The organism is Sulfurihydrogenibium azorense Az-Fu1 (assembly GCF_000021545.1).
GTDB classification, from domain to species: Bacteria; Aquificota; Aquificia; order Aquificales; family Hydrogenothermaceae; genus Sulfurihydrogenibium; species Sulfurihydrogenibium azorense.
The window spans coordinates 1,547,809-1,604,909 of record NC_012438.1 but is presented as its reverse complement, the minus strand read 5'-3'; the positions used below and the strand labels follow the sequence as shown (position 1 = coordinate 1,604,909).

Genomic DNA, 57,101 nt, shown 5'->3' with positions numbered 1-57,101 from the left:
TGTAGGGGAGACTGTAAAAGCAAAAGTTGTTGATATTTTGTCGTCAGGAGCTGTAGTTTTAAGTTTAAAGGATAGTTATCTTACGGTCAACTCCAAAGTAAACCTTGAAAAAGGTCATGAACTGCTTTTAAAAGTTCTTCCACCAAAAGATAATAAATTACAGCTTGAGTTAATCTCTTTAAACGGAAAGCCTTTAAAAACCCCTGAAGTTAAAATTGATGCTTTTTATTCTGATTTAATAGAAAACTTTGAAACACTTAAAAATCTACCTGAAGAGCTTAAAACCCAAATAGTGAAAAACTTGTTAGAAAGTTCTCAAATCTCTATTGAAAACTCAAAATTTGATAAAACGCCAGAGATAAACACAGCTTTCGTAAAAAATTCCATAGAAAACTCAGGGACATTTTACGAAAACAAGGTTTATAACTTTTTTAAGGTTATAACTGATTTACAAGAAAACATAAAAGAAGAATCCTTAAAATCAATTTTAAAAGACTTAAACACTCAAAACTACAAGGAAAAGATAAATGAGTTAAAAGAGAAAATAGAAGATAACGCTACTTTACACAAATTACAGCAGTTAGAAAATGTTATAGACTCTATAAAAGAAGACTTAAAGTTTACAACCCAAGACCCTAAAACGTTAGAAGCTGTAAAAAATCTTCAGATTGCATCATTTCTTGGTAATGCTGTTTACGGTATTTTTAACTTTAACTTACCAAATGTAAAATTTGGATACTTTGAGATAAAAAAGTCTAAAGTCAACGATGAAGATGTCTTTTACTTTAAAGGGAGTCTTGACTTTGATGATGGAAAAGTTGATTTTTTAGTGGCAAGGTTTAAAGATGGCTACTTTATCTCAATAAGACCAGAGAATGAGGAATTAAAAGAAAAATTAAAAATTTATAAAAACGATCTTTTTAAATCTTTAAATCAGCAAGGAGTAAAGGTAGTTAGTTTCGATGTCTACTGAGGATAAAAAAGCAGTAGCTTTAAAGTATGAGAGATATAAAGATACAGCTCCAAAAGTTGTTGCAAAAGGAAAAGGAGAAATTGCACAAAAGATAATAGAAGTTGCAAGGCAGTATGGGGTTTATATAAAAGAGGATAAAGATTTAGTAGAGGTCTTGTCTGGTTTAGATTTGTATCAGGAGATACCAGAAGACCTCTACAAAGTAGTAGCAGAATTGCTGGCTTTTATTTACAAAACTAAACAGAAACGTTAAACTCTCTTAGAGCTTCATTTAAGGAAGTCTTTTTATCTGTTGACTCTTTTCTCTTTCCAATTATTAATGCACACTGAACTCCGTACTCTCCAGCTGGAAATTTTTTAGTTATAGTACCCGGGACAACTACACTTCTTGCAGGGACTCTACCTCTATACTCTATAGGTTCATCTCCAGATACGTCTATTATCCTTGTAGATGCAGTTATAACAACGTTTGCACCTAAGACTGCCTCCTCTTCTACTATTACACCTTCAACGATGATACATCTTGAACCTATAAAACAGTTGTCTTCTATAATAACAGGTCTTGCAGAAGGAGGCTCTAAAACTCCACCAAGTCCTACACCACCTGACAAGTGAACATTTTTACCAACTTGAGCGCAAGACCCAACAGTAGCCCACGTATCAACCATAGTTCCGCTTCCAACGTACGCACCTATATTTACATAAGAAGGCATAAGTATGGCTCCCGGCTCTATATAACTTCCATACCTTGCAGTAGCCGGAGGAACAACTCTAACTCCCCTTTCTTTCCAGTTTTTCTTTAAAGGTATCTTATCATAATATTCAAAAGGTCCAACTTCCATAACCTGCATATCTTGGATAGGAAAGTAAAGGAGTATAGCCTGCTTTACCCACTCGTTTACAATCCACTCACCGTTTACCTTTTCAGCAACCCTTATCTTCCCTTTATCAAGAAGGTCTATAGTCTCCCTTACAGCTTCTTTATACTTGTTATCTTTTAATAAATCTCTATTATCCCAAGCTTCAACTATAAGTTTTTTTAGTTCTTCCAAGGTTTTCCTCCTGAAAATTTTTGATAAATTATATCAAAATTTAAGTTATAATTATAAACAAAACATTAAGAGGTGTGGAAGTTGGAAAGTTTATTAAAGATATATCTAAATCCAAAAGAAAATTTGAAACAAATTAAAGAAAAGCCACTGTCTTACAGTAGTTTAATCCTACTATTAATACCTTTCTCTCTTTTTCCTGTTATAGGTTATTTAATAGGTTTTACGGTTTTAAGGTCTAATTACATATCTTCCATAAATCAATTTATAGACCTGTTAAAAGCTGACCCAAAAGCAGACCCTTCCACTATTGAGTACATGAATAAAATTTTAAATATGCTACAATCTTCTGATTACTCAAAGATGTTTATATTTTTAGGGATAGTGTGGTTATTTGAGATTTTTAAGCCGGTCTTTTTATCCGCATTAGTTTTTTTCTTTGGTAAATCTTTTGGAGGAGAAGAGGATCCTTTGAAGGTTTTTAACCTTGTAGGTGTATCTATCATTCCAGTTTGGGTTGCCGGGTTAAGTTATATGGTAAACTCTCCTGTTAACGCTTTTTTAATGTTTTTATCAAGTTTTTATATGTTCTATCTTATATTTATTGGTTCAGAGAAGGTTTTAAATGTACCTTCTGAAAACTCAAAGAATTTCCAGTTTATAATCGTGATAGTTATCTTTTACGTGATTTTAAGTGGAATAATAGGTATGCTCCAAACTAACTTAATCAAGAGTCTGCTTTAGATGTTAAAGGACTATAAAATAATCATTATTTTTTCTGTTTCTTTCGGAATTTTATACGTTGTACGTGTTTTAATAATTGAATTTCTTAAGAAATTAGCTAAAAAGACTACAACAAAGTTAGATGATGTTATTTATAAAGCAATCAAACTACCATCTCTACTTTGGATAGTTATAATATCAGTACATGTAACGTTGACCTTTTTAGATATTCCAGAGAAACATTACCATCTCTTAACAAAAATGATAAATACTTTACTTATTTTATCAATAACAATATTTTTAGCACATTTATCTACAAAAGCATTAAAAGTTTATCTAGAAGAAAAGAGCTTACCTACAGCCGGAGCTTCCTTAATATTTATCTTGATAAATACCATTATATATACTGTAGGTGTTTTAATTATTCTGTCTAATTTAAACATATCTATAACTCCTATAATAACTACATTGGGAGTTGGTGGTTTGGCTGTAGGTTTGGCTTTGAAGGACACTCTCTCAAACATATTTTCAGGTTTGTACATTCTCCTTGAAAAAAGAATAAATATAGGGGATTTAATAGAACTTGAAAACGGGAGAAGAGGTTATGTAGTAAACATAAACTGGAGAACAACTACTTTAAAAACTTTAACAAACGATACAGTAATAATCCCAAATGAGAAGCTGGCTCAAAGTATAGTCCTAAACTACGCAAAACCTGTAAATATAACAAAGATATCTATTGAAATTCCAGTTTCTTACAACACAGACATAGATAAATTAGAAAAAGTTGTGTTAGATGAAGTTGAAAAGTATTCAAAAGAGGATGATAGATTACTTTTAGACCCTAAACCAGCCTTTAGGTTTATTCCCGGTTTTGGAGACAGCTCCCTAAACTTTACTTTGTATGTATCTGTTTCTGACTATGAAAGTGGTTTTGCAGTCCAAAGTGAGCTTAGAAAGAGGATATTTAAAAGGTTAAAAGCTGAAAATATAGAAATACCTTATCCACAACTTGATGTTCATCTAAAGAGGCAGTAAAAATGAAAGTAATAGGACTTACAGGTGGTATTGCTACAGGTAAATCTACAGCTGAGAAGATACTACAGGACCTTGGATGTTTTGTTATAGATGCTGATAAGGTCGTTCACTCTCTCTACGAAGATAAAAAGGTTTTAGAAGAGGTGAAAAATCACTTTCCTGAGGCTTTTGAAGAAGATAAGTTAGATAAAAAGAAGCTGGCTAACATAATATTTAGTAATCCTGAAAAAAGGAAAATCCTTGAAAGTATAATACATCCAAAGGTAGATCAAAGGATAAAAGAATGGTTAAAAGAAGTTAAAGAAAAAAATCCAGATGCTATAGCTATAGTGTCTGTTCCTTTGATGATTGAAACTGGTAGTTATAAAAATTATGAAAAAGTAATCCTTATATACGCTCCAAAGGAACTCCAACTTGAAAGATTACTGAAAAAAGGCTTTACTAAAGAAGAAGCTCTAAGTAGAATAAACGCTCAGATGGATATAGAAGAAAAGAAAGAGTACGCAACTTACATTGTAGAAAACACAGGGTCGATAGAAGAATTTAAAAAAAAGTTAGAAGACCTGTATAAAAAACTGCTTAAAGATTGTTAAGGAGGTGTAATGAAGGCGGTTTTCTTAGACAGAGACGGAGTTATTAATGTAGATAAAGGCTATGTCCATAAAATTGAAGATTTTGAGTTTTATCCTAACGTTTTTGAAGCTTTAAAAAAACTCCAAGATAATGGCTTTAAGCTTTTTATTGTAACAAATCAATCTGGAATAGCTGTTGGTTATTACACAGAAGAAGACTTTTTAAAACTCACAGACTACATGCTTAAAGAGTTTGAAAAACATGGAATAAAAATAGAAAAAGTTTACTACTGTCCGCACCATGAAAACGGTACTGTTGAAAAGTACTCTATTAAATGTGATTGTAGAAAGCCAGAAAGTGGTATGATAAGACAAGCTATAAAAGAGTTTAGTGTTGACCCTTCTAAATCATTTTTAATAGGAGATAAGGAAAACGATATTTTAGCAGCTCACAAAGAAGGAATAAAGGCTGCATTGGTAAAAACTGGACAAGGTTTAAAGTATATAGAAAACACTACAGCTGATTTTATAGGAGAAGATATTTTAGATGTGGTAGAGAACTTTATATTAAAACATTAGAAAGCGGAGAGGGCGGGATTCGAACCCGCGGTGCAGGTTTTACCCCGCACAACTTCTTAGCAGGAAGCCGCTTTCGACCACTCAGCCACCTCTCCATGAGAGAGAATATATTATATTACTACATTAGAGAATTTGCAAGATAAAAAATACCTTTCATTGGAAGTTTAGGCTCAAAAATAAATTTTCTTTTCAAGTTTATTGCTATGATATCAGCATTTCCTCCAGTTAGTACAATATTAAACTTTTCTTTATAACTTTCTTCAACCTTTTTAATTATTCCTTCTACCAAGGAAAGATAACCGTAGTATATTCCAGATTGTATACTTTTTACTGTGTTTTTACCTACTATATAATCTGGCTTTTCTAAGCTAACTTTGGGAAGTTTTGCTGTTTTTGAGAACAGACATTTTAAAGATGTCTCCATCCCAGGAAATATTAATCCGCCTTCATACTCACCTTTTTTACTTACTACATCAAAGGTGATGGCCGTACCAAAATCTATACAGAGTATGGGAGGTTTTGTAATGTGAAAAGATGCATAACTGTTTAACAGTCTATCTACACCTACTTGGGATGGGTCATCGTAGTTTACCTTTATTGGGATATTTAAATCTCTGCCAATAAATAAAGGGCTTTTGTTAAAATATTTAAGTATAGCAACCCTGATTTTTGTCTCTATATGAGGTACTACAGATGATATGAGTATGTTTTTTATACTTTTTAAATCAACTGAAAAGTATTTAATGAAAAAATCTACATTTAAAATCCAGTCATCAGGGGTTTTATCTAAGTCTGTGGAAAACTTCATACTGTGTATTTCATCTAAGCTTTCAATAAGTCCAAATTCTACTGTCGTATTACCTATATCAATTCCTAGTATCAACTTTCTGCTTTACCTTTAAAAACTAAATTTTTATATTTGAAAAAGTAATCTACTATAGATTTATACAGAACTTTTGCTAAGTTGTCTAAAAACTTATCATTTGCTAAGAGTTTTGCATCTTTTTCATTTGTTATAAAAGCAGTCTCTACTAACACTGCCGGGATGGAAGGAGTTTTTAAAACTGCAAAGTTAGCTGATTCTATTCTTTTAAACTCTGTATCAGGTAGTAGGTTTTTAGCGTTTACTTCAATAAATTTTGCAAAGTTTAAACCTTCTGTCATCGTATGGCTAATAGCCATATCCGCAACTATTTTATTTACATTTGGATTTGTACTAACTTTTACTACATTTAAAACTGTTTTGTTCTCTCTTTCTTCTACCATCTTTGCAAGTTTAGAGGTAGCACCTTTTAAATTTAGTGTATATACGTAAGTTCCAGAGAGGTTAGGATTCTCAGAAGCGTTAGTATGTATACTTATAAAAAGGTCGGCCTTTTTCTCTAAAGCTATTAAAGTCCTATCGTATAAAGGTACAAAGTAATCGTCATCTCTAGTAAGATAAACTTTAAACCTGCCGTCTTTTTCAAGGTAATTCTTAAGCTTTAAAGCTACCTTTAAGTTTATATCTTTTTCTTTCAGGCCATTTGCCATAGCTCCCGGATCGTGTCCTCCATGTCCCGGGTCTATTACTATAACCTTCTTTTTACCAGAAAAGTTTTTAGGAACTTCTATTTCAAAAGATGATAGTGATGTATTTTTCGTTTGATTTTCTAAATTTTTTAAGATTGTATCAAGTACATCAGCTTGATAATCTTTTTTTTCCGTTTTTTGAATCTGATTTTTTACTGTAGATACTTTCATTATATCAATAACAAACCTGTCGGGATTTGATAGAGAAAAATATTTATAAGACAAACCTTCTTGAAGTGTAATGTAAATTAAAGAAGAGTTTTTCTCTTCGTTTGTATAGATTTCAATTTCTTTTATTGACGAGTTGTTTAATTTAAAATTTGAATTTTTATACTTTTCCGAAACTTTTAGTATTAGATTATTAGACACAGTTACAATATCAGCATTTTTAACTCCATCTAAGACTATTCTTACTTTGTCTTCATACTCTCCAGTTCTGATTTCAAATCCAAAAGAAAAACTTATAATGAAGATTAACAACATTAACAAAAATCTAACCATTTTATACCCCTTTATTACTTTTCGGTAAATTTTTTTAAATGTTTAATCATGATAAAGAGGTTCGATAAAAAATGGGTTTTCTTCTTTTTTATTTTCTAAACAGTAAAAACCACCTTCTATACATAAAGAGGTAAGAAGTTTTACAGAACCTTTTAAATCCAGATTTTTAGTTATAACGAAGGTATTCTCTAAAGTCTGAATATACTCTTTAAAGTCTTCAAAGGTTTTTATGTTGTATCCTTCTTCGCCTTTTAATTTATAAGCAACCCTTGATTTTCCAATGTTTATAGCTGCTATAACGTTTCCACAAAAATGTCTGTATTTATGTATCATAACGTCTAAGGTCTTATATGTATACATTGGGATATTCAAACTGTAAGAAATTGTCTTGGCTGTAATAACTCCTACTCTAAGTCCTGTGTTAGAGCCTAAACCTATGTTAACAATTACTCCCTTTATATTTTGTTTTTCTATTTGAAGGGTTTTAAATAGATTGTCTATCTCTATTATCAGAATCTCAGAAAATGGTTTAGGTTTTAGGTAATCTACATAACCGTAAACTTTTTCTTCGTCAATAACCGCAATTCCAAAGTTATCTGAAAAAGTATCTATACTTAAATACAATATCAACCCTTTTAAAGTTTTTAAAAATTATACCGAAAATTTATTAAACTTAAAACTGGTAAAGGATATGCGCAACGAAGAAGATTTAAATGAGGCTATAGAAAGGTTGAAAGATTTTTTAGATCAGGAGAAAGAAATGAGACAGGAAAGAATTGAGGAAATTAAACGTTTAATTGCCGAAGGGAAGTACGATGTCCCTGTTGAAGAGTTAGTTGAGAAAATCCTTAAAAAGTTAAAAGAAAGACCTTAAGTCTCTGTAAATGTTTGTTATTTTTTCTACTGTAACTTCTACTTCTTGGACTGTGTTAAAAATACCAAATGAAAATCTAATTGAAGATAAGGCTTGTTTGTCAGTATACCCGTAAGCCTTTAAAACGTGGGAAGGAGTAGGAGTTCCTGACGAGCAAGCCGACCCTGATGAAACAGCTACACCTTCCGTATCTAAAGCCATTATTAGACTTTGGGCGTCTATCTTTGGAAAGATAATGTTTGATATGTTGGGAAGTCTTTTAATGTCTTTACTTACTATTTCAATTTCTTCTACACTTTGAGTTAACTTTTCTTCAAATAAGTCTTTTATGCTCTTTAAATGGTTTACTAATCTATCTTTGTTTTTGTTCCAGTACTCTATGGCTATAAAGAGTGAGTGTATCAGCTGAGGACTTTCTGTTCCTGACCTTAAACCTCTTTCTTGACCTCCTCCGAAAATGATAGGAGTTAGTTTTATACCTTCTTTTTTATACAACATTCCTATAGATTTTGGTGCGTTTATTTTATGACCGGATATAGAGAACATGTCTATATACTGTAGAGGTATATCTTCTTTACAGAATGACTGAACTACATCGGTGAAAAAGAAAACATCTTTTTCTTTACATACTTTCCCTATATTCTCTAAGTCTTGTAATACACCTGTCTCGTTATTCCCATGGATAACACAAACCAGTAGTGTTTTGTTGTTTATTAGACTTTTTAAGTGGTCTAAGTCTACAATGCCGTTTTTATCTACTTTAACAAAGTCTACTTTGTAGCCTTTTGACGATAGGTGTTTAAGGGGCATTAAAACTGATTTGTGTTCTATGGGGGTTGTAATAATGTGGTCTTTTTCTGGATAGCTCTCTGCAAGTCCTATGATGGCTAGGTTATTACTTTCTGTGGCACAAGATGTGAAGATTATCTCATCAGCATTACAACCTATATACTGAGATATTCCGTACCTACTTTTTTCTATTAGGTTTCTGGCTTTCTGTCCTTCTTTGTGTATGGAACTTGGATTTGCGTAGTACTCTTCGTAAAGAGTTTTTAAAGAGTCTAAAATCTCCGGTAGAACCGGAGAGGTTGCAGCATTATCAAAGTATATCATTGCTTAAATTGTTTTATTTTTTCTTTTAACTCTTCTACTGTAGATTCTTCGTTTAATCCTAAAATCTCTAAGAATTTTTCTATACTTATCCACTTTTTAAGTACCATTCCTTGAGTTAAGAGTTTTTCAAATGGTTCATCAAAGTCCACTAAACCTATATCTTTTAAAAACTTTGTAAAAAATCTTGAGTAAAGAAGGTGTAAGACGGCGTGTTCTATGCCTCCTATGTATATATCTACTGGCATCCAGTAGTTCACCTTTTCTTTATCAAAAGGTTTTTCTTCATTTTTAGGGTCACAGTACCTTAAAAAGTACCAAGAGCTGTCTACAAATGTATCCATAGTGTCTGTTTCTCTTTTTGCAGGTTTACCACATTTTGGACAAGTTGTATTTACAAACTCTTCAACCTTTGATAAAGGATTACCTCCCATACCTGTAAACTCTACATTTTGAGGTAGTACTACTGGCAGGTCTTTTTCTGGTACAGGTACTATCCCACAGGATTCACAGTAAATAATAGGAATAGGTGTTCCCCAGTATCTTTGTCTGGATATGTTCCAGTCTCTAAGTTTGTAGTTTACAGTTTTTTTGCCTATACCTTTTTCCTCTAACAGTTGTGTTATTTTTTCTTTTGCTTGAGATGAGGTTAACCCTGAAAACTCCCCTGAGTTTATAAGTATTCCTTCTTCTTCGTATGCTCCCTTTTCAAAGTCCCAGTCTTTATCTACAGGTTTTATAACTTGTTTTATAGGTAGGTTATACTTTTTAGCAAATTCGTAGTCTCTCTGGTCATGGGCAGGTACTGCCATTATAGCACCTGCTGCATAACCCCACAGTATGTAGTTTGCTGCGTAAATGGGAACTTCTTCTCCAGTTAGAGGATTTATAGCGTATCTTCCTGTAAATACACCTTCTTTTTCTTCTACGATAGACCTTTCTTTTGTAGATAGAGATTTTATTTTTTCAACGAATTTTTTAACTTCCTCTTGGTATGGTGTGTTTTCTGATAATTTTAAAACGATAGGATTTTCAGGAGCAACTGCCATAAAAGTTACTCCGTATAAAGTATCCGGTCTTGTTGTAAATACTTCTAAGTATTCGTCACTATCTTTTATTTTAAATTTAATAGTAGCACCTATAGATTTTCCTATCCAGTTTTCTTGCATTGTTAAAACTTGAGAAGGCCATTTACCTTTTAGCTTTTCTAAGTCTTGGAGCAACTTTTCTGCGTAATCTGTTATTTTTAAGTACCATGATGGGATTTCTTTTTGGACTACCTGAGTACCACATCTCCAGCATTTACCATCTATTACTTGTTCGTTTGCCAAAACTGTAAGGTCGTGGGGACACCAGTTAACAAGGGCTGATTTTCTGTAAGCTATACCCTTTTCAAACATCTTTAAAAATAGCCACTGATTCCATTTGTAGTAGTCTGGATTACATGTTGCTATTTCTCTATCCCAGTCGTAAGAAAAACCAAGTCTTTTTAACTGGGATTTCATGTAGTCTATGTTTTCGTAGGTCCATTTAGCTGGGTGGATGCCACTCTTTATTGCTGCGTTTTCTGCAGGCATTCCAAAAGCGTCCCATCCCATGGGGTGTAGTGTGTTTTTACCTGTCATTCTATAGTATCTATTGATAACGTCCCCTATTGCATAGTTTCTTACATGTCCCATATGTATTTTTCCGGAAGGGTAAGGAAACATCTCAAGGACATAGTACTTGTTTTGTTTGTCGTTATTTTCTACAGATTTAAAAATTTTTTCTTCTTCCCATTTTTCTAAATATTGTCTTTCTATTTCTTCAAATCTGTACTCCATCTTTTTCTCCTTACTCTGTGTCTCTATAATAGATTATACTTCCATCTTCTTCTACTTTTCCTGATAAAGATTCGTAAGATGAGTAGTAGTAGGGTGTAAATGCCTCAAACTCAGCTGCACAAGTGTCTACTACCTTGTAGGATACTGCTACTCTTCTTTTTCTTACTTCCTCTTCTGTTGTTTTAAGTAGTCTTGCAAGTTCTCTGTCTGAGAATCCCCACTGTTTAGCTTTTTCTAACTCTTGGTCTGTAATAGTTTCTATAGTTTTAGTTGATAGGTAAATCTCGTAGTCTATAATCTCTTTTATCTGGTTTAAAAACCATTTGTCTATGTGGGATAGCTGGTTTACTTCTTCTACTGTATAGCCTCTTCTAAAAGCTTCAGCTATATACCACAATCTATCTGGGTTAGGTTTTATTATATTTTCTTTTAATGTGTTTTCATCTATATTCTCCAGTCCCATATAAAATCCATACCTACCTAACTCTAAACTTCTTAAGGCTTTTTGAAGGCTTTCTTTAAATGTTCTTCCAATTGCCATAACTTCACCAACTGATTTCATCATGGTAGTTAGAGTTTTGTCAGCTTCTGGGAATTTTGCAAAATCAAATCGAGGTATTTTTACAACTACATAGTCTATGGTAGGTTCGAAAGATGCTGGTGTTTTTTTAGTGATATCGTTAGGAAGTTCGTCTAACGTGTATCCTACTGCAAGTTTTGCTGCTATTTTTGCTATTGGAAAGCCTGTAGCTTTTGATGCTAATGCTGAAGACCTTGAAACCCTTGGGTTCATCTCTATAACGTAAAACTCTCCTGTTTTTGGGTTTTGAGAAAACTGTACGTTTGACCCTCCTGTCTCTACTCCAATTTCTCTCATTACTGCTATTGAGTAGTTTCTTAGTATTTGATACTCTCTGTCTGAAAGGGTCATTGCAGGAGCTATAGTTATACTGTCTCCTGTATGAACTCCCATTGGGTCAAGGTTTTCTATGGAGCATATAATAACGCAGTTATCATTTTTATCTCTCATTACTTCCATCTCAAACTCTTTCCATCCTATAACAGACTCTTCAAGGAGTACTTCGTGAATAGGAGAAGCATCTAATCCTGCTTTTACTTTAGGGTAAAACTCTTCTCTGTTGTATGCTATACTTCCTCCTGTTCCACCAAGGGTAAAGGATGGTCTTATAATAACTGGAAATCCTATCCAGTCTATAACTTCTTCTGCTTCTGCGATGGATTTTACGACTGCACTTTTAGGCATTGATAAACCAATATTTTCCATTGCCTTTTTAAAAAGGTCTCTGTCTTCTGCTTTTTTTATGACTTCGTACTTTGCACCGATAAGCTCAACGTTGTACTTGTCTAATATACCTTTCTCATATAGCTCTATTGCAAGGTTTAAAGCTGTTTGTCCACCAAGTGTAGGCAAGATTGCGTCAGGTCTTTCTTTTTCTATGATTTTTTCTAAAACAGGGGTTATTAGGGGTTCTATGTAGGTTCTGTCTGCTATGTTTGGGTCTGTCATTATGGTTGCGGGGTTTGAGTTTACAAGGATTACACGATAACCTTCTTCTTTTAGGGCTTTTGCACCTTGGGTTCCGGAGTAATCAAACTCTGCAGCTTGCCCGATTATGATAGGTCCGGATCCGATTAGAAGGATTGTCTCAATATCAGTCCTTTTTGGCATACTTTACCTCGTTGAGATTTTAGATATATATTTTAGCATTTTTGGAATATACAGATATAAACTTTAATGTTTAAACTTTAAACTCTAATTTCCAATTTAAATAATTTTAAAACAAACCAAGGGAAGTAGCAAAATTTAAAGCCGAAATAAAAAAGTTTATCTTAATTCTAAAATATAACTTCCAGCAGTCGTTTTTAAATATAATACCACTTCTTGAATTTGAAATTAGGGTTAATGATTCAACACATAAAATATGGAATATTAAAAAATTGGAAAATAACTTATCTTATTAAAATTTTACTTTTATCATTTATCATTATTTAAGTTTTGAAAGTTCTGAATATACAACTTCTGCATCAGCTTTTGCACCAATGGAGCTAAAGAGGTTATATGCTTTTTTAAAATAATCTCTTGCAAGATCTATTTTACCTAAATCTTCGTAGAGCCAACCTAAATATCCATATGCATACGCTTCCAAGTATTTGTCTCCAACTTTTTGTATCCTCGTTAAACCTTCTTTAAGATAGTAGGTAGCATTATTGTAATCTTTCATCATTATATAAGTAGCCCCAAGATTGAGCATCCGTTGAGCGGCTCCATGATAATTTCCAAACCTTTCATCGATCTCAATAGCCTTTTTTAAATACTCTACCGCTTTAGAATAATCACCTTTTTCAGAGTAAATAACAGCTATGTTGTTGTATGTAGTAGCCTTATCTTCTTCTTTTTCTGTAAGCTCCAAAGACTCCATATAGTAAGAGAGTGCTCTGTCAAGATCACCTTTATTACGGTAGATCCCTCCTATATTATTAAGGCGGGCTGCCTGCGCTTTTCTATTTCCTTTTCTCTTTGCTACTGAAAGGCTTCTCATGTAATACTCAAGTGCATCGTCGTAGTCTCCTTTCTTCTCAAGGACCCCACCTATCCAGTTATAGATATACATAAGGTCTTCCTCTTGAGTTGCGAGTTTCTCTGCTCTTTTTAAACTCTCAAGGGCTTGGTCAAAGAGTCCGGATTCATAGTAAGCCTTTCCGAGGCAAGAGTGAGCATAAGGATCTGCAGGATAAAGTTTCACAGCCTTTTTTCCTTCCTCTAAGGCTCTTTTTAAGTCTCCGGCGTTTAAGAAAGTGAAGCAGTTATAAACCGGATTCGCAAGAACCAAGCCCGATGAAATAAGAAGTGATGCAAGAACCTTCTTCATGCCTTCCTTCCTCAAAATAAATTTAGTTTCATCTTACTATCAAACCTGGGAAATGTCAAGCTTTAACCTCCCCTCTGTATAAGTTTCAATACACAGTGAACACCTACCCCTTTAAAATAATTTCAACAAAAACAGGAGGTAGGTTATATGAAAGGTATTATAGGAACCCCTATGTATATGACAACACTCTTTCCTAAAAAACTATCAAACAAGATTAAAGACATTCCTTTAACAAAAGAAGCCAAAAAAAGACTAAAATGGATACAGCACTACCAAGATACAAAAAATATATCCAAAACCTGCAGATACTTCGGAATATCAAGAACTACCTTCTATAAATGGTTTGAAAGATACAAAAAAGACGGACTTGAAGGACTTCTTGATAGACCTAAAACACCAAAAAACACAAGAAAACCAACTATAAGAAATCAGTACAGAGAACAAATAATAAAAGTCAGGAAACAAAACCCAACTTGGAGCAAAGAAAAAATATCGGCATATCTACAAGAAGAAAAAAACATAAAAGTATCACCATCTACAGTGTATAAAGTATTAAAAGAAGAAGGATTAATAGAGAGAACAAAATCAATTAAAATACAAAACAAAAGAAAAAAGAGTATAAAGAAGAAAAGGACAAAAAGAGGCTTGCAAGCACAAGCCCCAGGGGATGTAGTACAAATAGACGTAAAACACCTGAACATCGCAGGTGCAACATATTACCAATTCACAGCTATAGATAAGTATAGCAGATTTTGTTTTGCACGGGTATATGAAAGTAAAAATTCAAAGAAAACAAAAGAATTTTATATTGAGTTAAATGAGTATTTTGAATTTGAGATAAAGAGGGTACAAACAGATAACGGGAGTGAGTTTTTAGGGGAGTTTAACAAGTATTTAACGGATATAGGAGTGGAGCATTACTTTAGCTATCCAAGGAGTCCAAAGACTAATGGTGTTGTAGAAAGATTGATAAGGACAATAGAAGAGGAGTTATGGTTGATAGAGGGATTAGATTACACATTAGAGGAGATGAATAAGAAGTTAAGGAAGTATGTAAGGAAGTACAATTTTATAAGGCCACATCATTCTTTAGGATACAAAAGACCAGCAGACATTGTTTATGGAGTATGATAAAATTTTTAGGTGAAGGTGTTCACGATGTATAGAACTCATACAAATCAGTGTAAAGAATTAGCAAAAAGTCGTTATCCAGATGCACTAATCCCTCCACCAAAAAAAAATAATAGTTGGATATAAATGTTCTGGATCAAGTTATAATTATGGTTCTTATTCTGGATCAAGCTATAATTATGGTGCTTATACAGAATACAACGTTAACTGTATACCAATATACAATTATGATTATTCTGAACAGATTGCAATAGAACAATTAAGAGAATCTTTAATTAAAAAATGTATGGAGGAAAAAGGATATATTCAAGAAAGGAAAAAATTATTTAAAAAATAAACATTTATTTCTAAAACCAAAATCTTGGCTTGTTTTAAAATTATCTAAATTGGAAAGGAGTTTTTAACAAATTTCTAAAATATTTTCGGAGCCTTCTTACGGCTCCTTTATTCTATCTCTATCTCTTTTTCCCGGGAAGAGTGTCCTTTTATAATCTTTATCCTTGATTTTGGTACATCCAAATACTCAGACATTAACTCTATTACTTTGTCGTTTGCTTTACCTTTTTCTGGAATTGTAGTACACCTTACTTCGTAAAAATTTTCCTCTATCTTCTTTACTTCGTTTTTACTTGAGCCGGGTTTTACTTTTACTTTTATCCTCAAGTTTATCTTTCTCTTATACCTGCTATAAACTCTTCTACCATCTGTCTTGCTTGCCAGTCTTTATACTGGATTGGTGGATGTTTCATTGTGTAAGCTGAGATTGAGTATAAAGGTCCTCCTATTCCTCTGTCTTGGGCAAGTTTTGCACATCTTATTGCATCTATTGCAACTCCTGCACTGTTGGGAGAGTCCTCAACTTCTAGTCTAAGTTCTATATTCATAGGAACATCACCAAATAATCTTCCTTCTATTCTTATAAATGCAAGTTTTTTATCCTTTAGCCACGGAACGTAATCAGAAGGTCCTATATGAACGTTCCTTGGGTCTATTCCGTAAGGTATTAAAGAGGTAACTGCTTGTGTTTTTGATTTTTTCTTTGTTTCTAACCTACTTCTTTCAAGCATATTTAAAAAGTCTGTGTTTCCTCCTACGTTAAGTTGATAAGTCCTGTCTATTTTAACTCCTCTCTCTAGTAGAAGCTGTGTTAATACTCTATGGGTTATAGTTGCTCCAACTTGAGATTTTATATCATCACCTATTACTGGAATACCTGCATCTTCAAACTTTTTAGCCCATTCGTCATCAGACACTATAAAAGTAGGCATACAGTTTATAAAGGATACACCTGCTTCTAAACATGCTTGAGCGTAAAATCTTGCTGCTTTCTCAGCTCCTACTGGGACATAGTTTACTAAAACGTCTGCTTTTGATTCTATTAGGACTTTGACAACTGTTTCTAAACTGTCTTCTTTTGCATCTGCAAGGACAAAAGCATTTTCTGGTGGGTAGTTTTTCATGTGCTCAGGATATCCATCTAAGACTTTCCCCATTCTTACTTTAACACCCATATGGGGAATATCTCTTTTAAAAACTGTGGTACAGTTTGGAGGTGCAAATATAGCCTGACTTACATCAAAACCTACCTTCCTTGCGTCTATATCCCACGCTGCTACTATCTCTATATCCCAAGGTTTATAACCCCCAATATCTTCATGCATTAATCCACTTGCTTCAATATTTTGTTTTTCCTTATAGTAGTAAATACCTTGAATTAAAGAGCTTGCACAGTTCCCAACTCCAGCTATAGCAACTCTTATTTTTTTAGACAACTTTTTCCTCCTTTTTATAGTATAACTTGTTTTGCTTTTATTATTTCAGGGATTTGGTGAATCTCTTCTAAAACAGCTTCATTTAACTTATCGTCAAGTTGTAGAGCTCCAAGGGCTATTTTCCCTTTCTCAAGTCTTCCAAGTCTAAATCCTGCTATGTTTATGTTATGTCTTGCAAGGATTGTTCCAAGTTTTCCTATTACTCCCGGAACGTCTTTGTTTTCAAACATTAAAATTACACCGCTGGGTTCTATGTCTATCCAGTAGTTATCTACAAGCATAATTCTTGGTAGTTTATCGTAGAATGCTGTTCCACCTACAACTACTTCTTTATCTTGAGCTTTTGCTGTTATTTTAATAAACTCTTTAAAGTTTAATCCAGCTTCTCTTGTTGATTTTATTATGTTTATACCTCTTTCTTTAGCTATAAATGGTGCATTTATTATATTTACTGGAGTGTCTAAAACAGGAGATAAGTATCCTTTTAAGAAAAATGCAACTATAGGCTCTATATGGTCTCTGATAGTTCCTCTTACCTCTATGTTTATCTCGGTAAAGTGTCCTCCTGCATACTGGGTTAAGAAGCTTCCTAACTTTTCTGCAAGTTCAAGGTAAGCTTTTATATTCTCAAATCCTTCTGTTATTGTAAATGGTGCGTTTACAGCAACCTCTACAAACTGTCCTTTTAACGCTGCTATAACATACTGAGCTATCTTGATTGCAACGTTATCTTGAGACTCATAAGTGTTTGCTCCAATGTGTGGAGATAGACTGATGTTTGGAAACTCAAAAAGTCTTCTTATCCTATCGTCTGGTGGCTCTTTTGAGAAAACGTCTAGACCAAGACCTGCTATCTTACCTTCCTTTACAGCTTCATATAGAGCATCTTCGTCAACTATTCCCCCTCTTGCACAGTTTATAAAGTAAACACCTTTTTTCATTAAATCAAACTCTTTTTTACCTATCATATTTCTTGTTTCTTCCGTTAAAGGGCAATGAAGTGTAATTATATCTGACATCTTTATTAAATCATGGAGATTATCAATAAGTTCAACTCCAAGTCTTTCTCCTTTTTCCCTTGGTATGTATGGGTCGTAAGCTATAACTTTTGCTCCGGCTGCTTTACATCTTATAGCAACCTGAGACCCAACGTTTCCAAGTCCTATTATACCTACTACTTTGCCGTCAAGCTCTTCTCCCATAAATCTTTTTCTATCCCACTGACCTTCAAGCATAGACTTATGGGCTAAGTGAAGTTTTCTTAAAACTGCGTAAAGGTGAGCCATTGTAATCTCAGCTGCACCTATTGTATTTGCTCCGGGAGTGTTTATAACTAAAATACCCCTTCTTGAAGCTTCTTCTAAATCTACATTATCTACACCAACTCCAGCTCTTCCTACTACTTTCAATTTTTCAGCTCTTTCTAGTAGCTCTTTAGTAACTGGTGTTCTACTTCTTGTTATTATTGCGTCGTAGTCTTTAACTATCTCTAAAAGTTCGTTAAACTTTATTTCGGGTTGGTAATCAAGGTCTATCATTTCATCGTTGTTGAGGATTTCTAATCCTTTAGGAGATATATCATCTGTAACTAAAACTTTATACATTTAAAGTTTTCCTCCTTGAAAAAATAATTTAGAGATATTATTATATCAGGAAGTTAATTAAAAAGAGGTAAAGAATGTACTACAGAAAGTTTAACGATTATTTAAAAGAAAAGTACGGTGGAAGGGTACAAAAAATAGCAATAGACGCAGGTTTTACATGTCCAAACAGAGATGGAAGTAAAGCAGCTGGAGGCTGTACATTTTGTAATAACCAATCTTTTAGCCCTTATGCAATGACAAAACAAACCGTAAAAGATCAGATAGAAAAAAGTATGGAATTTTATAAAAATAAGTTTAAAAACGTAAAAGGATTTTTAGCGTACTTTCAAGCTTTTACAAATACTTATGCCCCAGTTGAAAAACTGAAAGAAGTTTACGACCAAGCTATGAGTTATCCGGAAGTTATAGGTATGTCTATTGGAACTAGACCTGACTGTGTACCGGAAGAAGTGTTAGATTTAATAGCATCTTACACAGTTGAAAAGCCAGAAGTGTGGGTGGAGTATGGTTTACAGACAGCCCATTTTAGAACCCTTAGAAACATAAACAGAGCTCACGGTGTATCGGACTTTGTAGACGCAGTTTTAAGAACAAAAAAAAGAAGTGGTATAAAGATATGTGCCCACGTAATACTTGGACTTCCCGGTGAAGATTACGAAGATATGATGGAAACGGCAAAATTAATAGCAGCTCTTCCTATAGATGGTATAAAAATACATCCACTCCATATAGTAAAACATACAGCTATGGAAAAACAATATTACAAAGGTGAGATTAAAGAACTTGATTTAAAAGAGTATGCAAAGTTAGCAGTAGACTTTTTATCTCACCTCCCAAAAGATATAATCGTCCACAGAATAACAGGAGAAGCTTCAGAAGATGAGCTTATAGCTCCTTACTGGTGCTCTCCAAAGTACAAAATGGAAGTTTTAAAAGCAATAGAAGAAGAGTTTAAATTGAGAAATGCAACTAAAAATTTAAAAGTCCTTGTGTAAGGGAGATTTGTATGAAAAAATTTATTTTAGCTATATATTGTGAACTTTCTTATGAGTCTCCAATTCTGGATATCCTATAGATTCCATAAATTTTTCTTCATCTTTTAAATGTGTTTCTATATAGGCAGAAAACTTATTAATAAAAAATTCCTTGACTTCTTCTTTCTTACCTTCTTTGATCAAAGATGCTACATGATTAATTATTTCAATCAGTTCCAAATGTTCCTTATCCATCTCTTCAACACCTGTTATAAGGTTATCAGTCATCGTAATTAATTTTTCCATATTTTTATCCTCCTTCTTCATTTGGTTTTTTATCTTGATAATCTTAATTTTACGTTTAAATTTTACTATAGTTTTAAACTAATTTTAGTCTACTATACATAAATTATATTATAAAAATAAAATCAATGGTCTTGACAAAACTCAGAAAAGAGATTATAATAAAAAATAGAATAAATAAATTTAAAGTAGGAGGTAGCAAAATGGCAAAATTAAAACCTCTTTATGACAGAGTTGTTGTTAAGAGGGTGGAAGAAGAAGTTGCAAAGACACCTGCTGGTATTATTATTCCAGATACAGCTAAAGAAAAACCTCAAATTGGAGAAGTAATTGCTGTAGGTGAGGGAAGGGTTTTAGAGAATGGTAACATATTGCCATTAAAGGTAAAAGTTGGTGATAAAGTTTACTTTAGCAAGTATGCAGGAAACGAAGTTAAAGTTGACGGTGAAGAACTTATCATCTTAAGAGAAGATGATATTTTAGCAATTATTGAAAACTAAAAAATAGGAGGTGGTATAGATGGCAGCAAAAAGATTAGTTTACGGTGATGAAGCAAGAGCTAAGTTAAAAGCTGGTGTTGATAAATTAGCAAACGCAGTAAAAGTAACACTTGGTCCAAGAGGTAGAGAAGTAATCTTAGAGAAAAAATGGGGTTCTCCTGTAGTAACAAAAGACGGTGTATCTGTTGCTAAGGAAATAGAGTTAGCAGACCCATACGAAAACATGGCAGCACAACTTGTCAAAGAAGTTGCATCTAAAACTGCTGACGTGGCTGGAGACGGTACAACTACAGCAACAATCTTAACTCAAGCTATCTACGAAGAAGGATTAAAGGCAATAGCTTCCGGAGCTAATCCAGTTTATGTAAAAAGAGGAATAGATGAAGCAGTTAAGATAATCATCGAAGAATTAAAGAAAATATCCAAACCTGTATCAGGAAGAAAAGAGATAGAGCAAGTTGCTACAATATCTGCTAACAACGACCCAGAAATCGGAAAAATCATAGCTGATGCTATGGAAAAAGTTGGAAAAGATGGTGTTATAACCGTAGAAGAGTCTAAATCTGCAGAGACTGTTTTAGAAGTAACAGAAGGTATGCAATTTGATAGAGGATACCTATCTCCATACTTTGTAACAAACCCAGAAAAAATGGAAGCTGTTTTAGAAAATCCATACATCTTAATCTATGAAAAGAAAATAAGCAACATAAGAGAATTATTACCAGTTCTTGAAAAAGTAGTTCAAACAAACAGACCACTCTTAATAATTGCCGAAGATGTTGAAGGTGAAGCTCTTGCTACATTAGTAGTAAACCACATAAAAGGTGTTCTAAAAGTATGTGCTGTTAAAGCTCCGGGCTTTGGAGAAAGAAGAAAAGCAATGCTCCAAGACATTGCAATACTAACAGGTGGTACTGCTATAACAGAAGACCTTGGAATTAAACTTGAGTCTGTAGACCTTGATATGCTCGGAAAAGCTGACAAAGTTGTGGTTGACAAAGATAGCACTACAATAATTGGTGGAAAAGGAAATCCTGAAGATATAAAAGCAAGAATTGAACAAATCAAAAAACAAATAGAAACTACAACTTCTGAGTACGACAAAGAAAAACTCCAAGAAAGACTTGCTAAGTTAGCAGGTGGAGTTGCTATAATCAAAGTAGGAGCTGCTACAGAAGCAGAACTCAAAGAGAAAAAAGACAGAGTTGACGACGCTGTACATGCTACAAAAGCAGCTGTTGAAGAAGGAATAGTTCCTGGTGGTGGTGTTGCACTCTACAGAGCTTCAAGAGCACTTTGCAACATAAATGAAGAAAACCCAGACAAAGCTTGGGGTATCAAGATAGTTAGAAACGCTTGTAAGGTACCAATCAAACAAATTGCTTACAACGCTGGATTTGAAGGATCTGTAATAGTAGAAAAAATAAAAGACTCTGAAAATGTAAACTACGGATTCAACGCTGCTACTGGTGAGTTTGTAGACATGGTTGAAGCTGGAATAATAGACCCAACTAAAGTTGTAAGAACAGCTCTCCAAAACGCAGCTTCTATAGCAGGAACAATGTTAACAGCTGAGTGCTTAGTAGCTGAAATAAAAGAAAAAGAAGAAAAACTCCCTAACGCAGGTGGAATGGGAGATATGGACTTCTAATAAAGGATTTACCTACTTTAACAAGCCCCCTTTACGGGGGCTTTTTTATTTTTATGGTAAAATAGAGTAAAAAGGATTATGTATGGAAATTTTAAACTTTATTCTTCACATTGACAAATATTTAGCAATTTTGATAGAGAATTACGGAACCCTCGTTTATCTAATTCTTTTTTTTATAATCTTTTCTGAAACCGGATTTGTAATAACTCCTTTTTTACCCGGGGACTCTCTTTTGTTTGTGTTAGGAGCTTTCTCTGCCGTAAATCTTTTAGATATTAAGATTTTATACCCTTTACTACTGACAGCTGCTATACTTGGAAACACTGTCAATTTTTTTATAGGCTACTACTTTGGAGAGAAGATACTTAGAAACGGAAAGTTAGTAAAGAAAGAGTATATACAGCAAACAGAGGAATTTTTTCAAAAGCACGGTGGAAAAGCTGTAATAATATCAAGATTCTTACCTATATTTAGAACATTTGTTCCGTTTGTAGCAGGCATAGGAAAAATGGATACCCACAAGTTTATGTTTTACAACTTTATAGGTGGTTTTTCTTGGATAACTTTATTTTTACTACTTGGCTACTTTACAGGAAACATTCCTTTTGTTAAGGAAAACATAACACACTTTATTTATGCTATTATAATCTTATCATTTTTACCAATGGTTATAAAAGCTATTAAAAAGTGATTTACCCGTGGTTATTTACACTTATAACATTTGTTTTAGGGATACTTTTAAACCAAAAACTTAACTTAAGTGTATCTTTAGTTGTTCCTGTTTTAGTCTTTTTATTGTCTGTTGTTTTTAAGGGTTATCTAAGGTATATAGTTTTAAATGTTGGTGTTTTTCTGCTGGCTTTTTCTGTAAGTTATAAAGAGAAGATAGATAGTTTTGAGATAAAAAATCCTTCTTTTTTTGAGTGTAGAGTTGTATCATTCCCAAATGAATATAAAACTTCTAAATCTTTTGATTGTAAAGTTATATCTTCTGATTACCAGCAGTTGAAAGGAAAGAGTATAAAAGTTTATTCAAAGGAAGAAGATATATACTTTTTTACAAGATTGGCTTTTTTTGGTAAAGGAAAGGTTGAAGATGGAGAAGTAAAAGTCAGCACTATAAAAAATTTTGTTATAGTAGATAACTCTGATAATCCTCTATACTCATTTTTTAAGCTAAAAGATAATCTCATTAAAAATTACGGACTTCACAGACTAAACAATGAGACTTTTGCTACTGGAACTGCTTTGATATTTGGTGAGAGAAGGTATATTGATTATAGTATCTATAAACCTTTTTTAGAAACAGGTCTTGCTCATCTAATAGCAATATCTGGGTCTCACATTGCTATACTGTTTTTCTCTTTAAACTTTATTTTGTTTTTCTTAAATGAGAGGGTTAGGTACAGTGTTATAGCTTTTATTCTTCCTTTTTATGCAGTTTTTACCGGTTTTGGTATTCCTGTTGTAAGGTCTGTTTTTATGGCTTTGTTTTTTATATTCTCTAAATTTTTTTACTTAAAAAGTAATTCTTTAAACATCTTGTTTTTTACTGCTTTTGTTTTTCTACTTATAAGTCCAGACTCTTTATTTTCTATGTCTTTTCAACTTTCTTTTATGGCTGTGCTTGGAATAATACTTGGTATTGAGGTTTTTAAGGATTACAATAATTTTGTTAAATTATTAGGTGTGTCTTTATTTGCAACATTATTTACAGCTCCTATAGTTTTGTACTACTTTTATAACTTTTCTCCAACGGGTATAATAGCAACTCCTATAGCTTCTTTGCCTTTGTATCCTCTTTTAACTCTTTCGGTTTTTAATATTTTTACTGGGTTTAATGTTGATTTTTTGGTTAAGTTTATGGACTTTTTTGGAATGATTTTTATTGAGGTAGTTAAGTTTTTCTCAAGTTTGGGTTTTTACTACACCGGATTTAGTCCGTCTTTGTGGGTTGTTGGGCTGTATTTTGTTGTAATTTTAACTGTTTTTTTATTGAAGATTAGACCTGTTGAAAAGGTTTTGGTTAGTTGTTTTGCTTTTGTTGTTTTTCTGTTTTTGAGTAAAAGTGATTTAAGGCCTAAGATTTATACTATCAAGACTAAGGTTTATCCTGTTGTGTTTGTAGCAAGGGAAGGAAAGTGTTATCTTTTTACGGATTTTGAGTATAGGATGGCTTTAAACCTTTTGAGGAAGGAAGGTTGTAGGGTAAGTTATCTTTTAACGGAAAATACTGAAAAGTTTTCAGATGATTTTGTTTTAAATTTTGATAGGATTATAACCTACACTTATCAGGTAAATGTAGATGATGTTAGATTTAAAAAGTGGGTAGAGCCGTATTTAGTGATAAATGGTAGGGAGTATTTCTTGAAAAATGATGATAGAGTTATTTTCTTGGATTAAACAACGATAAATCAATTATAGCTTAAACCAACATCTCTAAACTCTTCATAGACAGGCTAAAGACTTGACAAAATTAGCTTATGTAAAAGTCGGCATGATTTTATAGTTTCAATTCCCTCATAGTCGGGAGAAAAACTCAAGGAAAAAGATGATGTATACTTTCAGTTAATTAAGTTTCAATTCCCTCATAGTCGGGAGAAAAACGATATTCACTGAAAGAGATAATGTGTATATCCAATTAGGTTTCAATTCCCTCATAGTCGGGAGAAAAACGGGCGGTAGTGATAAGTTTTATCTCGAGTTTCGAGAGTTTCAATTCCCTCATAGTCGGGAGAAAAACCAAGTATAGTCATGCTTTCATAAAACTTTGAAGAGTAGTTTCAATTCCCTCATAGTCGGGAGAAAAACCAACATCAACATCAACTATAGCTTCAATCATGTTAGTTTCAATTCCCTCATAGTCGGGAGAAAAACATTCAAGCAAATCATGACAAAATGCTTGCAAAGCTATGTTTCAATTCCCTCATAGTCGGGAGAAAAACTGAAATGAAAATATTCAATTTTTACGAGAGTCTATAGTTTCAATTCCCTCATAGTCGGGAGAAAAACCTGGTGGTCTATGTATCACCAGGTTTAGTACAAGTTGAGTTTCAATTCCCTCATAGTCGGGAGAAAAACGCAACATGGTTGGTAAAGTTTTAGTCCAAAGAAGAGGTTTCAATTCCCTCATAGTCGGGAGAAAAACACACTGGTACACTCATTCAAACATCATCGGAAAAGGTGTTTCAATTCCCTCATAGTCGGGAGAAAAACCCTTCTTTTACCTTATTCGGTTGTCAAGGTTCAAATCGTTTATTATCAACTGTTAGATATTATAATACACTTTTCTAAAAAATGCAACCGGAATATATTTTTTCCTGTCGACCTTTGATCCTGCAAAAATCACTGGAGATCGACAGTGATTATTTTTCAATTATTTAACTTAATCAGTCTCAATTAACCCATTCTAATTGAGACTTAAAAACTACCATTTTCGATAGGACGACGACGGCAACTCGATTTTTACTCTATTTACTAACAAAGTATTGAAAAATAAAGTAAGCAATACCTATAAGCACGAGAATTTTTACTATCATCCTAATTGCAAATCCTACCATCTTCATAATCACAAAAGAAACTATCAAAACAATCACCAGCTTAACTAAGTCTAAGTTTTCCATTTTACTTGCCTCTTCCAGTATCCTTTTTTAAACATGTAATATAGTATCCCAGCTTTTAAAAACGTCTCTACAAACATCGCATAGTAAATATACAACACATTTCCAAACATCTTAGAAAGCACATAAGCAGGTATTATTCTAAAAAACCATAAAGAAGCTGTGTTTATTAGAAGTGTTAGTTTAGTTGAGCCGGCTCCTCTTAATGCTCCACTTAAAACAAAACCTATTGCAAGGGGAACCTGTGTAAGTCCTACAACTTTTAAGTATAAAATAGCTTCCTGAATTACTTTTTCGTCGTTTGTAAATATCATAGCAAAATACTGTGGAAATAAAAACATCAAAACACCCATAAAACCCATAAAAACTGATGCTATCTTTGCAGTTTGCCAGCCTAACTTTTGGGCTTCTTCGTAATTTTTTGCTCCTATACTTTGACCTACTAAAGTCATAGCTGCTATAGTAAAACCAAACCCGGGCATAAATGCAAGTCCTTCTATCCTAAGTCCTACCTGATAACCTGCCAATGTGTAAGTGCCATACTCTGCAATCATCTTAACAAACAGTAAAAAAGAAAAGTAAGTTATAACCCTTTCAACTCCTGCAGGAATACCTATGCCTAAAACTCTTTTAGCGTAATCTTTTACAAACAGGGGATAAAAGGACACTATAGACTTTTTAGTCAAAAATACATAAAGGTATAACACAAAGCTAATATAATAACTTATAGCTGTGGCTATTGCAGCTCCTTTTATTCCAAGTGCTGGAAAACCAAATTTACCAAATATTAAAGTATAAGCTAAAACTGTGTTTATAACGTTTGCAACAACAACGATTTTTAAAGGAGTTTTTGTGTCTCCTGATGCGTTTAAAGATGAGTATAGAGCAAACTCTATAAATATAACTGGAAAAGTTAAAGATATGATAGATAAGTAAGTTTCTCCTGCTTTTACCACTTCTTCAGAAGAACCCATAAATATAAAAACATACTTAGAAAAAAAGACTCCAAAGATGGTAAAAGGTATGGATATTAAAAAAGCTATAACAGAAGATGTAAAAGTTGTTTTACTTGCTTCATCAAGCTCTTTGGCACCTACAAACCTTGATACAACTGCAGAATTACCTACGGAAAAAGAAGCCATAAATGCGTATAAAAGCCCTAAAAACTGCATAGATATGCCGGCAGCTGCAATTGCAACTGGAGAGACTCTACCAAGCATAATCATATCTACAATAACTTGAATCATATCAAAAAGATTACTAAAAGCAGCTGGGACAGCTAAAGAGAGTATCTTTTTATTGGTTTCACTCAGCATTTTTTAATCGCAACTAAATAAGCCTTGTATGCAGTTTCCTGATTACAAGTTATAACTTGCTTTTCTTGGTAAAATACAACATGTAAGGATAAAAATGAGTGTAAAAGCTCGTTTTTTCTAAGTAAAAAGTCTTTAGTAGTTTTACTTGGAGAACCTTCCAAAAAAGTCTCAAAAATTAAAACTCCACCTTCTTTTAGAGCTTCTTTTATGTAAGGAAACAAAGATCTTTCTAAAAAGTTTACATTTACAATCAAGTCGTAAGTGTTTTCGGGGGGTCTGTACTCTTTTAAGTCTGCATGGATAGGGTTTATGTTGGGATGAAGATTTTTAAGTTTTTCTATTGCAACATCGGATATATCTACTGCGTCAACCGTAAAACCATTTTGAGCTAAAAATAAAGCATTTCTTCCAAGTCCAGCTGCTATATCAAGGGCTTTTCCTTTGTTTGCTAAATGAATAAAATCTTTTAGTATTGTAGAAGGTTCTTCTTTTGGTAAGAAACCTTCAAGGTACTTTTTGTTCCATCTTTCTCTATCTTTATCGTTCATTCTAAATCACAGTACTTTTTTATTATGTTTTCGTATTTGCCTTGTATTTTTAAAACAAGGTCTATTACTTCTCTTACAGCTCCGTTTCCACCTTCTTGCTGTGTTATGTATATACAAAGTTTTTTAACTTCTTCTGGCGCTGAAGGGACTGTTGCAGGAAAACCTACTCTTTTTAAAACCGGAATATCAACTATATCATCTCCCATGTATAAAATCTCTTCATCTTGTAGGGAGTATTTTTCTTTTAGGTATTTATAATGCTGAAGTTTATTTGAAGAGTTTTGGAAAACTTCACTTATACCAAGCTCAATGGCTCTTTTGTTTACAACTTCGGAGTTTCTTCCTGTTATTATGGCTGTTTTTATACCTGATAGATGGAGCATGTGTATACCTATTCCGTCTTTTACACAGAAGTTTTTAATCTCTCTACCTTCACTATCGTAGATGATTTTACCATCTGTTAGAATACCATCTACATCAAAAACAAACCATTTTACTTTCTTAGCTTTCTCTTCTAACATGGGAAATATTATAACATGATTGTGAAGGTGGCCTAAAAGCCACCTTTTGGAGATTTACATAAGAGATTTGATAGCGTTATCTATTCTTTTTTCTAACTCTTCAACAGCTTCTTTAGCCTGTGGATACTTTGTTCCATCTAAAAGTAGAGATGGTCTTGTTCTGACTATGTATGTTTTATCATCTCCTTCATACTGGTATATTGTTATGACAAATGGAGATAAAGCTATAGCGTTTGGGTCGTTGGTTACGATTTTATAAAGGGTTGCCATACTTGTAACTAAAAAGTTTTGCATATAGTCAACTTTCAACTTTTTGTAATCAGGAAAGAGTTTTACGTTGTTTGCAAGGGGAGCTACTGGGTCTGTTGTTGTAACTACTATTATTTGAGCAGCTTCTAAATTACCTTTTAAGGCTATCATAACGTCTCCGGGGTCTCCGTCAACTTTGTAAACAACCAGTCCCTTTCCAGAGTCTGAGCCTTCAGTTTTACTTTGTGTAGTGGTTGATTGTTGTTGGGGTTTAGTCTGTTTTTTATCTTTTGCGTAAGATATGGATACTGTTGTAATTAGTAAAAGTGCTAAAAGAAATCTTAGCATAAATATACCTCCTATATCTTTTTATAAAATTATATCAAATTATTTTAGTGTAGTGGGATATAAGCGTATCCTTCGTTTTGCCAGTTAACAAGACCTATAAAAGCGTTATGAATAAGTTCTACGAATGGGTATAAGGTTTTGGGGTCAATTTTTTTCCCTTTCATTCCTTGTTCACACATTTGAAATCTTACACCGTAGTTTTTATGAAGGTACTCTAACTTTGCTTGTAATTCTTTTTGAGCTTCTATTAATGTTTTATCGTCTTTGTAAGGAGAGTTTTGAAGGTCTTTTATAAAAAATTTGTAAGCGTCTCCATGTATTATAACTACTACTTTTAAATCTTTAAGGTTGTTTTTGTAATATTCTGCAGAGTTTGCTACACCACTTAAAAGGTACATTTTAAATCTGTTTAAGTCTCCTGTGGTGAGGTTAATAACTGCTTTTGGATTGTCCTGTGCAAAGGAAAAACCTACAAAAAGAAGGATAACAGCTAAAAACTTTTTCATGGCCACAACTCCTTTATTCAAAGTCTTCTAAATCTAAATCGTTGTATATTTTATAAACGTTTGCATCGTTAAATACATCACACATAACATAATTTTTATAAGGAGAGTTTTGGTTTATGTAAGCTTTTATCTCATCTAAGGACTTGCCTTGTTCTTTTAGTTTTTTAACTGTACTGCGAGTGTATTCTAAGTAGTTGTATGTAAAGTCTATGGCTTTTATGTCCATAGGTTCGTTGTGTCCACCAAGTATTATCTTAGGGTTTAGGTTTTTCATCTCGTTTAAAACTTTAAGCCAGTTTTTGGAAGAAGCTCCTCTATCTCCTGCAAATGGTATTCTGTTTATATATACTAAGTCTCCTGCAAAAAGGACTTTCTCATTTTTTACAAAAACTACTATGTCGTTATTTGTATGGGCTGGAGTCATAGAGATAATAGATATCTCATACTCTCCCACTTTTAAATCTTTTTTGTCTGACACTTCAACATCAGCAGGAATTAGTTTTACGTTTTTGTATAATCCTCCAAATCTTTGATTGGAAGCTTCCAGAGTCATTTTTGCCTCAGGTGAATTATAAAATTCGTTAAGTTTTTTGTGAGCTATAACCGTTGCACCAGCTTGCTTAAATGTAGAAGCTCCATACCAATGGTCTGGGTGATAGTGGGTAATGATAAGGTATTTTAGAGGTGCTTTTTTTACTTTCATCAGCTCATCATAAAACTCTTTTGAAAGTTCTGGTGTTGATAGACTGTCTATCACTATCCAACCTTCTTTTGTTAAGATTGCGTAAGCGTTTGACATAAAACCTCTGTTTTCTACAGATGGCATAGCATCAACACCACGAACCATATACATATTTTTGTAAAACTGTTTTAAATCCATTGCGAATGTGTTTGACACTATTAGAAGTAAAACAACAAAGAAAATTTTTTTCATGGTGCCTCCTTTTTTACTTATAATTCTCTTTAACTTTATTTAAATCGTGGACTACTGCTGGTATTAATTTATAGCCTTCTTCTTGTAATTTTGCAAGCTCTACAACACCTGCAGGTACAATTATAACAAAAGGTTGCATATCTTCTTCTTTTAAACCAAAGAATCTCAAAGTGTTTCTACACACGTATATTTTGAGTCCGTAGCTTTGGGTCATTGACTTTAGTCTATCTATCACTTCTTTGTGCTTTTCGTAGTTCTTCTTTGCAAATATTAAAACTTCTGCACCATGACTTACTACTGCTAACTTGTACTCTCCCATTGGGTTAAACTCATCGTAGGCTTTGATAAAGTTAGATATGAAGTTTGTAGCCATAACACTGTCTGAAGGGTTTTCAAAAGTCCAATCAAAAACAGCTTTTATTTTATCTGGAAGCGTAGAGTCAAACTGTGGTTTTTCTTGAGAAAAAGATTTTAGATAAAAAAGTAAAACTACAAAAAGCACAAAAACTTTTTTCATGGTAGACCTCCTACAAATAAAAAACCCTTCCCTTTGGGAAGGGATAGCTAAATCTTTAGAATATTAATTGTAATCCAACACCTATGTAATCTCCCGCTTTATCTGTTCCGTTTGTGGTATATGCTGATTTTTTAGTTCCATCTTGGTTGACGTAGTGAAGGTTTAGTTTAATATTATTTTGTTTTATGTACCAGTTTAAACCAATATCTGTTACTTTGTATTTACCATTTCCGTTTAAACTTGCTTTATCCCCTTCCCATTCAGAGTATGTTATAGCAGGCTCCAGTATTGTTTTGTTTGGTAGTGTAAAGTTGTATCCTGCTCTAACATGCCATACCTTATCTTTGTAGTTTAAAGCTGAGTTGTCAAAGTTTCTTTTTAACTCGTCATACTCTACGTTAAAAGTAAAGTCTTTGTAGTTTGCCAGTATATCAAATCCTAAAAGTTGGTTGTTTTTAAAAGAGATTTTTGGTTTGTTGTTAGCATCAAGTTTACCTGCCCATATAGTCGTATCAGCTAAAGGGAATTGGTTTGTATCCCATCCTCTACCTTGGTAAGCGTAGTTAACGGCAAAAGTTATACCATTTCTTTTTCCAAAGTAGTTAACTTTATATCCCATAGAGTACTTCTTCATCTCTGGGTCTCCAAGTGATAAAGCAACTCTTGCTGTATAAAGTAGGTTATCTCCTCCAGAGCCACTATTGAATTTGTCAGTGTTAAATACTCCAAAGTTATAGTTTATACCCCATTTTGCTTTTTCATCGTTGTAAAGACCGCCGATGTTTATACCTGTTTCACGACCCGGACCTGTACCAACTAGGTGCTGTCTTGGATAAAAGTTTGTAAGTGCTTTTTCAAAAGATGAAACTTCAAATCCGGCTGTAATGTTTTCTCTACCTACTTGTGGTCTAAAGTAACCTACCGTAATGTTAGCCCAGTTTTTGTGTAGTGCATAAGTGAAAAATGCATCCCAAAGATAAAATTCTTTGTTACCTGAATTAAGTGATACTAAACCTATATTACTATTCTTAGCTAATGCTGTGTGTGGGTCTAAACCAACGTTGTCATAGGCAAACCATACTCTCCAAGACAAATCTTCAGTTATCTTTCCTTGGAATCCAACCCTTGACCTTCTTAGGAAAAAGTCCATTCTGTTATCGTACTTGGTAGTTCCTTCAACTCTGTCCATCGTGTAAACACCCCAGAGCTGGTTCATGAAGAAGATTTCTAACTCTTTTCCATCTCCAAAGTAAAACTTAGGAGCTGCTTGAGATGGGTTTGATAGTAAAGCTGTTGCAGCTAATCCTAAAGCTGCTGAGAGAACTACTTTTCTCATGATAACTAACCTCCTTTAAAGTGATTTATTTGGTTACACTGTCTATTACTTTTTTTATTTCTCTGTCTAGCGTCTTTAGGGCTTTTATGCCTTCTGCGTCAAGGTTCCCCATGTACTTTATGGCCATTGAAGGTTTAAAAACCCCTACAATTAACCTTCCATCTTTCTCGTAGGTATAGACTCTTATGGGGAATTGAGATGCAAGTTGTGGGTTGTGTTTTAGTATTTTGGAGCATTCTGAAAGTTTACAGACTAAGTATATGTGCATATGTTTCCAAAAGTCTTTAACTCCTTGTTCTTCTACTCCGTTTGTTATATTTAGAACGTGGACTATTTTAAAGTTTGCGTTTTCAAGCTCAGTCCTAAGGAGTAAATCAAGTTCTTGGTAGGACATATTTGTTGACCTTTCGTAGATATCTGACATATCTTCATCGTCATCACTATCTGATACAACGGCAGAAGACAGTGCAGAAAGAAAAGATTTTTTCTCTGTTTGTTGTTTTTCTTTACTTTCTTTTTGAATGGTAATCTTTTTTTGAGGTTTTTCATCGTATCCCGTTCCTAAATAGTCTCCTGTTTCAAAGGATACATCTTTTATCATTCCTCCACAGGAAAAAAGAAACACACTACCTAAAGCTAAAATAAACTTTTTCATAGACATTTACCCTCACTTGTAGGACATCCACAACCAACGTCAAGTATTTTTACGTTTGACTTTAAAGGTGGATTTACGACTTTAACTCTTTTGATGTAATCAATCGTAATATCATAAACTGGTCTGAATTTCTTTGCATTTTTACCTGCTCTATATAAATTACCACCCCAAGATGCAACTACATAACTTCTATTTGGGTCAAGGTCTTTTCCGTTTACTTTGATATTTGATATTCTTTGGCCTGTAGGAGCTGATATTTTAATCTCGTAGTCAAGGCCTAAAGTTCTACTCATATCTCCCCCTTGCTGATAGAGAGGGTTAGAGTTAAACACGTTGTCCGCTATATCTTCTAAGAGGTTTTTAATCTGCTGACCTGTAAGTTCAAATCTGTAAACGTCAGGATAGGTTATAGCAGTCATGCTGTAAACATCATCAACTGTAATATCTCCTCCAGGAAGAACGGTAGTTCCCCATCTATAACCGGGGTTAAACACTATTTCACAGTCTGTCTCTTCTTTTATAGCGTCCATTATTACTCTGTCAAAGGTTGAGTAGAATGTGTCTCTCTTGTAAAGTATAGTTTGGGTTTTACCTATTACTTGAGAGAGCTGGCTTTCATATGGTTTATAAACTTCTTCAACGAATTTTTCAACTTCAGGGTCTGGTTTTATAAAGTTAGATGCAACAGGATAGAGTTTAAAGGCAAAGTTTGTTATCTTTTTATTTTTGACTTCTAAGTCAAGTCTTCCAAGGTATTTACCGTGGCTTCCAGCTATTACTATTATTGTGTTGCCAACTATTACAGGTTTTGGAGCTGGGTCGTGGGTGTGTCCTGAAAGTATAACATCTATTCCTTTTACCATCTTAGCTAAAGCTTGGTCTAACGTAAATCCATCGTGGGATAGTAGTACTACAACATCAGCTCCTTTACTTCTAACTTCATCTACAAATTTTTGTAGTCTTTCTGCTTGAATACCAAAAGTCCAGCCTTCTGTAAACTCTTTCGGGTTTGCAATAGGCGTGTAAGGGAAAGAGTTTCCTATAACTGCTACTTTTACTCCACCAACCTCTCTTATTGTGTAAGGCTTGAATATAAGGTCTCCCCACATTTCATCTGCTACGTTTTGGGATATAAACTCTGCCTTTAGATGTTTATTTACAAGCTCTAAAACTCTGTCTTTACCGTAGGTAAACTCCCAGTGTCCTACCATTATGTCTATACCAAGGGCGTTTTGAGCATCTACTATAGCTTTTCCTTGTGTGAAAAGACCTACTGCAGTTCCTTGCCAAGTGTCTCCAGAGTCCATAAATAAGACTTTGTCAGCTCCCCTTTCTGCTTTTATACGGTTTACAAGAGCTTTTATGTAGGCTACACCACCCATTTTTCCATATTTTTTAGCCAGTTCTTCAAAACCTATGTATGTGTCAAAGTAGGCTCTGATAGTATTTGGCTTTATTCCGTAATACTGCATAAAAGCCTTTCCACATAAAAATCCCGGAGTTCCTATAAGTTCTTTTGCAGAGATTAAAGTAGATGGTTCTCTCCAGTAAAGTGGTTTTAAATGGGCATGAAGGTCACATATATGTAAAAGTGTAACGTTGCCAACGCCTTTAAACTCAAAAAAGCTTTCTGGTTTTACTTCGTTTAACTTTGCAAATACATCAGTTGATGTTAATGATAGTCCGGATATAGCCGCAAGGTGGAAAAGGTCTCTTCTTGAGATGTTCATTGCTGTTTATCCTCCTGTCATCTTACTAATCCCGGTGCTTCTATTGTTGCACCGTTTGCTAAAGATGTAACATAAAGCTCTAAAGCTACCATCTCTTTTGATCCAAGAGGTAAAATCTTCATACCGGCTTGAGACATACACTGTTGAAATCTTTGTTCTATAGTAACTACCTTACTTTGAGTCATTCTATAACCTGGCCAGTGAGCTGCGGCGTTTGTTCCCTTTATTCCGTTGTATTCAGCTCCTAAAGGAGTTAATCTTTGCATTCTTAGTACCATACCAGCTGCAAACTCATGACAGGTTTGGCAAGATAGGTTTCTTTTTCCTCTTTTAAGATCAAATACGTATTTACCATACTCGTAGTATTCTTTTACTACAGGGTTAGATGATGTATCTACGTTTATTTTTTCGCCGGAAGCTATGTATTTAAGATATGTTAATAAAGCTGTGTTTTCTTGACTGTTTAGAGGAAAAGGTTTATCTACCCCTTGGTTTAATTTTTGACACATCTGTATTCTCTGTTGTAGGGATATTACTGTGTTTAACTTTGGTTCGTACTTAGGATAAGTTCCTACAGCCTTTTTTAACTTTTCTTCACTGTGGCAAGAAGCACAAGATTTGTTGGAAGTTCCCATAGGTTTGTTAAACAGTGCTCCACCTACTTCTTGGGCAAAAACCTCTCCCGGGTTTATACCTGATTTATAAAGTGCCAAGTCTTCTTCTGATATTGCCTGTCCTGCTTCTTGAGATATTGATTTATTTACGCCGTAAGTTGTTAATGCTACTGCAAGTCCAAAAAGCAAGACTTTTCCCTTTAATTTCATAGCTGGTATTCCTCCTTTTTAGAAGATTTGAGAAAAGAGGGCTTTTAAGCCCTCAAAAGAGATTAATCTACTTTTATATCTATTACTTTTTCTGTTACTTCACCTTTGTTGTCTTTCCAAACGATTTTTAAAGGAGCTGATTTTGTAGCTTTTACATAGAATGAGATAAATGGGTTTGCACTTACTGATGCGGATACTTCCATCCATGTTATCTTCTCATCCCCATAGTAAACTTCTACACTTGTGATGTAATGTGCTGCAATGTACTTCCCAGATTCTTTATCTTTTACCAGTCCAGTGTCCATAGGATGCATTATTACAGAGTCTATTCTAATCAAATCTCCCTTTTTATACTCTTTTGGGTTTATCTTTACTAAAGCTTGTCTTGCCATTGTTTAATCCTCCTTTTTTTTATTATCCACATCCACCGATTGTGACTTTAACCGGTTTTTGTGTTTTTATAAAGCTACCATCTGCAAGTTGAGCTACTGCAACTACGTTCATAGTTTCTGCCAGTCTTATTCTGGTAGATATGTAAGCTTTACCGTTTGCAGGTGTAAAGTAAACACTCATAGTTCTTGCATTGTGGTTTTTGTCTGCGAGAATGTGTATGGCTTTTACTTGTTCTATAGGTAGTTCTACTTCTACAGTAACAGGTACAACTGCTCCGTTTTCTGCAATCTCAGGAGCTACGAGTTTAACTTTGTCTGAGTCTGATACAGCTTTTCCACCTGTTATCTCTTTTAGAGCCTCATCAAAAGGCTTCTTAGGTGGAGGGTTGTCCACTAACTCCGCAGCTTTTACGTCTGTAAAGACACCACTTCCTAGTAAAGCTGTTGATACAGCTGCTAACGATGTTGTTTTTAAAAACTCTCTTCTGTTCATAAAATACCTCCTATTTTTGTTTCATAAAATATTCATCCATTGTCATCTCTTTATAACTTCCAGATGCGAAGTAGTTAAGTATTTTAACAAAGTCTTTCTCTTCCCATGCACCAAAAATTGTTTTTATCTTACTTCCATCTGGATTTAAAAAGTAAAACATTGGAGTTCCTACAAAGCCATACTTCTTTCTTACTTCTATTCCTTCGTTGCTACACTTTCTAAGCTTTACAGGTATAAAATGTTTGTTAAGCAGTTCTTCGACTCTTTTGCTTTCAAATACATTAAAATCCATAATATCACAATAATGGCAGGAAGGAGAGTAGATGTAGATAAATACTATTTTATTTTCCTTCTTTGCCTTCTCAAAGGCTTGGTTGTAAGGAACCCAGTTTATCTGGGCATTTGAAAAACCTATTAACACAAGTAAAGCAAGTATAACCTTTTTCAACTTATCACTCCAAACTTAAAATGTAAGCAGTTAACTGACATACTTCTTCGGCTGTTAACTGTCCTGTTGTAAGTTGAACTGTCATTATGTTGTAGTATGGTACACTTTGAAGTTCTTTTGGGATTAAAATTCTTCCGTCTGCTATCTTTTGATGAAGCCAGTCAACTGTCTTTGGCTCTCCTCTGTAATCTGGAGCTTTAAACAGTCCATTTTTATAGCCTGTAAGGTCTGGTCCTATGTTTCCACAACCTTTTGCTTCAGGGGCACAGTGGCAGGCGACACAGTTCCCTTTACTTACTTCCATAAATACTTTCTTACCTTTTTCAGCTAACTTTTTAATACTTTCTTTATCTGACAAGTTACAAGAAGAGTCTATAGCGTATAACCTTGGTTCAGGAGGCACATCTTTTAGCATAATACTTTTTGCTTCTGGATTTTCTATACCAGCATCTTGAAGAGTCAAAGCAAAGGCTAAAGCAGAAATTCCAGTTATCGTAGCTACCGTTGTTAGTATTACTTTTTTTAGTTTCAACTTAATCCTCCTGCATAAGTATTTTGTATTGTACTTATGCAACTTCCATGCCAAATTGTAAACATGTATTTACAATTGTTAAAATCTCTTAACATGTCCATAAAAGGACAGAAACTGTCCCAAATGGAACAGTTTAACCAAACATCTCTCTCCATAGTCCTTTTGCCCATTCGTGATATCTTTTAACTGTGGACTCTCTTCTAGTATTGTCTTCTCTGTGAATAGGTGTAATTATATTTTTTTCTCTGTTTATCTTGAAGCTTGTCTCTGACATTATAGCTTCTTTATCACTAACCATAGAGTAGCAAAGTACCATTAAAAGCTCTTCTTGTTTTAATTTTTTACCTGTTATTCTTTCCGTTATGATGTTTGCTACTATCTTACCTTGCATATTTGCACCAAAACCAGACTTTGGTAAGAATGTTCTTGCAGAGTCTCCTATAACGAAAACGTTTGGAACTTTCGTCTCAAATGTAAATGTTTCAACTTCTACCCATCTTTGATTGTTTTCTAAAAGTCCTATTTTTTCTAAGAGTTTTGATGCTTTCATAGGAGGGATTATGTTGGCCAGCTTAAACTTAAAGTCTCCGTTCGTTGTTTTTACAACATTGTTTACAGTATCTATCTCCTTAACCGTTGTTCCTGTAATGTAATCTGCGTATCCTTGGTAAAGTTCGTAGTAAGCTTTCATAAACCCTTCTGAGTTAATGACAGGTCTTTCGTTTGCATCTATAAAGTAGAGATGGGCTTTGAGTTTTCTTTTTGTTATGTAGTTTAGTATTAGTGCAGCTCTTTCGTAAGGAGCTGGAGGACATCTGTAAGGGTAAGATGGGACTGTAATAACGATATCACCACCATCAAAGCCTTCTAACAATCTTTTTAAGTAAAGATGTTCTCCACCGGGTTTAAATGCAGGTGGATACTTTATAAAGAAATCTTTTTGAGATTTGTCTATATCGTAGGATATTCCGGGAGATAAAACTAAGAAATCGTAAGATATCCTATCGTAAGGAGTTATAACTACCTTTTTGTCTAAGTCTATATCCATTACTTTAGTGTTTATAAAGTCTATGTTATATTTAGCCTTTAAAGGTTCGTATGGAAAACACAAGTTGCCAAACTCGTAAAAGTCTCCCAAGTAAAGATTACTCATAGGACAGGATACAAAGAAAGGGTTTTTGTCTATTAGTGTGATAGATATGTCAGGTAGTAGTTTTCTTAGCTGTCTTGCTGTAGATACTCCACCGTATCCTCCACCTACTATAACTACTTTTGCCGATTTTGTAGATTTAGCGGCTTCTTCCTTTGCAAGGGACACATCAGGTATAAGGTTAGTTGCTGCCAGTGCAACACTACCGGCTAAAAACTGTCTTCTGTTAACATTTAATTTGTTCTTTAACATACTTCCCTACCTCCATAACGACGGTTTTATCTAACTGTTCTTTTGCTTTTTCTAAACCACCATACTGATCTATAAGATCAGATTTATACATATCAAAAAACTCTTCAAACTGATTTATACCTAAGACACCAGTAGCGTATATTTTTCCTTCTTCTTCTATAAGTTCTATACATGCAAGAGGTACTTCAGCTGGACCTTCTAATACTTGCCCTCCACTTTTTGGATCAAATACGGATATATGAGCACAACACTGGATTACACCGCTTTTTCCTGTAGTTTGTGATTTTTCGTTAGAAGGGTAGTAATTTATTAATGAAAAGTCTTTGCTTGGATAACTCCATTGGTGGGGACATATTGCGCTGTAAGCCACGATACTTTTTTTCTGTCCTATGCCTCCTTTGAACTCATACTCTTTACCGTTTGAAAGTTTTACTTTTGTAGGTTTAACCTCTTCACCAGTGTTTATAATATAACAAGGAGTTGACCTGTAAGGGTAGTAGAATAAGAGAGCGGTATTTGGACTTATATCTTTTACTGTAAATGGAGTTAAATCTTCTTTCACTAAAAGTGCTTTTTGGTAAGCTTTATAGGTTTCTTTTTCTGAAGCTAAAATAGAGTCAAAAAAACCTTTTGAGAACATACTTCCAACTGCCATGAGAGAGCAAGTTTTTATAAGATCTCTTCTATTCATCACTTACCTCCTACTTTTTACTCTAAACTATTATAAAATAAAAAAAGGGGCTTTAAAGCCCCTCTTTCGTATATTTGTTATAATTTCTTTTCTACAAGACAATCTTAAATTACACTTTTCCCCAAGTGTCTGCGACGATGTTGTCATACCAAACCTGAGCGTAAATTGCTTCTTTCTTTCTGAATTTTTCGTCCATTCCTGCAGGAGATACTCCACCTGCACCTTGAACTGCTGTTATTCCTTTTTCGTTGACGTTGTAAACAGCTGCTACAGATATTCCATAGTCAGGTGATACGAGACTGTAGCAAATGTTGACTATAGTTATGTCTTCTGGATTTTTACCGTTTATAGATGCCACTATTGCAGCTGCTGCAGCTTTTCCATGACTGTTTGCAGAGAAACCAGATTTAGGCATAATTGTAGCAGCTGAGTCTCCTATTACATAGATATCTTTTACATTTTTTGACTCAAATGTTTTTGGATTTATTTGAGCCCAGCCTTTATCATCTGCAAGACCAAACTTTAATACTAACTCTCCAGCTTTCTGATGAGGTATAAAGTTAATAACGTCTCCTTTTATCTTTTCTCCGGAAGAAGTGTAAACAATCTTTTCTTTAGGGTCTACTTTTACTACTTTACCACCTAAATCTGCCTGTACCCACTCAACCATATTTCCGTAAAGTGCCTGCCAACCTTCCATAAACAGTTTTTGTTTTGCAAACTCGTTTTTAGCGTCAAGTAGTAAAACTTTAGATTTTGGTTTGTTGTTTTTAAGGTACCAAGCAACTAAAGAAGCTCTTTCGTATGGACCGGGTGGACATCTGTAAGGGTTTGGGGGTATTACCATAACAAATGTTCCACCGTCTGGCATAGCCTCAAGTTGTTTTCTAAGTAGTACTGTCTGAGGTCCTGCTTTCCATGCGTGAGGTAATGTTTCTGCCATTTCAGGTTTTGCACCTTCTACAGCAGAGTAGTTAAAGCTAATTCCCGGAGATACAACTAACTTGTCATACTTTAACTTTTTACCATTATCTAAAGTTACCGTTTTACCTGCAGCATCTATTTCTACTACAGTTTGATGGACTATATTTACACCGTACAAATCCTTAAGTTTAGAAAAATCTACTTCTATATCTTCTAACTTTTTAAATCCACCTATAACGGTATTACTAAATGGACATGTGTAGTACTTTGTACTTGGTTCAACTAACGTAACAGATATATCTTTGTCAAAAACTTTTATGTATTTTGCAGCAGTAGCACCACCAAATCCCCCACCTATTACTACAACATGAGCTTTACCTTTTACTGCAGATTCATCAACTTTAGAAGACATTGCAAAAGCTTTACCACCAAGTAATGTTGAAACTCCTGCTAAACCTGTTAGTTTTAGTAAATCTCTTCTGTTTATCATCTTACTCCTCCTTTTATGTTTACTTTAAAGTTGCTAAATACTCTGCCACTTTTTTAATCTCTTCATCTGTGTATCCCTTTGCTAATCTATTCATTATAGTTCCTTTTAGTTTGTCTTCTTTATACTGTAGTAATGTTTTTTCAATAACTGCTGCTGGTTTACCTACTATAGAGTAACCATTTTTATTTACTGTTTTGCCGTTTGGACCATGACAACCAAAACATGTAGCTGCTATAACTTTTGCACTCTCTACTGCATGGGAAGGAATCCACATTCCTAAGATTCCTGCTGTTAAACCCGCTAAAATAAATCTTTTCATACTAAATACCTCCTTTACTATGTATTTCATAAGATTATACCTCGTTTTTAATAAAAAAGCCCTCCTTTGATATGGAGGGCAACAAGAGGTGCTTTGTCAGGTGACCAATCTAAAGATGATGTTCTTGTAAAGTCTACAAATTTTTTATTATTCATAGTGCCTACTAAATCATTTCTTGCCCACCATTTTCTCTCATAAATCATAGCCATTAAAAGGTCAAGGTTGGGTATTTCTTTAGTGTGTAAAGCTAAAACACCGAAAGTTTGAGGTGTTTGTCTCCAGTTTGCGTCAGATATAAATCTTTGATCGTCAAGGTTTACTCTAGTTCTACCAAATAGTAAAGTTGTTTTACCCCATGTGTATGATACTTTTGCTTCTGTTAATCTTGTTATTGAAGGGTCTGCTATGAAAGCATATTGATTCGTCTCACCGTAAGTTCTCTTTTTATCTATTAGATCAGAAACATCGTTTAGCTCTAAGTATGCTTTTAATAACGGTATGTTAAATATCTTATCTATGTGTGCTCCTAATCTTATTCTTGTTGTAAGTGCTGTTGCATCTTCTATAGCTCCGGATGTAGCATTTTTACTTGTCCAGTCAAATCTTGGTCTGATTTCAAGCTCTGGCTTGAGCTCTCCTATAAATGTTTGTATCTCTGCTTTGGCATCGTTGTAGATGCCTGCTGCAGCTACTGTCAGCAATCCTGCTGCCATGAGACTTTTCACTTTTCTCATAATACCAACCTCCTAAAGTTATTGTTAAAAATTCTTAAAAGATTTTATTTTTTTTTCTAAATCTTTGTCAAATACATATTTTTTTTATAGTTATTTTTATATGTTAATATTAGGATATTCAAAGTTTAGAATACTTATAAAAGACCGAAGTTTTTCATCTTTGTTCTAAGTTGTTTTCTTGATATTCCAAGTCTTTGAGCTGCTTTTGTTTGGTTAAAGTTCTCTTCTTGTAAAACTTTTAGTATTATGTTTTTTTCTATTTCATAAAGGTTTAAACTTTTTTCTAAGTTTATCTTGGATACTAAAGGCTTTTCTTTTATTCTTTGAGGTAAATGTTGAGAGGTTATTATCTCTCCTTGGCAAAGAACTACAGTCCTTTCTATTATGTTTTCAAGTTGTCTTACATTTCCGGGCCAGTCGTATTCCATAAGAATTTCCAGAGCTTCGTTATCTATATCGTATATATTTTTATTGTTTATTTTACTAAATTTCTCTATAAATCTTTTTACAAGTAGAGGAATGTCTTCTTTCCTTTCCCTTAAAGGTGGGATTTTTAAGTGAATTACATTTATCCTATAAAATAGGTCTTCTCTAAATTCTTTATTTTCTACCATCTGTTCAAGGTTTCTGTTGGTTGCTGATATAACTCTACATCTCATCTTTATTAAAGAAGTCCCGCCTACTCTGTAAAACTCTTTTTCTTGAAGTACTCTCAGAAGTTTTGCCTGCATAAAAAGAGGCATTTCTCCTATCTCATCTAAAAATAAAGTTCCTTCTCCCGCTAACTCTATTTTTCCTATCTCTCTACTTGCAGCTCCTGTATAAGCTCCTTTTTCGTGTCCAAACAGTTCATTTTCAAAAAGTTCTGATGGTATCGCAGAACAGTTGATAGGTACAAAAGGATTGTTTGCCCTTCTTGACCTTTTGTGGATAGCTTTTGCCACAAGCTCTTTTCCTGTTCCACTCTCTCCCTCTATCAAAATATAAGACTCACTTTTACTAACTATTTCTATTTCGTTGAATAACTCTTTCATTTTTTTACTTTTTCCGATAATACCCTCAAACTCTTCTACTTCAAATGGGTTTGATTGTTTTTCTTTGTAAAACTGAATAAGCTTTATAAGGTTGTCTGTATCTATAGGTTTTGGTATGTAATGATTAGCTCCTTTTTTTACAGCTTCTACAGCTCCATTTATAGACCCGTATGCAGTGATGATTATAAAAGGCGTTATACTGTCTTTCTTCCTAAAATCTTCTAAAATCTCTATTCCAGTCCCATCTTCCAGCAAATAGTCAGACAAGATTAGATTATAAATGTTTGTGGTTAACTTTGTTAGTGCTTCAGACTTACTTTTTGCGGTATCAACTTCATAGCCTTCTTTTGTAAGGACTGTTTTAATAATTTTTAAAATACTCTCTTCATCGTCTATCAACAAAACTTTAAACATCTTTACCACTCCTGTCTACTGGTATTTCTATAATAAATTTAGTGTATTTTCCATACACAGATTCAACGTTTACAGTTCCACCGTGTAGAAAGATTATCTTATAAACCATAGGAAGTCCAAGTCCTGTTCCCTTTGGTTTTGTTGTGAAAAACGGCTTAAATATTTTTCCTTTGTTTTCTTCTTTTATTCCTATTCCGTTATCTTCTACAGTTAATCTTATTTTGTCTTTATTTCTCAAGTACTCTGTGGATATTTTTATAATTGGGTTTTCTGTATTTTTTTCTCTTATTGCATCTATTGAGTTTAATATGAGGTTAACTAAAACTTGTTTAATTAAATTTTGGTCTATAAAGGTTTTTGGAAGGTTGTTATCAAGTTTTAAATCTACCTTAATGCCGTAATCTTCACAGTCATATATAAGCAGTCCTATGGAGTTTTTTATAACCTCGTTTAAATCTTCTTGGGAAAACTTTGGTTCTATCAATTTTGAGAAGTTTAAAAATGAAACAGTCATATCGTTTAATCTGTAGCTTTCTTCTTTTATGATTTTACCAAACTCTTTTATAATCTCATCGTTTGCGTTGTTTTTTATGTAGTTGGCAGCGTTTGAGATTGAGTAAAGGGCGTTTTTTATCTCGTGGGCAATCTTTGCACTCATCTCTCCCATTGCAGCCATACAGCTTAGGGTTTCTCTTTCTTTGTATGCCTCTTCAAGTTTATTTATATAATCGTTTAAAGAAGAAAGCATCATATAAAAACTGTAAGTAAGATTGTCTATTTCATCTCCTGATAACTTTGAAAAAACTTCACACTTTGGACATTCTTTTATAGACTTTTCACCTAAAGAAAAAAGTATCTCCTTACCATTTTTTGAGCCAAGCCAACACTTTTCAGTAATTCCTTTCACACAGATTACATCAGATTTAGTTTTTGGTTTAAACTCTACAGCTTCTTTAAGATTGTAAAATCCAGTCCAAAAAAGGTTTAGTATGCTTTCTTTTAGTTTTATAAGTGGATTTACTAAAACAGTTGAGATAAAGAAAGTTCCTAAAAAAGATGCCACTATTATAAATCCTACTATTAAAGAAAGAGGATAGATTATTTTCTTTATATCGTTGATAATATCCTGCTTTATCTCTTTAATATCATACAGAACAACAACTTTTCCGACAGGTTCTCCATCAACAGAGAGGTTATACTCTATCTTTTGTAAGTCTTTTTTTGGAAAGTTAGACTCAAGTTTACCTAAATACTCTAAATCTGTACTTCCTATTACCGTTTCATTTTTATCTAAGATAAACACATTTTTAACAGATTTTATACTTTTTAAAAATCCTACTAACTCATCTATCTTTTCAAGGTTTTTTACTATGATTTTATCTTTGTAGCTCTCTGACAGGTTTTTAACATTTTCTTCTAATGATTTTATCCTGTCTTCTAAGAGTCTTTCCTGAAAGTTATACACTGTAAACAGTATAGACCCTACAAGGACTGCTAAAATATAAACGGAGATTGATAAAGATGTTTTTAACTTTATAGACAGATTTCTTAAACTCTTCATTTTAAGACAGGAAACAGTTCAAGGACTTTTCTGTAATTCTTTATAATTTCAAACATCTTAGGTTGGGGTTTTACAAATCCATCAACTTCCATTTGTTTTAAAGTGTTCTCATCTGCGGAAAAAATAGCATACTCTATCTCTTTGTAAACTTTTTTATCAATATTTTTTGAAACCATAATTATATGTCTTGGAAATGAAGGTGATTTTGCTATAACTTTAACATACTGCTGATAATCTTTTATACTCTCTTCTTTTACTCCCGCTACATCTGCTATAGATGAAATCAAGGCAAGTATAGCTCCTTTGTCTGTTCCAGAGCTCCATATGTTAATAACGTCATGTTGAGTTATTCCTGCGTTTGCAAGCATGTAAAGGGGCATAACACAGTTGCTCATACATATAGGACTTCCCAAGGTTATCCTTTTACCTTTTACATCTTCTATACTGTTTATAGGACTGTCTTTTCTTGCTATTAAAACACCGTTTTCTACAGCTTTACCGTTGATTTTCATAACAGCAACAGCTTCTACGTTATACTGTCTTTTTAATTCAAAATAAACAACAGAACATCCTACTGCCATATGAGCTTCTTTCTTTTTAAACATTTGAAAGAGTTTTTCTATATCCTCTACTATTACTACGTCAACATCTTTTTTTATTTTTTCTGATAGGTACCTTGCAAAAACACTGTACCTTTTATACTCTTTTATAGGGTCTCCGTAAGATAAGACGGCAAATATTAACTTTTCTTGTGCAAAAGATACCGAAACAAAAAGAAGTAATAAAATTAACACCTTTTTTAGCATAAAGATAATATATTACAAAAACATTGAGTTAGCAAATACTTACATAGTATCTTGGTTTAAGTATTTTTTAAAGAAAATTTTAAAGTCATAATTTTCAATATCAGAATACTTTATCTTTTCAAAGCACATTCTTAAAGAGCAGATATAAACTATTGGAAAGCCTTCATAAGGATAACCTAATTTTCTAAAATTATTATCTTCTGGTGTGAAAGATAGACCAATATTCCAGAAAGGAAAAAATTCATAGACCTTATTATTAAACACTTTTTCTTTATTTACATAAATGCTAAATATCGGAGGCTTAAAGTAAAGGTATAGACCTAATGCTGTTTCTACAGTATTAAAGTTAGTAAGTTTGTTTAAAATACTGTTTTTTATATTTTCAAGATTTTTATTATCATCTAATAACTGATACTGGTATATTATCTTTGCTAACTTAAAGTTAAGAGATACAATACTGTCAACATAACTTATCCGATTTAAGTTTAATCCTGTATCTTCGTAATCTGTAAATAACCCGATTTTTTGTGAGTAATAAATTTTTAAGACTACATCTAACAAATTTTTGAAATTTTTTAAATATAAATCTTTTCCTGTAATTTGATAAAGTGTAAATAATGCATCTAAAGTGTTTATTTGATTGTCTAAAAAGTATTTATTTACTTTTGGAGTGTGAATAATTCCGTTTTGTTTAAACCCTTCCTTTATTATTTTATTCATTAAATTTTCAGCAATTTTTAAATCGTTATTATTTTTATTAAAAAGATAAGAATAGGCTAAGGTTTTTACCATTAAAGCATTTTCACCAAAGTAGAAGTTATCATCAAGAGGAAGTTTTCTTCTGTAAACATTTTCTAAAAATCTTCTGTCCTGTTTGTTTTTTGAAAAGTAAACCTCTCCAGATACTAAAATTTTTCCTTCATCGTCAACTATGTCAGCTCCTTGACTGCCATAAAAATATTTTTCTTTTTGATTGTACAAAGTTTTTTTGGAAAAATCTAAAATCAGATTTGCATCATCAAGCAAGCTTTTATCCTTTAAAACAGAGTATGCGTTAAAAAATGCTAATGCAATACTGGCTTGGTCTCTTAAAAGTTTTTCATAATGAGGTTGTGTCCAATCTCTTTTAGTTGCATACCTGAAAATTCCACCTTCTTCCTTATCTATGAGTTTTTCGTATCCTTGCAGGGTTTTTTTCAATAAACTCAAGTTGTTTGGATTTTCTAGGTATTTTAAGATTAGGTAGTAAACAATATTATCAATAGGAAATTTAACTTCATCATAGTATCCACCGTATTCTTTGTCTATCATTCCTAATATGTTAGTGTTTACCAAATTAAAGACAGATTTATCTATCTTAGTTTCTTTTAATGAAAATGGTAACTGACTTTTTAATTCTTTCTCAGTTTTTATCTTTTCTATTTCTTCTTTTGAGAGTGAAGAAAAGTAAAGTAAGACTTTTTTCAGATCTTCTGGAGGAAGGTATAGATTGCCATAGATTAATGTTCCATCTGGAGTTAGTATTGCTGTTGTTGGTAGCCCTCCTTGATTGTATTTTTTATTAATATCTTTTCTTAAGTCTGCGTCAACTTTAACTGGTATAAATTTCTTGTTAATTATCTTAATTACTTCTTTATCAGAGTATGTTGTGGTTTCCATAAGATTACAGTAATGACACCATTTAGCTGATATATCTAAAAGAATTAATTTATTTTCTTTTTTTGCCCTCTTTAATCCTTCTTCAAAGTCAAGCCATTTTATCTCATTGGCCGTTGAACATCCTAAGACAAGAACTAAAATTATAAATAAAAAATAATGTTTCATTGAATTTACCTATTTGCCTAAAAATAAAAGTTTAGTTATCTTTAAAATTAAAGATATTGAAGGTAATAGCTATGGTGTATGTCATAATGTAAACTTTGTTCGAAATACCTTATAAAGGCGTTTATTTTGTGGGATTTTGCAGAAGTTGGTTTTTTTAAAAGGTTTGTAAGCTAAAGCTCTTTACAAGATTTACAATAGTTTTATTTACTTTTGGTATGTATCCAATTTTTTCTCCTAACTTTACTATTGCTCCGTTTAAGGCATCTATCTCTGTTTTGTTTCCGGATATTAAATCGTAGTACATTGAAGGGTAGTGGTCTTTTGTAGGCGGGATTAGTTTTGAGTAGAAAAATTCTATATAATCTTCTGGTGATTTAAAGTTTAGCTGTATATTGTTTAATCTACAGACTTCAAAAATTTCTCTTATAATCTCATTCATCAATTCTCTTGTGTAAGGATTTTCTGCAAGTTCTCCGTATCTTTTCTTTAGTATTGCACCTAAGGGGTTTAAAGCACTGTTGTAGAGTATTTTATCCCATAAAATCTTGTATACTTCTTTTGAAAAAGAAGCTGGAATGCCAGAATGTTTTATAGTACATACAACGTCAATAACATCTTTATCTGTAGCCAGGTTCTCTGGATGTCCTATTCGTACATCATCGGCGTTTACCGTAACTGTTGCATAACAGGGCTGGTTTATCTTACTTCCAAATATAACTCTACCAAGTAAAACTTTCTCTTTTTTTATATGGTTTATAGCTGTTTCATAGTTTCCATAACCGTTTTGAGTTAGTAAAACAAAAGTTTTTTCTTTAACTAAATCTTTTATCGATTTTACAACTTCTTCTGTATCAAAAGATTTTACTGCAACTATTATTAGGTCAAAATTTGTATTTAAGTCTTCTACTTTATCTACTACGGCGTCTAACTTTGCCTCGTGGACTCCCCATATACCGTCAACTTTTAAAGTTTCGCACTTATACTTACTTTTATCTCTAACAAGTCCATAAACTTTATGACCTGCTTTTTTTAAAAATACTGCAAAAACTGTACCTACTGCACCAAGTCCTACGATAAGGATGTTTTTCATTTTAACTCTAAAAACTTTGCTATTTCATCTAAATCTGGTGGTAGTTCTACTGGCTTTTCACTGGCTTTGATTACAGTATCAGGGTCTTTTAAACCGTTTCCTGTTAAAGTACACACAATAGTTTCTCCACCTTTGAAAACACCTTTTTTATAGGCTTTTATAACTCCTGCAATAGAAGCTGCAGAAGCAGGTTCACAGAAAACGCCTTCTGTTGATGCTACTAATTTGTATGCCTGTAGTATTTCTTCGTCTGATACTGCATCTATAAAGCCATTACTTTCTTTTGCTGCTTGTAAAGCTGGTTGCCAGCTGTAAGGATTTCCTATTCTTATTGCTGTTGCTATCGTTTGTGGATTTTTTATAGGAAAACCTTTTACGATAGGTGCAGCTCCTTCTGCTTGCCATCCTATCATCCTTGGTGTTTTTTTCACTTTACCAAGTTGATAGTACTCTTTGTAGCCTTTCCAGTAAGCTGTGATGTTTCCTGCATTCCCTACAGGTAAAAAGTGAAAGTCCGGAGCTTCTTCCAGATAGTCACATACTTCAAAGGCTGCCGTTTTTTGACCTTCTAATCTATAAGGGTTAACAGAGTTTACAACTTCAACAGGATACTTCTCTCCTATCTCTCTAACAATCTCAAGTGCATCATCAAAATTTCCCATAACAGCTATAATTTTAGCTCCGTAGACCATAGCCTGAGATAGTTTTCCTATGGCAACGGCACCTTTGGGAAGTAAGACGTAGGCTCTCATTCCAGCTCTTGCTGCATAGGCAGCTGCAGACGCTGAAGTATTTCCTGTTGATGCACATATTACAGCTTCTTTACCTGATTCCTTTGCTTTTGATATAGCCATAGTCATACCACGGTCTTTGAAAGACCCTGTAGGGTTTAATCCTTCATACTTTAAATAGATTGTAAGATTTTTATCAGGGGCTATCTCTTTTGACAGGTTATCTGCTTTTATAAGGGGTGTGTTCCCTTCGTGGAGAGTTATAATCGGTGTTTTATCACTTACTGGTAAGTATTCTCTGTAAGCTTCAATTATTCCTTTCCATTTACAGCCCAAGAAAAAATGCCTCCTTTATGTATTATTAGATTTTTGAAGTTCTTTCATAAGTTCTTCTGTTATTGGTCCTTCTGGTCTTCTGTTTATAAACTGTTGGACGACAGGGTCGGGATGGTTTTTAATCTCTTGAGGTGTTCCTATTGCGTAGATAACACCCTTGTGTATCATTGCTATCCTATCTGCTATATTAAAGGCACTCTCTAAATCGTGGGTAACAACTATAGAAGTGACTCCAAGCTCATCTCTTAACTTTAGTATAAGGTTGTCTATCATTGCAGAGGTTACAGGGTCTAATCCAGATGTGGGTTCATCGTAAAGTATGATTTCAGGATTGTAAGATATAGCCCTTGCTAAAGAGACTCTTTTTCTCATACCTCCAGAAAGCTGGGAAGGGTAGAGGTCTTCTATATCTTTTAATCCTACTAAAGCTAACTTTTGTGTTGCAAGCTTTCTAATCTCATCTTGGGGCATTTTCGTGTTTTCAAGGTAGTAAAATCCTACATTTTCCCATACTTTTAAACTGTCAAACAAAGCTCCTTCTTGGAAAAGATAGCCAATCTTCTTTCTAAACTCTATAAGCTCAAAATCTTTTAATGTTGTTATATCTACTCCATCAATGTAAATCTTTCCTGATGTAGGTTTAAGGAGTCCGATTATATGTTTTATGACTGTACTTTTACCGCTACCACTTCCTCCCATTAATACAAAAACTTCTCTCTCTTTTACTTCAAAACTAACATTTTTTAAAACTTCTTTCTTACCAAAAGCTTTTACTAAGTTCTCAACTTTTATCTTAATACTCAAACTAATTCCTCGTTTTTTTAAAGTATAAAAATTATAACACTGTCAGATCTATCTGAATAAAACTTTCTACCTGAGGATAAGGAAAATCTTTTATATACTCTGCATCATTCGGTCTTACCAATCTAACAACCTTCATTCCTGCTTTGGCAGCTGCCAGTATCTCATCAGGGTTGTCTGATAAGAAAAGTATTTCATCAGGATTTAAGCCTATACTTTGGGCTATTTTCGTGTAAGAGATAGGTTCTTTTTTGTTTCCAATGTTTGTATCAAAGTAGCCTGAAAACAGGTAATTTAAATCTCCAAAGTTTGTGTTTGAAAAAAGAAGTTTTTGTGCTTTTACAGACCCAGAAGAGTAAACGTATAACTTTATCGCATTTTCATACCACTGTTTTAACTTTTCATAGGCATCAGGATAAACATAACCTTTTAACTTTCCAGATTTATAACCTTCTTCCCATATAAGACCTTGAATTTCTTTAAGAGGTGTTATCTTCCTATCTTCTTCTATCCATTTCTTTAGAGTTTGAATTATCTCTTCTAAGGATAACTCCTTTCCTTCCACTTTTTTAACATCTTCTAATATTTTTATTATTAAAGGGTTGTCTTTGTTTTTTAGAATAAAATCTTGAATGTTTTCATAAGAGTAAGGGAATAAAACATCTTTTACAAAAGAGATAGGAGTTGTAGTTCCTTCTATATCAGTTAAAACAGCTTTAACCATCTATTGCTCCTTTTAATACGTTGTTATAGGGTCTTCTTCTATTTTTTTGTAGTTTTTAAGTATGTAAATGTAGTATTTTTTAACTTTGACTCCTCTATATTTTACATCATAGGTAGTCTGAAATTCTACAGATTCAAATCCAGATTTAACTTTTTCTGTTATAGGATGGTCTGCAACGTATATTCCCCAGTATCCTTTATTTTCATACTTTTTCAGTCCTTCCCACAAATCCCACTGGTTCATCCTTCTATCAACTCTTATACAATAAACAAAAGGTTTTCCTTCCATATAAAAACTAAGCTCTGATGATATATGATAAGAGTCTGAAAAAACAAAACTTCTATGATAGTCTTTTTTTAATGCACTAACAAACCCTCCCATCTCTTGCCAGCCTACAAGTCTTTTTGTTGGGTCTATTTTAGGTGGTAGAATGTTTGTAAGACCAACCTTATCTAAGATTGGTGTGTAAAAAAGGATAATGATAGATAGTAAAGATAAAGCCATTGGTGGTAATGCTAACTTTAAAAATCTTTTATAAATAAAATAACCTGTTAAAATATACAAAGTAGAGTATCCAAAAGCTGGCCAGTTTGCCTCAACATTTTTCTTTAAAGCCATAAATCCAAAAAAGAAGAAAACCACCAACGGTGATAGAGATAGATATATCAATTTTTCATCTCTTTCTTTAAAGGCTTTGTAAATTGAGTACACAAAAAATGGCAGTAAAAATAAAGAGTTAATTCCTATCTGTCCTAAGATGTAATCTCCAAAGTGTTTAAAGTTTAAACTAAACCCTTGCTCTGCCCCAGACAGTTTTCCTACATGCTTAAAACTTACAAAATCATGACTAAAATTCCAGTAAAGTACAGGTAAAGTAAACACTCCAGCTATAAAAATACTTATATAAAACCACTTTTCCTTAAAAGTTTTCCTTGAAAAGATTGTAAGGTATACAATCATCACAGGAAAGAAAAACACGATAGAATATTTTGATAAAAACCCTAACCCTGCAGATATACCTGTTAAAATCCAGATTATTGGTTTATTTTCTTTAACTGCTACGTAAAAAAGATAACACAAAGATAGATAAAAGAAAGCTAGTGGTGTGTCTGTTAGGAATAAAATAGAAGCTATATCGTAAGCAGGAATAAAGTATATAAAAACTGAGTTGAAAAAGGCTAATTTTTCATCTTTGAACAAGTACAGTGAAAATAGGTAAGTTGTTAAAGCTATCAAAAATCCAAGAATTATTGCGTTAATTCTGACTCCTATCTCTGTGTCTCCTAAAACAGCTGTTGATAAGAAGTTTAAGTATGCTATCAAAGGTGGTTTTGAGTAGTAAGATAAGTCTAAAAACTTAGACCAAAGCCAGTACTGTGCTTCTTCCGGAGACAAATCTATATCTCTAAACAAGACATAAAAGACTCTTAAAATTAAAACAACTACGTGAAAAATCAAAACTTTTTTTAGCATAATTTTAAAATCTTTCGTAGATAAATATTTTGCTATTTTTTAGATCGTACTCTTTTAGAAGTTTCAAATTTTCTTTATTCCTACAATCAATAAGGTAATACCAGTCATCTGATAAACTTGATTTTTTTATTACTTTATTCAGCTTTAAATCTAAGTATAAAGCGAAAACTTTTTCGTCATAACAATCAAAGGCTACATTTTTAGATTTGTTTATAGTGGTATAAATATCTTCTGCTATTGCTTTTCTTGATATCTTTTTTCCCATATATATAGGAATACCAATAAAACCTGCTAAAAATCTTAAAAGGATTATAAAAGCACTAATAGTTATAAAAACTTTTATCCATTTATCCTTACCAATGTTTACTATAAAGTAAGCAAAAATTATAGCAATGAGAGGAAATAAAGGAAGAATGTATCTTCCAGCACTCTTTGAGATAAGAAAAGGTAGGTAGTTAATTATAACTACTAAAATTAAAGTTTTTATTCTAGTGTCTATATTAATTTTTTTCTCTGTTTTATAGTACGATATAAAAATTAGCAAAACAACAAAACTTGCTGGTAAAAGTTGTTTGAGGTTTAATATCGGGAAAAATAGAACATTAGTTAGACGGTTTATTAAATCAAAATTATTATTTACATCCACTCTTGACAAGCTTTCATAGAAAAGAAAGTATAAATATTTTTCAGGATTAGCTGTATTTATTATCCATAAAAAAGAAATAAAAAGAGCAAAGAGTAAACCTGTTAACAGACTAGGATTAAGAACAATTTTCAGATTTTTAAAATAAACTATTAAACCAAGAAGAGTAAAGGTAAAAAAAGCTATAGATGGAAAGCCTTTCAATAAAAAAGAAATACCTAAAATAATTCCAGCAAAGAATAAGAAGATATTTTTATTTTCATAAAAACCTGTATATAGAAAAGTTATCATTAAAAAGATAAAAAATGTGTATGTAATATCTATCTCGGCTAAATAACCGTACCAAAATATCACATCAAAAAATGTTAAAAATATAAGAGATGAAATAAGACTAAAAATTTTATTTTTGAAAAGAGTAAAAGAGAAGATATATACAAGTATTGCATTTAAAACTAAAAAGGTTATAGTTAAAAATCTTCCTGTTAACTCACTCCATCCAAAAATAAAAGAGTATAAGATAATTAGCCAGTTAAATAAAGGAGGTTTTAAGTAGTAATTTTCTCCTAGTACTGTAGGTTGTAAAAAATTCTTTTCTTTAAACATTTCGTATGCAATTAACGTTCTAAGAGATTCTTCTCCCCTAAACTCTAAAACATCAAGGTTTGGAAATAAAGACAGTATGGCAAAAAGAATTAAAATAAGAATAATTTTTTCTCTCTCAAACCACATTCCAACCTCGCGGTATAAATATTTTTTCATAAGTCTTTATTGCATACCTATCTGTCATTCCTGCTATATAGTCAACAGCTGCTTGTTTCTATTTCGTAAAACATTACTGAAGTTAAAAAACGATTTTTAGAAATTAGATTAAAACTCATCTAAAGATTGTATCAAAATTGCCTTTTTCCTCATTTCCTTCAAAACCTCTATATCATCAGTTGAGTTTATTTTAGCCTTTACATCTTCGGGTAAAACTCCAAACTTTAACTCAAGTATTTCAAGGATTGAATCTTTTAGTCCTTGCTGTAGCCCTTGCTGTAGTCCCTCTTTTATAAACTTTTCTTTACCTGTTTTTAAAGCCTTTCCTATCCCTGGATAGCTCTCTAGCTCTTCCCATGTCCACTCTATCGTTATTGGCATCTCAAAATCCTCCTGTGTTATATAACTTCTTATCTCTTCCTCTATATTATTCCTTAATTTTACTTATTTCAAGAAACAGTGTAAATAACTCTTTCCTATCTTTTGGATTTGCTTTCTTTATCTCTTTTATCACATTTTCTACATAAAATTTAGGGTCTTCTATCTTACACAGTCCTGCAAGTAGTTTGTCTGTAATGTTTGGACTTTTTGCTAATTCTCTGCAAGGTACATCTTTCATATCTATCAGTCTATACCTGTAAGTCCAGTCTGAAAACTGGATTTTGTCTGACATTTTTAACGGCTCTTTTCCTAGGTATATACATACTTGAATTAAGTCTTTTGGTTTGTATTTGTCAGTGATAAGATAAAAATACTCAAACATTCTGTATGGCATAGAAGGGTCGTTGGTGCTTTGGATTTCAATGTGTAAAATGGTATTATCTTCCAATTTTACGACTAAGTCAGCTTCTCTGTTTTTAACGATTTTAAGGTCTGTGTCTTGAAGGAGTTGCCAGTTTATTTTTTTACCAAGGATTATCTCTATGAGTTTTGTAGCTGGGTTTTTAAACAGATGTTTAAGTAATAGGTCAGTTTTTATTTTTTCCAATACTTTATACTCCTACTTCTCTTAAACCACATGCCAGCTTTTTGGAATAAATATTTTTTCATAAGTCTTTATGGCATACCTATCTGTCATTCCTGCTATATAGTCAACAGCTGCTTGTTTTGGGTCATAACTTCCCCACAGGTTTAAGTACTTTTCATAGAATGGAATTTCATAGTAATGTTTTTCATAGTATTCAAAAAGAGCCTGTAGTATTCCTTTTGCTTTATCAAGTTCCCTTTTTACAGGGTCTGCAAAGTAAACTTTTTCGTATAAAAAGTCTCTCAGTTTATACATAGCATTGTAAATCTTTTCATCCATAACTATATACCTGTAATCATTTTCTACGGTAGAGTTTATAACACTCATAACAAGGGTTGATATCCTTTTAGATTTTGTATTGCCTAAGATTTTTACTACATCTTCAGGAATATCAGACTCTTTTATCAGTCCAGCTCTTATTGCATCTTCCAAATCATGATTTATGTAGGCTATTTTATCTGCTATTCTTACTATCTGACCTTCTAATGTTTTTGGCATGTTTCCTTCTGTTATTAAAGGTGATTTGCCTTTACTATGTTTTAGTATGCCATCTCTTGTCTCTTTTGTAAGGTTTAAACCTTTTCCTTCATTTTCTAACTTTTCCACAACTCTTAAACTGTGTTTTGCATGGTGATAACTTCCGCTTTCTTTTAGTATAAACTCTCCTGCATGTCCAAAGGGTGTATGTCCTAAATCGTGTCCATAACATATAGCTTCTACTAAATCTTCGTTAAGTCTTAGAGCCCTTGCTATAGTCCTTGATATCTGAGATACTTCTAAGGTATGGGTTAATCTTGTCCTGTAATGGTCACCTTCTGGAGATAAAAATACTTGGGTTTTGTGTTTTAGTCTTCTAAAGGCTTTAGAGTGGAGTATTCTGTCCCTATCCCTTTGGAATTTTGTCCTTACACTACACTCTGGTTCTTCTATATCTCTACTTGCATAGAGACTTTTAGCAGCCGAAGGATGTAAATACTTTATCTCAAACTCTTCTAAACTTTGGCGTATGTTCATATCAGCTCATATTTTATTAAAAGCTCTGCTATTTGAACTGCGTTTGTTGCAGCTCCTTTTCTAAGGTTATCTCCTACTATCCACATAGATAAGCCATTTTCAAACCCTGCATCTTTTCTTATTCTTCCTACAAATACATCGTCTTTTCCTGCTACTTCTATAGGTACAGGGTAAACGTTGTTTATAGGGTCATCTTCAACTATCACTCCGGGAGCTTTCATAAGAATCTCCCTTGCTTCTTCTGCTGTGATAGGGAGCTGTGTCTCTATTGTAACGGCTTCACTATGTCCTACGTAAACAGGAACTCTTACACAGGTTGGAGAGACTTTTATATCCGGCTCATGCATTATTTTTCTTGTTTCGTTTATCATCTTCATCTCTTCTTTTGTATAACCATTTGGCTCAAAGTTATCTATCCTTGGAATAACGTTAAAGGCTATGTGGTGAGGTAAAGCTTGAGGGTAGTAGTATCTGCCTTCCATTACCGCTTTTGTTTCATTTTCTAAGTCAGCAATTGCTGTAGCTCCTGCTCCGGATACAGCTTGGTATGTTGCAACAATTATCCTTTTTATTTTTTTAACTTTGTGGATAGGGTATAAAGCAACTACCATCTGGATGGTAGAACAGTTTGGATTTGCTATTATTCCTTTATGCCATTTTACATCTTCAGGGTTTACCTCTGGTACTACCAATGGAACATCTGGGTCCATTCTAAAAGCAGAACTGTTATCTATAACAACAGCTCCCTTACTTGCAGCAATAGGAGCCCATTTTTTACTTCTTTCCCCACCTGCAGAAAATAATGCTATATCAATACCTTTAAAAGAATCTTCACTTACAGCTTCAACTTTATACTTAACTCCCATATACTCAACTTCTTTTCCGGCTGACCTTTCTGATGCTAAAAATCTAATTTCATTTATAGGAAAGTTTCTCTCTTCTAAAACTTTAATCATAGTTTGACCAACTGCACCTGTTGCACCTAAGATAGCTACGTTATAAGACTTCATAGTGCCTCCTAAAAAAGTTTTGTTGTAAAATATTTTACAATACTTTAATTAACAAATTGGAGAAAATGAAGAAGTTATATAAAAACCCGGTTTTTATAATTGTTTTTCTAACATCTTTAATGGGGTTGCCTTTTTTAGTTTTTCTTATGGATAAGTACCTCTTAAAACTAAGTGAACCTGTTTTATTCTTAGCAGAACTTAGTATAATAACTATGGGTATAACTTCTGCAACAATAATTCTTCTGTTTTTCTTTAAAAAATAAAGGGGGTATAAGATGAAAAAGTTTTATTTATTTGCTTTATCAGCTTTAGTTTTATCTTCCTGTACTTCTGAAGATAAGATAGTTTCTCTTCAAAGGGAGATTTTAAGTATAAGACAGGACTTAAACGAGTTAAAAGACCAGACAAGGTCAAACACAGAAGCAATTACAAACCTTACTTCAAGGGTAGATAGACTTTCTCAAACTGTATCTCAAAACACTACAGACATAGAAAAATTGAAGGCTTCAAGAACCACTGAAGAAAAACCTCAAGTCAAACAACCTCCACCTCCCCAAGAGGTAAAGAGGGAAGGTAAAGAAGAGGTTACAGTACCTCAAAATGATAAACAGCTATATCAATACGCACTTGACCTTTACTTTAAAGGTAATATAGAAGAGTCAAGGAAAGCCTTTGTAGAGTTTTT

At 33.2% G+C, this 57,101-nt stretch carries 63 protein-coding genes, 1 tRNA gene and 1 CRISPR repeat array (2 of these 65 only partly in view); of the genes, 15 read left to right on the top strand and 49 right to left on the bottom strand.

Annotated features, from left to right (window positions below; translation table 11 throughout):
- A protein-coding gene (locus tag SULAZ_RS08415; RefSeq protein ID WP_041675907.1) for a hypothetical protein crosses the window boundary here: on the top strand, positions 1–973 show its 3' portion. Its footprint begins 77 nt before the window's first position; the window shows 973 of its 1,050 coding nt (coding positions 78–1,050); its start codon lies off the left edge, out of view; the stop codon is at positions 971–973.
- Complete coding sequence (locus tag SULAZ_RS08410; protein ID WP_012674575.1) at positions 963–1,226, top strand: EscU/YscU/HrcU family type III secretion system export apparatus switch protein; 264 nt, start codon at positions 963–965, stop codon at positions 1,224–1,226. Before SULAZ_RS08415 ends, SULAZ_RS08410 begins: the two co-directional genes overlap by 11 nt.
- Here SULAZ_RS08410 and SULAZ_RS08405 read toward each other — a convergent pair.
- Positions 1,210–2,025, bottom strand: a complete 816-nt coding sequence (locus tag SULAZ_RS08405; protein WP_012673431.1) for a 2,3,4,5-tetrahydropyridine-2,6-dicarboxylate N-succinyltransferase — start codon at positions 2,023–2,025, stop codon at positions 1,210–1,212. The two genes, SULAZ_RS08410 and SULAZ_RS08405, sit on opposite strands and share 17 nt — an antisense overlap.
- A gap of 81 nt (positions 2,026–2,106) precedes the next feature.
- On the opposite strand from SULAZ_RS08405, the gene SULAZ_RS08400 reads away from it, so the two are divergent.
- From SULAZ_RS08400 to gmhB, 4 genes are read left to right on the top strand one after another with little or no spacing between them, the layout of a single operon-like run.
- Positions 2,107–2,766 (top strand): YIP1 family protein, encoded by a 660-nt coding sequence (locus tag SULAZ_RS08400; protein WP_012674906.1) that lies wholly within the window; start codon positions 2,107–2,109, stop codon positions 2,764–2,766.
- Entirely contained in the window at positions 2,767–3,783 is a 1,017-nt protein-coding gene (locus tag SULAZ_RS08395) for a mechanosensitive ion channel family protein (RefSeq protein ID WP_012674973.1), read from the top strand. It abuts the gene before it with no gap.
- 2 nt (positions 3,784–3,785) lie between these two features.
- Positions 3,786–4,376, top strand: a complete 591-nt coding sequence (gene coaE / locus SULAZ_RS08390; RefSeq protein WP_012674424.1) for a dephospho-CoA kinase — start codon at positions 3,786–3,788, stop codon at positions 4,374–4,376.
- A 9-nt stretch (positions 4,377–4,385) separates the two neighbouring features.
- Positions 4,386–4,934, top strand: coding sequence for a D-glycero-beta-D-manno-heptose 1,7-bisphosphate 7-phosphatase (gmhB, locus tag SULAZ_RS08385; protein WP_012674605.1), 549 nt, complete (start codon positions 4,386–4,388; stop codon positions 4,932–4,934).
- Positions 4,935–4,938: 4 nt separating this feature from the next.
- Here the strand turns inward: gmhB and SULAZ_RS08380 are convergent.
- The 4 genes from SULAZ_RS08380 to tsaB form a co-directional block, all read right to left on the bottom strand.
- Positions 4,939–5,029: transfer RNA gene (locus SULAZ_RS08380), tRNA-Ser, on the bottom strand.
- 23 nt (positions 5,030–5,052) lie between these two features.
- A complete protein-coding gene (locus SULAZ_RS08375; RefSeq protein ID WP_012673979.1) occupies positions 5,053–5,817 on the bottom strand; it encodes a type III pantothenate kinase in 765 nt (254 codons plus the stop codon).
- The gene (locus tag SULAZ_RS08370) at positions 5,814–7,007 is read right to left on the bottom strand and encodes an N-acetylmuramoyl-L-alanine amidase (protein ID WP_012674313.1); all 1,194 of its coding nucleotides are present in this window, start codon (positions 7,005–7,007) and stop codon (positions 5,814–5,816) included. Before SULAZ_RS08370 ends, SULAZ_RS08375 begins: the two co-directional genes overlap by 4 nt.
- A gap of 42 nt (positions 7,008–7,049) precedes the next feature.
- A complete protein-coding gene (gene tsaB, locus SULAZ_RS08365; RefSeq protein ID WP_228357446.1) occupies positions 7,050–7,637 on the bottom strand; it encodes a tRNA (adenosine(37)-N6)-threonylcarbamoyltransferase complex dimerization subunit type 1 TsaB in 588 nt (195 codons plus the stop codon).
- A gap of 61 nt (positions 7,638–7,698) precedes the next feature.
- Here tsaB and SULAZ_RS08360 point away from each other — a divergent pair, with 61 nt between their 5' ends.
- A complete protein-coding gene (locus tag SULAZ_RS08360) occupies positions 7,699–7,881 on the top strand; it encodes a flagellar biosynthesis anti-sigma factor FlgM (protein WP_012675002.1) in 183 nt (60 codons plus the stop codon).
- Here the strand turns inward: SULAZ_RS08360 and SULAZ_RS08355 are convergent.
- The 4 genes from SULAZ_RS08355 to SULAZ_RS08340 all read right to left on the bottom strand — a co-directional run bounded on the left by SULAZ_RS08355 (position 7,864) and on the right by SULAZ_RS08340 (position 13,705).
- Positions 7,864–8,994 carry a cysteine desulfurase family protein gene (locus tag SULAZ_RS08355; protein ID WP_012674265.1) on the bottom strand — a complete coding sequence of 377 codons (1,131 nt, stop codon included), beginning with the start codon at positions 8,992–8,994 and terminating at the stop codon, positions 7,864–7,866. The two genes, SULAZ_RS08360 and SULAZ_RS08355, sit on opposite strands and share 18 nt — an antisense overlap.
- Positions 8,991–10,814: a leucine--tRNA ligase gene (gene leuS / locus SULAZ_RS08350; protein ID WP_012673974.1), complete on the bottom strand. Its 1,824-nt coding sequence runs from the start codon at positions 10,812–10,814 to the stop codon at positions 8,991–8,993. The genes SULAZ_RS08355 and leuS overlap by 4 nt, the downstream gene beginning before the upstream one ends.
- 10 nt (positions 10,815–10,824) lie before the next feature.
- The gene (gene carB / locus SULAZ_RS08345; protein ID WP_012674766.1) at positions 10,825–12,504 is read right to left on the bottom strand and encodes a carbamoyl-phosphate synthase large subunit; all 1,680 of its coding nucleotides are present in this window, start codon (positions 12,502–12,504) and stop codon (positions 10,825–10,827) included.
- A gap of 316 nt (positions 12,505–12,820) precedes the next feature.
- Positions 12,821–13,705: a tetratricopeptide repeat protein gene (locus tag SULAZ_RS08340; RefSeq protein ID WP_012673448.1), complete on the bottom strand. Its 885-nt coding sequence runs from the start codon at positions 13,703–13,705 to the stop codon at positions 12,821–12,823.
- Between the two features lie 147 nt (positions 13,706–13,852).
- Here SULAZ_RS08340 and SULAZ_RS08335 point away from each other — a divergent pair, with 147 nt between their 5' ends.
- On the top strand, positions 13,853–14,836 hold the full coding sequence (locus tag SULAZ_RS08335; protein WP_012673450.1) for an IS481 family transposase: 984 nt from the start codon (positions 13,853–13,855) through the stop codon (positions 14,834–14,836).
- 444 nt (positions 14,837–15,280) lie between these two features.
- On the opposite strand, the gene SULAZ_RS08330 is transcribed toward SULAZ_RS08335, so the two are convergent.
- Genes SULAZ_RS08330 through serA form a run of 3 tightly spaced genes read right to left on the bottom strand, consistent with a single transcriptional unit; the run spans position 15,281 to position 18,212 of the window.
- Entirely contained in the window at positions 15,281–15,499 is a 219-nt protein-coding gene (locus SULAZ_RS08330) for a DUF167 domain-containing protein (RefSeq protein WP_012674492.1), read from the bottom strand.
- A 2-nt stretch (positions 15,500–15,501) separates the two neighbouring features.
- A complete protein-coding gene (locus SULAZ_RS08325) occupies positions 15,502–16,608 on the bottom strand; it encodes an inositol-3-phosphate synthase (protein WP_012673524.1) in 1,107 nt (368 codons plus the stop codon).
- 14 nt (positions 16,609–16,622) lie between these two features.
- Positions 16,623–18,212 carry a phosphoglycerate dehydrogenase gene (gene serA / locus SULAZ_RS08320; RefSeq protein WP_012674243.1) on the bottom strand — a complete coding sequence of 530 codons (1,590 nt, stop codon included), beginning with the start codon at positions 18,210–18,212 and terminating at the stop codon, positions 16,623–16,625.
- Between the two features lie 74 nt (positions 18,213–18,286).
- Between serA and mnmL the strand changes: the two genes are divergently transcribed.
- Entirely contained in the window at positions 18,287–19,207 is a 921-nt protein-coding gene (mnmL, locus tag SULAZ_RS08315; protein WP_012675014.1) for a tRNA modification radical SAM protein MnmL/YtqA, read from the top strand.
- A 30-nt stretch (positions 19,208–19,237) separates the two neighbouring features.
- Here mnmL and SULAZ_RS08310 read toward each other — a convergent pair whose 3' ends face one another.
- Complete coding sequence (locus SULAZ_RS08310; RefSeq protein WP_012674615.1) at positions 19,238–19,492, bottom strand: bacteriohemerythrin; 255 nt, start codon at positions 19,490–19,492, stop codon at positions 19,238–19,240.
- 200 nt (positions 19,493–19,692) lie between these two features.
- Between SULAZ_RS08310 and groES the strand changes: the two genes are divergently transcribed.
- The 4 genes from groES (at position 19,693) to SULAZ_RS08290 (ending at position 24,043) form a co-directional block, all read left to right on the top strand.
- The gene (gene groES, locus SULAZ_RS08305; protein ID WP_012674054.1) at positions 19,693–19,989 is read left to right on the top strand and encodes a co-chaperone GroES; all 297 of its coding nucleotides are present in this window, start codon (positions 19,693–19,695) and stop codon (positions 19,987–19,989) included.
- 19 nt (positions 19,990–20,008) lie between these two features.
- Positions 20,009–21,640, top strand: a complete 1,632-nt coding sequence (groL, locus tag SULAZ_RS08300; protein WP_012674420.1) for a chaperonin GroEL — start codon at positions 20,009–20,011, stop codon at positions 21,638–21,640.
- Between the two features lie 82 nt (positions 21,641–21,722).
- Complete coding sequence (locus SULAZ_RS08295; protein WP_012673834.1) at positions 21,723–22,331, top strand: VTT domain-containing protein; 609 nt, start codon at positions 21,723–21,725, stop codon at positions 22,329–22,331.
- Positions 22,328–24,043, top strand: a complete 1,716-nt coding sequence (locus SULAZ_RS08290; protein WP_012674477.1) for a ComEC/Rec2 family competence protein — start codon at positions 22,328–22,330, stop codon at positions 24,041–24,043. Before SULAZ_RS08295 ends, SULAZ_RS08290 begins: the two co-directional genes overlap by 4 nt.
- 105 nt (positions 24,044–24,148) lie before the next feature.
- Positions 24,149–24,856: direct repeats of the CRISPR family, unit length 31 nt; unit sequence GTTTCAATTCCCTCATAGTCGGGAGAAAAAC.
- Between the two features lie 254 nt (positions 24,857–25,110).
- Here SULAZ_RS08290 and SULAZ_RS09040 read toward each other — a convergent pair.
- From SULAZ_RS09040 to SULAZ_RS08120, 36 genes are all read right to left on the bottom strand, one after another.
- Positions 25,111–25,263, bottom strand: a complete 153-nt coding sequence (locus SULAZ_RS09040; protein WP_012674453.1) for a hypothetical protein — start codon at positions 25,261–25,263, stop codon at positions 25,111–25,113.
- Positions 25,251–26,507 carry an MATE family efflux transporter gene (locus SULAZ_RS08285; RefSeq protein ID WP_266105189.1) on the bottom strand — a complete coding sequence of 419 codons (1,257 nt, stop codon included), beginning with the start codon at positions 26,505–26,507 and terminating at the stop codon, positions 25,251–25,253. The genes SULAZ_RS09040 and SULAZ_RS08285 overlap by 13 nt, the downstream gene beginning before the upstream one ends.
- A gap of 62 nt (positions 26,508–26,569) precedes the next feature.
- Complete coding sequence (locus SULAZ_RS08280; RefSeq protein WP_012674689.1) at positions 26,570–27,124, bottom strand: class I SAM-dependent methyltransferase; 555 nt, start codon at positions 27,122–27,124, stop codon at positions 26,570–26,572.
- Complete coding sequence (locus tag SULAZ_RS08275; protein WP_012673922.1) at positions 27,121–27,645, bottom strand: KdsC family phosphatase; 525 nt, start codon at positions 27,643–27,645, stop codon at positions 27,121–27,123. Before SULAZ_RS08275 ends, SULAZ_RS08280 begins: the two co-directional genes overlap by 4 nt.
- A 54-nt stretch (positions 27,646–27,699) precedes the next feature.
- On the bottom strand, positions 27,700–28,242 hold the full coding sequence (locus SULAZ_RS08270) for a DUF302 domain-containing protein (protein WP_012674898.1): 543 nt from the start codon (positions 28,240–28,242) through the stop codon (positions 27,700–27,702).
- A gap of 44 nt (positions 28,243–28,286) precedes the next feature.
- Positions 28,287–28,748 (bottom strand): DsrE family protein, encoded by a 462-nt coding sequence (locus SULAZ_RS08265; RefSeq protein WP_012674164.1) that lies wholly within the window; start codon positions 28,746–28,748, stop codon positions 28,287–28,289.
- A 13-nt stretch (positions 28,749–28,761) separates the two neighbouring features.
- Positions 28,762–29,682: an MBL fold metallo-hydrolase gene (locus SULAZ_RS08260; RefSeq protein WP_012675130.1), complete on the bottom strand. Its 921-nt coding sequence runs from the start codon at positions 29,680–29,682 to the stop codon at positions 28,762–28,764.
- A 13-nt stretch (positions 29,683–29,695) separates the two neighbouring features.
- Positions 29,696–30,199, bottom strand: a complete 504-nt coding sequence (locus SULAZ_RS08255) for a DsrE family protein (RefSeq protein WP_012674386.1) — start codon at positions 30,197–30,199, stop codon at positions 29,696–29,698.
- Positions 30,200–30,254: 55 nt separating this feature from the next.
- Complete coding sequence (locus SULAZ_RS08250; RefSeq protein ID WP_012673597.1) at positions 30,255–31,535, bottom strand: porin; 1,281 nt, start codon at positions 31,533–31,535, stop codon at positions 30,255–30,257.
- Between the two features lie 25 nt (positions 31,536–31,560).
- On the bottom strand, positions 31,561–32,190 hold the full coding sequence (locus tag SULAZ_RS08245; RefSeq protein WP_041675904.1) for a DUF302 domain-containing protein: 630 nt from the start codon (positions 32,188–32,190) through the stop codon (positions 31,561–31,563).
- Positions 32,187–33,920, bottom strand: a complete 1,734-nt coding sequence (gene soxB, locus SULAZ_RS08240; protein ID WP_012673823.1) for a thiosulfohydrolase SoxB — start codon at positions 33,918–33,920, stop codon at positions 32,187–32,189. Before soxB ends, SULAZ_RS08245 begins: the two co-directional genes overlap by 4 nt.
- Before the next feature lie 17 nt (positions 33,921–33,937).
- Complete coding sequence (gene soxA, locus SULAZ_RS08235; RefSeq protein WP_012674513.1) at positions 33,938–34,744, bottom strand: sulfur oxidation c-type cytochrome SoxA; 807 nt, start codon at positions 34,742–34,744, stop codon at positions 33,938–33,940.
- Positions 34,745–34,806: 62 nt separating this feature from the next.
- Positions 34,807–35,136, bottom strand: coding sequence for a thiosulfate oxidation carrier complex protein SoxZ (gene soxZ, locus SULAZ_RS08230; protein WP_012674003.1), 330 nt, complete (start codon positions 35,134–35,136; stop codon positions 34,807–34,809).
- Positions 35,137–35,158: 22 nt separating this feature from the next.
- On the bottom strand, positions 35,159–35,629 hold the full coding sequence (gene soxY, locus SULAZ_RS08225; RefSeq protein ID WP_012674775.1) for a thiosulfate oxidation carrier protein SoxY: 471 nt from the start codon (positions 35,627–35,629) through the stop codon (positions 35,159–35,161).
- A gap of 10 nt (positions 35,630–35,639) precedes the next feature.
- Positions 35,640–36,077 (bottom strand): thioredoxin family protein, encoded by a 438-nt coding sequence (locus SULAZ_RS08220; protein WP_012673994.1) that lies wholly within the window; start codon positions 36,075–36,077, stop codon positions 35,640–35,642.
- A gap of 4 nt (positions 36,078–36,081) precedes the next feature.
- Positions 36,082–36,609, bottom strand: coding sequence for a sulfur oxidation c-type cytochrome SoxX (gene soxX, locus SULAZ_RS08215; RefSeq protein ID WP_012675084.1), 528 nt, complete (start codon positions 36,607–36,609; stop codon positions 36,082–36,084).
- A 133-nt stretch (positions 36,610–36,742) separates the two neighbouring features.
- Positions 36,743–38,011, bottom strand: coding sequence for an NAD(P)/FAD-dependent oxidoreductase (locus SULAZ_RS08210; protein WP_012673810.1), 1,269 nt, complete (start codon positions 38,009–38,011; stop codon positions 36,743–36,745).
- Positions 37,986–38,702 (bottom strand): Rieske 2Fe-2S domain-containing protein, encoded by a 717-nt coding sequence (locus SULAZ_RS08205; protein WP_012674296.1) that lies wholly within the window; start codon positions 38,700–38,702, stop codon positions 37,986–37,988. The genes SULAZ_RS08210 and SULAZ_RS08205 overlap by 26 nt, the downstream gene beginning before the upstream one ends.
- A 109-nt stretch (positions 38,703–38,811) precedes the next feature.
- Positions 38,812–40,116: an FCSD flavin-binding domain-containing protein gene (locus SULAZ_RS08200; protein WP_012674223.1), complete on the bottom strand. Its 1,305-nt coding sequence runs from the start codon at positions 40,114–40,116 to the stop codon at positions 38,812–38,814.
- A 19-nt stretch (positions 40,117–40,135) separates the two neighbouring features.
- Complete coding sequence (locus tag SULAZ_RS08195) at positions 40,136–40,435, bottom strand: c-type cytochrome (protein ID WP_012674811.1); 300 nt, start codon at positions 40,433–40,435, stop codon at positions 40,136–40,138.
- Positions 40,436–40,482: 47 nt separating this feature from the next.
- Positions 40,483–41,169: an alginate export family protein gene (locus tag SULAZ_RS08190; RefSeq protein WP_012673962.1), complete on the bottom strand. Its 687-nt coding sequence runs from the start codon at positions 41,167–41,169 to the stop codon at positions 40,483–40,485.
- Between the two features lie 134 nt (positions 41,170–41,303).
- A complete protein-coding gene (locus tag SULAZ_RS08185; protein ID WP_012674498.1) occupies positions 41,304–42,617 on the bottom strand; it encodes a sigma-54-dependent transcriptional regulator in 1,314 nt (437 codons plus the stop codon).
- Complete coding sequence (locus tag SULAZ_RS08180; protein WP_012673789.1) at positions 42,610–44,178, bottom strand: sensor histidine kinase; 1,569 nt, start codon at positions 44,176–44,178, stop codon at positions 42,610–42,612. The genes SULAZ_RS08185 and SULAZ_RS08180 overlap by 8 nt, the downstream gene beginning before the upstream one ends.
- The gene (locus SULAZ_RS08175; RefSeq protein WP_012674466.1) at positions 44,175–44,984 is read right to left on the bottom strand and encodes a phosphate/phosphite/phosphonate ABC transporter substrate-binding protein; all 810 of its coding nucleotides are present in this window, start codon (positions 44,982–44,984) and stop codon (positions 44,175–44,177) included. Before SULAZ_RS08175 ends, SULAZ_RS08180 begins: the two co-directional genes overlap by 4 nt.
- Before the next feature lie 39 nt (positions 44,985–45,023).
- Positions 45,024–46,808, bottom strand: coding sequence for a DUF255 domain-containing protein (locus tag SULAZ_RS08170; protein ID WP_012675032.1), 1,785 nt, complete (start codon positions 46,806–46,808; stop codon positions 45,024–45,026).
- 154 nt (positions 46,809–46,962) lie between these two features.
- Positions 46,963–47,898, bottom strand: a complete 936-nt coding sequence (locus tag SULAZ_RS08165) for a ketopantoate reductase family protein (protein WP_012674227.1) — start codon at positions 47,896–47,898, stop codon at positions 46,963–46,965.
- Complete coding sequence (gene thrC, locus SULAZ_RS08160) at positions 47,895–48,965, bottom strand: threonine synthase (protein ID WP_012674777.1); 1,071 nt, start codon at positions 48,963–48,965, stop codon at positions 47,895–47,897. Before thrC ends, SULAZ_RS08165 begins: the two co-directional genes overlap by 4 nt.
- Before the next feature lie 15 nt (positions 48,966–48,980).
- Complete coding sequence (locus SULAZ_RS08155; protein WP_012673982.1) at positions 48,981–49,769, bottom strand: ABC transporter ATP-binding protein; 789 nt, start codon at positions 49,767–49,769, stop codon at positions 48,981–48,983.
- A gap of 31 nt (positions 49,770–49,800) precedes the next feature.
- Entirely contained in the window at positions 49,801–50,490 is a 690-nt protein-coding gene (gene mtnC, locus SULAZ_RS08150) for an acireductone synthase (protein ID WP_012673520.1), read from the bottom strand.
- Between the two features lie 12 nt (positions 50,491–50,502).
- Positions 50,503–51,963, bottom strand: coding sequence for an ArnT family glycosyltransferase (locus SULAZ_RS08145; RefSeq protein ID WP_012674729.1), 1,461 nt, complete (start codon positions 51,961–51,963; stop codon positions 50,503–50,505).
- 4 nt (positions 51,964–51,967) lie between these two features.
- Complete coding sequence (locus tag SULAZ_RS08140; RefSeq protein WP_012673961.1) at positions 51,968–53,335, bottom strand: ArnT family glycosyltransferase; 1,368 nt, start codon at positions 53,333–53,335, stop codon at positions 51,968–51,970.
- A complete protein-coding gene (locus SULAZ_RS09285) occupies positions 53,325–53,393 on the bottom strand; it encodes a hypothetical protein (RefSeq protein WP_083758909.1) in 69 nt (22 codons plus the stop codon). The genes SULAZ_RS08140 and SULAZ_RS09285 overlap by 11 nt, the downstream gene beginning before the upstream one ends.
- 80 nt (positions 53,394–53,473) lie before the next feature.
- Entirely contained in the window at positions 53,474–53,746 is a 273-nt protein-coding gene (locus SULAZ_RS09155; protein ID WP_012673611.1) for a hypothetical protein, read from the bottom strand.
- Positions 53,747–53,792: 46 nt separating this feature from the next.
- Complete coding sequence (locus SULAZ_RS09150) at positions 53,793–54,353, bottom strand: RpnC/YadD family protein (RefSeq protein ID WP_012674622.1); 561 nt, start codon at positions 54,351–54,353, stop codon at positions 53,793–53,795.
- Between the two features lie 21 nt (positions 54,354–54,374).
- Positions 54,375–55,406, bottom strand: a complete 1,032-nt coding sequence (locus SULAZ_RS08125) for a deoxyguanosinetriphosphate triphosphohydrolase (protein ID WP_012673514.1) — start codon at positions 55,404–55,406, stop codon at positions 54,375–54,377.
- The gene (locus SULAZ_RS08120) at positions 55,403–56,416 is read right to left on the bottom strand and encodes an aspartate-semialdehyde dehydrogenase (protein WP_012674944.1); all 1,014 of its coding nucleotides are present in this window, start codon (positions 56,414–56,416) and stop codon (positions 55,403–55,405) included. The genes SULAZ_RS08125 and SULAZ_RS08120 overlap by 4 nt, the downstream gene beginning before the upstream one ends.
- Positions 56,417–56,481: 65 nt before the next feature.
- Here SULAZ_RS08120 and SULAZ_RS08115 point away from each other — a divergent pair, with 65 nt between their 5' ends.
- Both SULAZ_RS08115 and ybgF read left to right on the top strand, forming a co-directional pair.
- Positions 56,482–56,679, top strand: a complete 198-nt coding sequence (locus SULAZ_RS08115) for a hypothetical protein (protein ID WP_012673591.1) — start codon at positions 56,482–56,484, stop codon at positions 56,677–56,679.
- 12 nt (positions 56,680–56,691) lie between these two features.
- On the top strand, positions 56,692–57,101 hold the 5' portion of the coding sequence (gene ybgF, locus SULAZ_RS08110) for a tol-pal system protein YbgF (protein ID WP_012674306.1). The gene runs 301 nt beyond the window's last position; the window shows 410 of its 711 coding nt (coding positions 1–410); the start codon lies at positions 56,692–56,694; the stop codon falls past the right edge of the window.

Excerpts from the sequence above, each read along its gene's own strand:
- SULAZ_RS08410 (WP_012674575.1), top strand. The coding sequence starts at position 963 with ATGTCTACTGAGGATAAAAAAGCAGTAGCTTTAAAGTATGAGAGATAT.
- SULAZ_RS08395 (WP_012674973.1), top strand. The coding sequence starts at position 2,767 with ATGTTAAAGGACTATAAAATAATCATTATTTTTTCTGTTTCTTTCGGA.
- coaE (WP_012674424.1), top strand. The coding sequence starts at position 3,786 with ATGAAAGTAATAGGACTTACAGGTGGTATTGCTACAGGTAAATCTACA.
- gmhB (WP_012674605.1), top strand. The coding sequence starts at position 4,386 with ATGAAGGCGGTTTTCTTAGACAGAGACGGAGTTATTAATGTAGATAAA.
- SULAZ_RS08370 (WP_012674313.1), bottom strand. The coding sequence starts at position 7,007 with ATGGTTAGATTTTTGTTAATGTTGTTAATCTTCATTATAAGTTTTTCT.
- SULAZ_RS08360 (WP_012675002.1), top strand. The coding sequence starts at position 7,699 with ATGCGCAACGAAGAAGATTTAAATGAGGCTATAGAAAGGTTGAAAGAT.
- SULAZ_RS08355 (WP_012674265.1), bottom strand. The coding sequence starts at position 8,994 with ATGATATACTTTGATAATGCTGCAACCTCTCCGGTTCTACCGGAGATT.
- leuS (WP_012673974.1), bottom strand. The coding sequence starts at position 10,814 with ATGGAGTACAGATTTGAAGAAATAGAAAGACAATATTTAGAAAAATGG.
- carB (WP_012674766.1), bottom strand. The coding sequence starts at position 12,504 with ATGCCAAAAAGGACTGATATTGAGACAATCCTTCTAATCGGATCCGGA.
- SULAZ_RS08340 (WP_012673448.1), bottom strand. The coding sequence starts at position 13,705 with ATGAAGAAGGTTCTTGCATCACTTCTTATTTCATCGGGCTTGGTTCTT.
- SULAZ_RS08335 (WP_012673450.1), top strand. The coding sequence starts at position 13,853 with ATGAAAGGTATTATAGGAACCCCTATGTATATGACAACACTCTTTCCT.
- serA (WP_012674243.1), bottom strand. The coding sequence starts at position 18,212 with ATGTATAAAGTTTTAGTTACAGATGATATATCTCCTAAAGGATTAGAA.
- mnmL (WP_012675014.1), top strand. The coding sequence starts at position 18,287 with ATGTACTACAGAAAGTTTAACGATTATTTAAAAGAAAAGTACGGTGGA.
- SULAZ_RS08310 (WP_012674615.1), bottom strand. The coding sequence starts at position 19,492 with ATGGAAAAATTAATTACGATGACTGATAACCTTATAACAGGTGTTGAA.
- groES (WP_012674054.1), top strand. The coding sequence starts at position 19,693 with ATGGCAAAATTAAAACCTCTTTATGACAGAGTTGTTGTTAAGAGGGTG.
- groL (WP_012674420.1), top strand. The coding sequence starts at position 20,009 with ATGGCAGCAAAAAGATTAGTTTACGGTGATGAAGCAAGAGCTAAGTTA.
- SULAZ_RS08295 (WP_012673834.1), top strand. The coding sequence starts at position 21,723 with ATGGAAATTTTAAACTTTATTCTTCACATTGACAAATATTTAGCAATT.
- SULAZ_RS09040 (WP_012674453.1), bottom strand. The coding sequence starts at position 25,263 with ATGGAAAACTTAGACTTAGTTAAGCTGGTGATTGTTTTGATAGTTTCT.
- SULAZ_RS08285 (WP_266105189.1), bottom strand. The coding sequence starts at position 26,507 with ATGATTCAAGTTATTGTAGATATGATTATGCTTGGTAGAGTCTCTCCA.
- SULAZ_RS08280 (WP_012674689.1), bottom strand. The coding sequence starts at position 27,124 with ATGAACGATAAAGATAGAGAAAGATGGAACAAAAAGTACCTTGAAGGT.
- SULAZ_RS08275 (WP_012673922.1), bottom strand. The coding sequence starts at position 27,645 with ATGTTAGAAGAGAAAGCTAAGAAAGTAAAATGGTTTGTTTTTGATGTA.
- SULAZ_RS08270 (WP_012674898.1), bottom strand. The coding sequence starts at position 28,242 with ATGCTAAGATTTCTTTTAGCACTTTTACTAATTACAACAGTATCCATA.
- SULAZ_RS08265 (WP_012674164.1), bottom strand. The coding sequence starts at position 28,748 with ATGAAAAAGTTTTTAGCTGTTATCCTTCTTTTTGTAGGTTTTTCCTTT.
- SULAZ_RS08260 (WP_012675130.1), bottom strand. The coding sequence starts at position 29,682 with ATGAAAAAAATTTTCTTTGTTGTTTTACTTCTAATAGTGTCAAACACA.
- SULAZ_RS08255 (WP_012674386.1), bottom strand. The coding sequence starts at position 30,199 with ATGAAAAAAGTTTTTGTGCTTTTTGTAGTTTTACTTTTTTATCTAAAA.
- SULAZ_RS08250 (WP_012673597.1), bottom strand. The coding sequence starts at position 31,535 with ATGAGAAAAGTAGTTCTCTCAGCAGCTTTAGGATTAGCTGCAACAGCT.
- SULAZ_RS08245 (WP_041675904.1), bottom strand. The coding sequence starts at position 32,190 with ATGAAAAAGTTTATTTTAGCTTTAGGTAGTGTGTTTCTTTTTTCCTGT.
- soxB (WP_012673823.1), bottom strand. The coding sequence starts at position 33,920 with ATGAACATCTCAAGAAGAGACCTTTTCCACCTTGCGGCTATATCCGGA.
- soxA (WP_012674513.1), bottom strand. The coding sequence starts at position 34,744 with ATGAAATTAAAGGGAAAAGTCTTGCTTTTTGGACTTGCAGTAGCATTA.
- soxZ (WP_012674003.1), bottom strand. The coding sequence starts at position 35,136 with ATGGCAAGACAAGCTTTAGTAAAGATAAACCCAAAAGAGTATAAAAAG.
- soxY (WP_012674775.1), bottom strand. The coding sequence starts at position 35,629 with ATGAACAGAAGAGAGTTTTTAAAAACAACATCGTTAGCAGCTGTATCA.
- SULAZ_RS08210 (WP_012673810.1), bottom strand. The coding sequence starts at position 38,011 with ATGTTAAAGAACAAATTAAATGTTAACAGAAGACAGTTTTTAGCCGGT.
- SULAZ_RS08205 (WP_012674296.1), bottom strand. The coding sequence starts at position 38,702 with ATGAATAGAAGAGATCTTATAAAAACTTGCTCTCTCATGGCAGTTGGA.
- SULAZ_RS08200 (WP_012674223.1), bottom strand. The coding sequence starts at position 40,116 with ATGATAAACAGAAGAGATTTACTAAAACTAACAGGTTTAGCAGGAGTT.
- SULAZ_RS08195 (WP_012674811.1), bottom strand. The coding sequence starts at position 40,435 with ATGAAAAGATTTATTTTAGCGGGTTTAACAGCAGGAATCTTAGGAATG.
- SULAZ_RS08190 (WP_012673962.1), bottom strand. The coding sequence starts at position 41,169 with ATGAGAAAAGTGAAAAGTCTCATGGCAGCAGGATTGCTGACAGTAGCT.
- SULAZ_RS08185 (WP_012674498.1), bottom strand. The coding sequence starts at position 42,617 with ATGTTTAAAGTTTTGTTGATAGACGATGAAGAGAGTATTTTAAAAATT.
- SULAZ_RS08180 (WP_012673789.1), bottom strand. The coding sequence starts at position 44,178 with ATGAAGAGTTTAAGAAATCTGTCTATAAAGTTAAAAACATCTTTATCA.
- SULAZ_RS08175 (WP_012674466.1), bottom strand. The coding sequence starts at position 44,984 with ATGCTAAAAAAGGTGTTAATTTTATTACTTCTTTTTGTTTCGGTATCT.
- SULAZ_RS08170 (WP_012675032.1), bottom strand. The coding sequence starts at position 46,808 with ATGAAACATTATTTTTTATTTATAATTTTAGTTCTTGTCTTAGGATGT.
- SULAZ_RS08165 (WP_012674227.1), bottom strand. The coding sequence starts at position 47,898 with ATGAAAAACATCCTTATCGTAGGACTTGGTGCAGTAGGTACAGTTTTT.
- mtnC (WP_012673520.1), bottom strand. The coding sequence starts at position 50,490 with ATGGTTAAAGCTGTTTTAACTGATATAGAAGGAACTACAACTCCTATC.
- SULAZ_RS08145 (WP_012674729.1), bottom strand. The coding sequence starts at position 51,963 with ATGCTAAAAAAAGTTTTGATTTTTCACGTAGTTGTTTTAATTTTAAGA.
- SULAZ_RS08140 (WP_012673961.1), bottom strand. The coding sequence starts at position 53,335 with ATGTGGTTTGAGAGAGAAAAAATTATTCTTATTTTAATTCTTTTTGCC.
- SULAZ_RS09155 (WP_012673611.1), bottom strand. The coding sequence starts at position 53,746 with ATGCCAATAACGATAGAGTGGACATGGGAAGAGCTAGAGAGCTATCCA.
- SULAZ_RS08125 (WP_012673514.1), bottom strand. The coding sequence starts at position 55,406 with ATGAACATACGCCAAAGTTTAGAAGAGTTTGAGATAAAGTATTTACAT.
- SULAZ_RS08120 (WP_012674944.1), bottom strand. The coding sequence starts at position 56,416 with ATGAAGTCTTATAACGTAGCTATCTTAGGTGCAACAGGTGCAGTTGGT.
- SULAZ_RS08115 (WP_012673591.1), top strand. The coding sequence starts at position 56,482 with ATGAAGAAGTTATATAAAAACCCGGTTTTTATAATTGTTTTTCTAACA.